We start from the raw sequence: 57,671 nt of genomic DNA on the forward strand, positions 1-57,671 counted from the left end.
AGGTCATCCGAAGCCAGCGTCCAAGTGCCATCACCATTGTCAGTACCCGCCGACAAAGTCGCGCCTTCCGGCACGCCACTAATCGTGACCGTCAGGACTTCGGAACCATCCGTCAGAGCCGTATCGATATCCAGTGCGATAGCACCGTCTTCGGTACCCGAGGCGTTCGAAACTTCCAGCGTCGGAGTGTCAGCAACACCGGAAACATTCACCGTGACAGAAGTCTGGGTCGTCGCACTATCTGCGCCTGCAACAGATGTTGCCGTTACCGCCAGATCAAAGCTGCCCGCGTAATCTTCCGGTGGCGTAATTGTAAGCCCTTCAAGCTGTTCCGGGTTTAACGTCCAGCTGCCATCACCGTTGTTGGTTCCCGCCGACAAAGTGGCACCTTCCGGCACGCCCGAAATCGTCACACTCAACGTCTCGGTCACATCCGAAAGCGCGGCATCAATATCGAGCGCTATTGTCGTATCCTCGTTGCCCGAGGCATTGTCCACCTCAAGCTCCGGTGCATCAGCAAGCGGGTTGAAAGCTTCACCATCAACAAAGACCTGAAGCTCTTCTATATTGGCAACTTCAACGCCAAGTGCGGCGAGTGCAAGACTGCTCCTGTCGCCGCCATTGATATGATTCTGCAGTTCCTGCAACGCGCTCAGTACATCCGGATCGGAAAGCTGCTCTCCTGTCAGATGAAGCTTGAGGATGTCGGTATTACCGCTGCCATCGACAAGGCCGGTCTGTCCGCTTTCGGGCTCGATCGTATATTCCAGAATGTCGTTGCCCGATCCGCCATCAAGCGTGTCGCCACCCGATCCGGTCAGCGTATCGTCCCACGAACCGCCCGACAGCACATCGGTGCCTTCGCCCCCATCAAGCGTGTCGTTGCCACTGCCACCTTCAAGGGTATCATCACCCGCACCACCAGTAATGATGTCTTCGCCACTGCCACCGTCGAGGTAATCATTCCCCTCGCCACCGGCAATCGTATCGTGCCCGGTACCACCATGAACGCTATCGTCTCCGGCACCAGCATCAATCGTATCATGGCCATCACCACCATAAATCGTATCGTTGCCCGCACCCGATGCGATACTGTCGTGATCCCAGCCGCCTTCGATGTAATCGTCGGTATCACCGCCAGTGATCTGATCCTTGCCATCGCTGCCAATGATGGTCTCTCGCCCGTCCGATATGACATCAACAGTTATGGTATTCGAAACGCTCTGGCTGTCCGTTCCATCAGTCGAAGTCACCGTCACACCGAGGTCAAATGATCCCCAATATTCGTCTGGCGGGGTAATCGCCAGGCCATTCAGGTCTTCAGCAGCTAGAGTCCAACTACCATCACCATTGTCGGTGCCGGCAGACAAGGTCGCACCGTCCGGCACGCCAAAGATCGTGACGGTCAGGACTTCGGATCCATCTGTCAGGCCTGTATCGATATCAAGTGCTATGGCAGAATCTTCGTTGCCAGATGCATTCGCAACATCAAGTGTCGGCGCATCGGCAACGCCTGCAACATCAACCGTAATGCTGCCTGTTGTGGTCGCAACATCGTCACCATCCGCTGACTGCGCGGTCACGCCGAGATCAAACGAACCGCTGAAATCATCCGCCGGGGTAAGCGTCAGTCCTGCAAGCTGATCGGGACTTAGTGTCCAGCTACCGTAACCATTATCAGTACCCGCAGACAGGCTCGCACCTTCCGGCACACCGGAGATGGTGACTGTCATAACTTCACTGGCATCGGTCAGACCGGCATCAATATCCAGAGCGATAGCAGAATCTTCAGAGCCATTGGCATCTGACACACCCAAAGTCGGCGCATCGGCTACACCAGCAACATCTACCGTGATCGTGCCACTACTCGTCGCAACATCTTCGCCATCGGCAGACTGGGCGGTCACGTTGAGATCAAACGAGCCGCTGAAGTCTTCAGCAGGCGTGATCGTCAAACCGTCAAGGTCATCCGAACCCAGCGTCCATGTGCCATCACCATTGTCGGTGCCCGCCGACAGGGTTGCGCCTTCCGGAACTCCGCTAATCGTGACGGTCAAAACTTCGCTAGAGTCCGTGAGACCAGCATCAATATCCAGCGCGATGGCGGAATCTTCCGAACCACTCGACTCAGAGACGTTCAAAGTCGGCGCATCGGCGACACCGGCAACATCAACCGTAATGCTGCCTGTTGTGGTAGCAACATCGTCACCATCCGCTGACTGCGCGGTCACCGTCAGATCAAACGATCCACTGAAATCATCCGCCGGGGTAATCGTCAGACTGTTCAGGTCAGCCGCCGACATTGTCCAGCTACCGTCACCGTTATCGGTACCGGCAGACAAGGTCGCACCATCCGGCACGCCACTAATCGTAACGGTTAGAACTTCGGAGCTATCCGTCAGGCCTGCGTCAATATCGAGCGCAATAGCCGAATCTTCCAAACCACTGGCGTCGGAGATCTCCAGTGTCGGCGCATCGGCAACACCTGCGACATCAACAGTAATCGTACCCGCAGTTGTCGCAATGTCGCTGCCATCCGCAGATTGCGCGGTGACTGTCAGATCAAACGACCCGCTAAAATCATCCGCTGGTGTGATCGTCAGGCCTGCGAGCTGATCGGAACTCAGAGTCCAGCTACCATCACCATTATCGGTACCTGCAGACAAGGTCGCACCTTCCGGAACGTCGCTAATCGTGACGGTCAAAACTTCGCTAGAGTCCGTGAGACCCGTATCAATATCCAGCGCAATAACCGAATCTTCGGAACCACTTGCGTCAGAGAGCTCCAATGTCGGCGCATCAGCAACGCCTGCAACGTCAACCGTAATCGTATCCGTCATGGTGGCGACGTCTTCGCCATCAGCAGACTGCGCAGAAACTGTCAGATCAAACGATCCGCTGAAGTCATTCGCAGGCGTGATCGTCAGACCGTCAAGATCATCCGAACCCAGCGTCCATGTCCCGTCACCATTGTCTGTACCCGCCGACAGGGTAGCACCATCCGGAACACCAGAGATCGTGACCGTCAGGACTTCGGAACCATCCGTCAGAGCCGTATCGATATCCAGTGCGATAGCACCGTCTTCGTTACCCGAGGCGTTCGAAACTTCCAGCGTCGGAGTGTCAGCAACACCGGAAACATCAACAGTAATGCTGCCCGTGGTGGTCGCGACATCTCCACCATCTGCAGACTGGGCGGTGATCGTAAGATCAAACGATCCGCTAAAATCATCCGCTGGCGTGATAGCCAAACCGTTCAGATCCGCAGCAGACAATGTCCAGCTGCCGTCTCCATTATCGGTACCTGCAGACAAAGTCGCGCCTTCCGGCACGCCACTAATCGTGACGGTCAATACTTCAGATGAATCTGTAAGACCCGCATCGATATCCAGTGCAATGCCGCTGTCTTCGGAACCAGTGGGGTTCGAAACTCCCAGCGTCGGAGTGTCAGCAACACCTGCAACATCGACCGTGATCGTACTGCTAGTCGTCGCAACGTCTTCGCCATCGGCAGACGTCGCCATCACGCCAAGCTCGAAACTGCCAGAAAAGTCATTCGCAGGCGTAATCGTCAGACCATTCAGGTCCTCGGCAGACAGCGTCCAGGTGCCATCACCATTGTCAGTACCCGCCGACAGGGTTGCACCATCCGGAACGCCACTAATCGTGATAGTCAGGACTTCAGATGCATCTGTCAGCCCCGCATCGATATTCAGCGTAATAGCCGAATCTTCGGAACCACTTGCATCAGAAGCCGCCAATGTCGGCGCATCCGCGACACCGGCAACATCAACCGTAATCTCTTCGACTACGACTGCGCTATCCGTGCCGTCAATTGTCGAGACAGATACGGTCAGGTCGAAGCTGCCGCTGAAATTTTCACCGGGTGTGATCGTCAGGCCGTCGAGGTCGGCGACATCAAGGGTCCAGGTTCCATCTCCATTATCGGTTCCGGCAGACAGGGTTGCACCATCGAGCACGCCTGAGATGGTGATCGAAATGCCCTCGTTCGCGTCAAGCAGTTCGGTATCAATCGACAGCGCTATCGCGCTGTCTTCCTCGCCAGATGCATCGCTGACATCCAGCGTCGCACCATCCGCAACAGCCGCGACATCAACCGTGAAGGATGTACTTGTGGAGGATTTGCTGCCGTTTGCCTCGGTGCTGGTTGCGGTCACCGAAAGATCGAAACTGCCATTGTAATTTTCGCCCGGCGTTATCGTGAGGCCCGCGAGCTGCCCTAGCGTCAGCGTCCAGGTACCGTTACCGTTATTCGTGCCCGCTGACAAAACCGCGCCATCAGGCACACCCGAGATCGTGATCGAGAGTGTTTCGTTTCCACCATCAAGGTCACGAAGAGCTGCGGACACGTCAAGCGAGATCGCGCTGTCTTCATCGCCGATAACATCTGCTGCCGACAGGCTGGGTGCATCGGCAACTTTTGCCACTTCGACCTGAGGCTCCTCCTCCAGAGCGTCATTTGCGTCGTCAGAGGCAACCGCGCCTGCAGGTACCGCGTTTTCGGAAGCTTCTGGCGTTGCCTGCACAACGAAATCGGGTTCAGAATTTTCTCCCGATCGGCCTCGACCACCTTCACGCGCGCCAGGAATCGTTGTTGTGTCCGGTGTGGAAACCGGTTGCAGGTTCTGCGGATTGCCTGTTTCACCACCACGAAGGGAGATCGGCTCCCGGCCGGAACTGCCATCAGCGGTTTCAGATCCCTCGCCAACCGTGTCTATGTTGTTTTCAAGTTCTGTGCGCTCGGACTCGGCCAGAGTCTGCTTTTCGGTCGCCTCGGCCTGGATTGTTTCCTCTGCCCGCTTGTCACCGGCATTGCGGCGGCGAAACTCGCGCTGCTGTTCGCCTTGCGGGTTATTGACCTGATTGCCGTAATGAACATTGCCAAGCTGTTCGTTGGAACCGGCCCCGTCCCCATCCTGATCGCCATGCAGTTCGACATGTTCGTCCGCATCATCGTCACCGCGATCATCACGCATAAGATCATCACCGCCGGTACCGGTGTCTGACCGGTTGCCGTCCAGTTCATTGCGAGTGTCTTCTGCGTCGCGAGGATCGTCCGCCATCTAACCCATTCTCCGAGAAATGCGGGAAGGGAATCCCTGATCCGCATTTCTATACAAAAGTATAGAATTCTCTGTTTTACTAGAGAAACTTGCGGCCAGGCAGTAGAAATGAAATGAACATTTCCAGCGGGACCATTTATGAAAACTCAGCGTTCGCTAAATGCCTGATCAAGCGAGACATAAACCGGCTTGAGCAGATATTGCAGCAATGTCCTTTCACCCGTCTGGATGTCGGCCTGAACCGTCATGCCAGGGATAATCGGCTGAGCGCGGGCACCCTCACCGACCCGGTCGGAATCAAGTGCCACCCTTCCTTTATAATACGGTCGGCCTTCTTCATCAACAAAAGTAGAGGCCGATATCGATACCAATTCACCACTTATACTACCATATCGTATATAATCAAACGCACTGACTTTAACAGTCACCGGCTGCCCCAAATGGACATGGCCGATATCCTCGGTCGAAATCCGGGTTTCGGCGACCAGCGCCTCGTCAGTTGGCACCAGTTCCATGACCACCTGTGCCGGAGCAATAACCCCACCAATCGTCGTAAATTGCAGCCCCTTGATATAACCTTTGGATGGCGCGCGAATTTCAAGTCGCGCGACCCTGTCCTTAAGCTTGCGCAGGGCCTCATCAGCCTGGGCAATTTCACCACCAAGCCGACCGAGTTCACTCAGCGCTTCCTCGCGCTGACTGTGTTCCAATTCATTCTGACGCAAGTTGGCTTCGGCGATGGTTTCGCGTGCACGTGCCATTTCCGCAACCACGCCCGAAAGATTGCCCTGCGCCTCGTTCAGTTCGCGCTGGATATTCAGGAACAGCACCTTGGAGTTCAGGCCCTGTTCATAGAGCGAGCGACGCATCGTTACTTCCTGATTGAGCAGGTCGACAGAACGGCGCAATGTAGCTTCCTGTTGCTGGAGCTGGGCCAGTTCGGCATTGCGCTCCTTGATCTGGACTTCGAGGATTTCGCGCTGACTGCTATCAAGATCGGTCTTGATCCGATAGATTTCCTGCTGATTCTTTGCCAGTTCAGGATACCGGTCTATCAGAAGGGTAAAATCGGGTTCACGCGATTCTGCAAGTGCGCGATAACGTTCGGCTTCAAGACGCAGGCTCGCCAGTTTGGTTTCGGCCTGCGACAATTCTGCCTGCGATGCCTCGGGTTTCAGGCGCATCAGAACCTGATCTTTCTCGACCAGATCACCGTCACGTACCATGATTTCGGAAATGATCCCGCCTTCAAGATGCTGGATCTTGTTGACCGCACCGGTCGGCATCACCTGCCCGAAGGTGGTTGCCGTTTCCTTGATCTGAGTGGTTGCCGCCCACGCGACCAGGGCGATGAAACCAACCGAAAGCATGACCATTGCCGAACGGACAAAGACAGAAATTCCGCCTTCTTCCAGCAATACAGCATGTGACAGATAGCGTGCCATGCGGCGCGACTGGCGGAACCGTTCTATTGCGGTGTTCTGAACTGCTTCGCTCATAGGAAACCTCCGTCAAGCACCTGCTGCTTGATGCGAGCAGGCGGTGCATCGGCGCGCACCTGCCCGGCTTCAAGAACAATTATGCGGTCGGCCAGATCAAGGTGGCTGGGCCGATGGGTAATGAGGAAAATCGTCGATCCGCCGCGCAGGCGATTGATCGCATGCTGGAATGCCCGATCCGCTTTCTGATCCAAACCATTGGTGGGCTCGTCAAACAGGATGATCGGAGCTTCGCGGACAAAGGCACGCGCCAGCGCAAGTCGCTGCAGGAAGCTCGCCGAAAAGCGCGACGAATGCTGATCCCCGATCCGGGTTTCAAAACCATCTGGCAATGCCTCGATTTCGGAAAGAATGCCCGCGGACATACAGGCCATCCGCAATTCATCCGGCGATGCGATCGGGTTGGCAAGGCGCAGGTTTTGCGCAATTGATCCGCGGAAAAATTCAACATCCTGCGGCACATAGGAAATCGACTGACGCAGGGTTTGCGGGTCCATCTGGCGAATATCCGCCCCGTCAATCAGGACCGCCCCGGCCTGTGGCTGATACATCCCGGCGATCAATTTGATCAGCGATGACTTGCCGGCCCCGTTCGATCCAACAACCGCAACCACCTGCCCGGCCTTGATATCGAAATTCACGCCAACAAGTGCCGGATCGGAGTCCGGCGTATAACGGAAACTGACACGCGAGAAGGTGACATTGCCTTCAAACCGGCGTTGACCAACGGTACGCGGCACCAGATCACGTTCCGGCGCAAGGGTCATCAGACGGTTTATCTGCCGGACAGACCCGCGAAGCTGGGCAAGACGCGGCATGCCGACAAATGCCTGATTGATCGGGCCAAGAACACGCCACGCCAGCATCATCGATGCCACCAGCGCACCGATAGTCATTGAACCGGCCATCACCTGCGCTGCACCAAAGGCAAGAATAAGCGCACCGGCAGAAATCATCAAAATCTGGGCAGACGTGTTGATCACATTATTGACCATCGCCACCCGGAATCCGGCATAGGCCGTATCGGCCGAAATATCGCGAAACCGCGACAACCAGCGATGTTCTGCACCGGTATATTTCAGCGCCTGCATTTTACCGACTGTCTCGACAAGGAATTCCTGCCGGTTCGCACCATTGCGGCCAAGTTCCGAAACCCGTCGCGATACGACCGGGAAGGACACCATGCCGATCAGCACAAAAACAACAATCAGCCCAATCGGAATAAGGGCAAGCCAGCCTCCAAGGATTGCCAGCACGATCAGGAAGATCGGCAGGAACGGCATTTCAAGAATGACAAGCGCCATTGGTCCGCTGAAGAATTCACGCACGCTTTCAAAATCGCGAATGCGCGATATCTGCACCCCGACCGGTGCCCGTTCGGTAAAGGCCGGAGGCAGGGACAAAAGACGTTCGAAAATGGCACTGCTGACAAGGGTATCAAGGCGCGCACCAAAATGGCAGACCATCTGACTGCGCAAATTGCGCAAGACCCAGTCAAGGATCAGGACAATACCCATGCCAATCCCGAACTGGATTAGCATCGGGATGGATCGCGTGCCGATAACCCGGTCATATATCCCCATGACAAACAGCGGGCTGGCCAAGGCCATAAGATTGAGCGTCAGGGTAATCAGCAAAAGCTGTCCACCAAGAGCAGAAAACCTGTCCGTAATTCCGCCGAACCAGCCACGCTTGTCATCTTCAAAGAATCGCTCGTTCCGGCCAGCTTGGGTGAACTGAAACAACCGCCCGGGCAGATTGCCAGGTTGGATCACCTTTTCGCGGCTGGTGCCGCCATCAAAGACACGGATGCCAACATTTTCCGGCTTGATCACCACAAGGGCTGTGCCGTTATCGGGCACAAACAGGCAGGGCATCAGGCGATCATCAATCCGGTCAAATGTGGTATCAATCTCGCGCGAGCGGTAATTCAGGTTCGCCAGCACATTGCGAAAATCGGTAAGATCAAGTGCCTCATCCATATGCGGCAATGCTTCAGCAACCTGACGGGGCAGCCCGCGCCAGCCAAGCGCCTGCAATAGCGGCCAAAGACAGGCATCGAAATCCGACTGGGCGTCGTGGCTCGCAAGCCCCATACGGTAGTTCAGCGCGAAATCCATGTTTTCGATATTCATGACCGGGCCTCCGCGCGTTCGACTTCTTCCGCCTCGATCACCGGCTGGGTTCCGCTTCGCCGCAAAACCGGCACCAGACGTTTTTCAATCAGGCGATATTGCCTGTCGGCAAGGGCGATCAACGATGGGCGGTGCGACACCATCACCAGCGTACAATGCTTGCGAAGTTCAATCAGCAGACCAGCCAGAATGTTATCGCCAGCAATATCAAGCGAACTGTTGGCTTCGTCGAACAGTACAATCCGCGGATAATCGATCAGTGCACGGGCAATTGCGATACGCTGTTTGACACCGCGCGGAAGGGTTTCGGATGCCTGTCCGCCCACCTCGGTGTCATAACCGCTTGGCATACGCATCACGATTTCATCAAGCCCCAGACGTTTGGAAATTTCAACTACGCGATCACTGCCAATTTCCTTGCGGAAAGATGTGATGTTTTCAAGGATCGTTCCCTTGAACATCACACCATGTTGCGGCAGATAGGCAATCTGCTTGCGGATCGATTCCGATGCGTATTTCTGAGGATCCCGGCCATCAAGCCGCACCGTACCGCTATCGGGGCGCAAGGCCCCCATAAGAAGCCACAGCAAAGTGGTTTTGCCGGTTCCATTCTCACCGGTGATCGCCACTGACTCGCCCGGCTGGATCGAAAGTGTCAGATTTTCAAAAATTTTCTCCCCACCAGTATGCGAGAAACTGACACCGTCAAGCTCTATACGTCCGTCGAGTGGCGGCATTTCAGCAGCATCTTCGGCGTCTTCGGGGGGTAATCGGAAAAGTTCGCGACAACGATCACGTGCAACGCGAATATTCTGAAACTGGGTCCAAAGCCCCATGGCACGTTGCAGCGGCTGGATCGAACGCCCGGCCAGCATGGTGCATGCCGCCAGACCGCCGACCGTCAGATCGGCATCAATAACAAGAAGACTGCCAACACCGGCAACCAGGATCATGGTGATCATCGAAAAGCTGGCACTGGAATTGATCGCGGCGTGGGCACAGCGCGCCGCGGAAAGGTCATCCTCGGAACACTGGTTCTGCAACTGGTCATGACGACGGATCATCATGTTTTCCATCGCCATTGCCTTGATGGTGTGAATACCGGTCAGGGTTTCGATGATGAAATTGTAACGCCGCTCGTCGGCCTGACTGCGTTCATCAAGAGCCTGGCGCAATCGCCGCCCCAGTACCATCGCCGTCAACATGAAGGCCATCAGAATAACCAGGGGAACAATGACAAGCTTGCCCCCGATAATCGCGATCAGACCAAGGAACAGAGCGATGAATGGCAGATCAATGACGGCCCCGATAGCCTGCCCGGCATAGAAATCACGCAGGACATTCAGACTGTTCAACCGCTGCAGATGCAAACCCGGCGCTGTTTTCTCGTAGTCGGAAAGACTGGTCGCCAACAGATGGCCAACCGCAGATTGCGAACTTCTATGTTCGAACTTGGCTGCCGACAGCGATGAAATATAGGCACGTCCCAGACGCAGGATGGCCTCAAGCGCCAGCGCACCAAACACCCCCAGCACCAGCAGGGTCAAAGTCGGAATGGCATTATGTGGCAGCACACGGTCATAGACCTGCAACAGGGTCACGGGCAAAGCCAGCGACAAAAGGTTGATCACAAGTGCTGCGAGCAGAATGGTAAAACGGCCCGCGCCCAGATGCGACAACGTCCCTATATGCAGGCCAGGCTTGCGTTTCATAACGCCGTTATTCTCCAAGTCCGAGCGAAACCATACTAAAGTGGGTGTATTATACCTTAATATAGGATCAATAACCCAAGCCTAAGCCCGAGGCAAGAAAATCCTGAAGGTTCTACAACCCGATATATTGTTCGCGCCGTACCTGGCGTTAGATCAGATTACTGCGTGTAAAATACTATTCATCGCCACGCAACCGGTCTGTTGCGCGCCTTTCGGCTTTTGTCGGACGACCGCTTCCGGCTTCACGTTCGGCAATCGGGGCGGTTCGGATATCCGATGCAACTTCCTTTTTCGCCACACGCGGCGGGGAATGATCAACATAAAGCAACTGGGCTTCGGGGGCTGGTCCGCGACGCTCCCCCGGTGCCACCACCTCGATCACCCGCAAATGCGGCCCCTGAAAGAATTGCAGCCTGTCCCCGGCCACAACCGTCACACTGGCCTTGGACACCGATTGCCCGTTCAGCACGATATGGCCCGACTGGCATGCCTTGCTGGCAAGCGAGCGGGTCTTATAGAACCGCGCATACCATAGCCATTTGTCTATACGGACCTTGCCGCCTGTCTGATCAATTGTCATGGATTGTTTTTACCATCCCCAAAGCAGAACGGCGACCCCCCAAAGGGTCGCCGTGGTGCCGAAAACAGTTCGGGGTTACCCCTTTGCCGCCAGCATTTCCTTCAGCTTGGCGAAAGGTGAATCCTCGTTGATCTGGTTGTTTTTGGCCGGGGCGTTATTAGGACGTCCCTGCCTGCCGCCGGAACGGTCGTCACCCTTGTTCGGGCCGCCACGATTCGGGCGCTGCCCCCCTTTACCTTTGGGGGCACCTTTGCCGCGCGCGTCCTGACGTGGTCCACCACGCTGGCCTTTGCCGCTGGGACCACCGCGCTTGCGGCGATCAACACGGACAAAATATTTCACCTCGACGAATTCCGGCTCAGCCTCGGCCTCTCCGGCTTCCGGTGCAGCTTCGGTTGTCGTTTTACTGACTTCTTCTGCAGTCTCGGCAGGAGCTTCTTCCGCGACTTCCGCCGGAGCTTCGGTATCAGTCGGGCCATCGGCAGCTAATGCAACAGGTTCAGCAGCCTTTTTCGCAGCTTCCTTGGCATCAAGTTCAGCCTTGCTGACCTTGACCACCTCGGCACGCCAGCCAAGGGCGGTGAACACACCTTCTGCCTGCTCGACCGTGCAGCCAAGAAGCGACAGCAGATCCGGATCCGGTTTGACCTTGCCATCATTTTCGCGTGCCTTCTGGCGCAGCAACGCAGCAAAACGTTCCAGCATGTCTACACGTGCGGCAAGCGGGCCAACAGGCATGTAACCTGCCGCCAGATAGAAGCCCTTGGAATTGCTGCGATCATTTGGAACCGACGTCCGGCCTGCCGGCGGCAGTTCCGGAAGCGCATCCAGTTCGCGCGAAATCGCCCAAAGAATACCACGCAGTTCCACAGGATCAGGTTTCAGCGCATCCAGCACATGAACCGTTTCAACGCCCAGACGCACGCCAAGCTTGGCCAGCGCCTTGCGATCCTCGTCTGAAAGATCCTTGATCAGGCTTTCAAGATCGGCACGCGGCACACAGCCCAAGCCTTCGTTCAACTGGAACAGAAGGCCACGAATCGGGCCTGGCAACTGACAATCGCGCAGGCGGGTCAGCATTTTCAGACGCGCTTCGATATGGGCGTTGACGAAATTCTGAAGACGGGTACGCACGCGTTCGCGGGTCGGACCATCAAAGAACTCGCTGTCAATGACCTGGACATCAGGGCTGAGGACGGTGTCGCCCTTTTTCAGTCCACCGACAACCGCCCCGTTCCACAGGACTTCCAGTTGGCCATTCACCGCGAATTTATCGTCTTCATCGGTTTCCAGTTGTTTGACACGCTGGGCAATTTCGCCAGTCAGTGCACGACGTGCAGCACTGGCGATAGCCTTGCCTTCAAACGCAGCATCGGTTTCATCGGCGATGAAACGGAATCCTTCCAGTCGGCCGACGTATTCACCTTCGACCTGGACTTCACCATTCGCAGTGATGGTAGACATGAGTTCAGACTTGTCCTTGAGACTTTTCAATAAAACCGAAGTTCGTCTGTCAACGAACCTTTGGGTCAGGCGTTCATGTAGCACATCAGAGAGCTTATCCTCAATGGCCCGCGTACGTTCCTGCCAATGATTGGCATCTTCGAGCCAGTGATGCTTGTGCGATACATAAGTCCAGACGCGAATACCCGCCAACCGTGATGACAACTGATCAATATCACCATCATAACGGTCCAGGCGCAAGACTTGTTCGCCTAACCAGTCGACCGGCAGTTTGCTATTTGGTTTTGCCAGATAGCGATAGATGGATGTTAGCAGCCTTGGATGGGCATCGGTATGGATATTTCTGAAGTCCGGAATCTGGCAGACTTCCCACAATAGTTGCACCCGATCCGGGGCCGATGCGATGCGCGCAACGTCTTCGTTGTGCGCCAGATGCGCCAGCATGACTTCATCGACCGGTTCGCGCGCCAGAACAAGCGTCGGATTGTCCGACCGCTTGCGCAGCGATTTCTGCAGGGCATCGACGGTTCTGAAATCTAGTCGCGCATTGCGCCAGAAGACTTTGGCAAGCGGTTCGAACTCGTGGGCTTCGATCTGTTCGATAATATCGGGATCAATCCCCGAAAGATTACCCGTAACGCCAAAGGTCCCGTCATTCATATGACGTCCGGCACGCCCGGCAATCTGGGCGGTTTCAGCCGCCGAAAGCCCGCGATTGAATTGGCCGTCAAACTTGTGAAGGGCAGCAAAGGCCACATGGTTCAGTTCAAGGTTAAGGCCCATGCCGATGGCATCGGTCGCAATCAGATGTTCGACCTCGCCATTCTGGAACATCTCGACCTGGGCATTACGCGTGCGCGGGCTAAGCGCGCCAAGCACAACAGCCGCCCCGCCCTTTTGGCGGCGGACCAGTTCGGCAACGGCGTAAACTTCCTGTGCGGAGAATGTCACGACGGCGGACTGGGATGGCAGGCGCTGGATCTTTTTCGATCCGTTATAGGTCAGAGTCGAAAATCGTGCGCGCGTATCAAATTCGACATTGTCGATCAGCTGGCGGATCACCGGGCGGATCGTTTCCGCCCCCATGAACATGGTTTCGCTCATACCGCGCGCATGCAACAGCCGATCGGTAAAGACATGCCCGCGTTCGGGATCGGCACACATCTGGATTTCATCGATGGCCAGAAAATCAACCTGCTTGTTGATCGGCATGGCTTCCACGGTGCACAGGAAATAGCGTGCTGATTTCGGAAGAATGCGTTCTTCACCGGTGATCAGCGCCACCGCCCCCTTGCCAACACGGGCGACCGCGCGATCATAGTTTTCCCGTGCCAGAAGCCTAAGCGGAAAACCGATCATACCCGAGGTATGCGCCAACATCCGTTCCATGGCCAGATGGGTCTTGCCGGTGTTGGTGGGGCCCAGTATGGCAAGGATACGGGGACCGGTTCGGGTTGAAATCTGCATCAAACTTTTCCAGCAGGCATCGCGGATGATCTCGCGCGCCTAGTTCAATGCGCTTTTCAACACGCCGCATCGCACAATGTCAAGCATTCTGCCGTATCGGTCAGAGTATCCCAATGCATTCCGTTACGGATCAAGACGTTCCATCTGAGGGTTCGTGATCCTGTATGTCATCAAGTTCAAGCAAACGTGCCCCGGGACCATCCGTTGCCAGTTCATCCGACGGGTTGCGAAGCGGACAGTCGTTGATCGAAAGGCAGCCACACCCGATGCATTTACCCAGTTGATCGCGCAGCAGGGTCAATTGTTCGATCCGGCTATCCAGATCATCACGCCACCGCGACGAAAGCTTTTCCCAGTCCTGTGTTGTCGGCGCCCGGTTATTTGGCAGTCCTGATAACGCATTGCCTATTTCCGCCAAAGGAATGCCGGTGCGTTGCGCCACCTTTATGATCGCGACCCGGCGCAGGACACCGCGCGGAAAACGTCGTTGATTGCCATCCGTCCGGATCGAGGAAATCAGTCCCTTGCGCTCGTAAAAATGGATCGCCGATACCGCAAGTCCGCTTCTTTTTGCGACCTCCCCGACACTCAGATAGCGATGCAATACCCCGCTCTTTTCCATTTCCCTGCCCTTTTGTCATTCTTTTGTGATGCATTTCTGCATTCGAAATCTGCTATTGACCTAAACCAATGTTAAGGTTCTATAGAATGACTCCTTGTTGCAAAATAATCAAGGAGCCACGCCATGAAAGAGTCTTTCAATCTTGCTGTCATCTATGGCAGTGCCCGTGAAAACCGGTTCTGCGATACGGTTGCCGGATGGGCCGTCGAAATCCTGAAAAGTGATCCGGACTTGTCCATCGATGTGATTGATCCCGCCAAACTCGATCTGCCTTCGCGCCATGTTGGCAATACACATCCCGGCGTTGCCGAATTGCAAGCCAGTCTGGCCGAAGCCGACGCCTTTCTGGTTGTAACCCCGGAATACAATCACAGCTTTACCGGCGAACTGAAACTGCTGATCGATTCAGCCAAAGCCGAATGGCGGCGAAAGCCTGTGGCTTTTGTGTCCTATGGCGGAATGTCGGGTGGTTTGCGTGCCGTTGAACATCTGCGGCATGTTTTTGCCGAACTGCACGTCGTGACGATGCGCGACGTCGTCAGTTTCGCCAATGTATGGAACCTGTTTGATCCGGACGGCTATCCAATCGACAAGGCAGGAAGCGAAACAGCCCTGAGAAACATGGTCACCGATCTGAAATGGTGGGCCCGCACATTGCGCGATGGGCGCTATCCGCAAGTCAAAGCCGAACTGCTCGAAGTCGCAGCATCATGAACAGCGAAACCGAAACCGGCGATGAGATTGTCACAGTAAGTCTCGTGACACCAAAACCCGACAGAATTGACGAATTTATCGAAATTCAGACCGGCTTTCAGAAAAGTGTCGCGGGCCGGGTCAATGGATTGCTCGGCGGACGGCTGTTGCATTCAGAGGATGGCCGGTCGCTGATCATCATGTCGCGTTTCAAAACGCGCGAAGATCTTGCAAACTGGAGCACTTCGGAACTGTTTGCCGGTCACTTGGCCCGTGTCGGGCCGATGCTGGAACAGGCTGTGCCGGGCCGTTACACAGCACTCTGGCGTTCGGGCGATGTATAGCGGCCCCAACCACATCACATTGCCCAGAACATAAACGGAGCGGTCAGCCGACCGCTCCGTCATTTCATTTACTCGCTGTTGTTAACAGGGACCTAGTGGGCGCGCATCCGGTCGACATACTCCTTGAGCTGTCGGCGCGCGGCCTGATAGCTGTTTTTGAGCGCGATATAGACATCCTCATGGGCATGATCGGCACTATCGCGCTTAACCATAATCTCCTTACCCGGCACATTAATTCCGAAATGAACCGCATAGCGGTTTCCCTGTGCGTGGGATGCATGGGGTCTTTCCACGATGACATGACAACTTGTCATGCGGTCGAAGGTTTCTTCCAGTTTTTGCACCTTGAAGCGGATACGCTCGTCCAATGCATCTGATTGATCAACATCACGGTAGGTGATTTGAACGGGAACCTTCATATTGCGGCCTCCTGTTATAGAGCCTGAGACATTCACAAGGCATTGCACCTTGCAATTATCCGAAACGTTTGCCGTTTCGGGGCAGGACAGGACCTAAGACAACTTCCGCAAGCCTCACGCCCTGTAATGAAACCGTCTTTTTATATACTTAGGATACAGGGCTTGCGCTGCAAGATGCGTTGACGCATATCAAGCACTGCCTGACGGTTGCCAAATCGGGACCTGATCGCGCAAATTGCACATAGTGGATTGAAATTACAGGAGAACACAGAGGTCATGACGGAAGAAAAAATGCGGTTCGAGGCTGAAGTCAGCCGCCTGCTCGATATCGTTGTCCATTCGCTTTATTCGAACAAGGACATCTTCCTGCGCGAGCTCATTTCCAATGCTTCGGATGCCTGCGACAAGCTGCGCTACGAAGCAATTGCCAAGCCAGAACTGCTCGCCAGTGATTCGGAATTCAAGGTCCGCCTGCTGACCGACAATGTCCGCAATGTTCTAACGATTGCCGATAACGGGATCGGGATGAACAAGACCGACCTGATCGAAAACCTTGGCACGATTGCCAATTCCGGAACGGCAAAATTCGTCGAAGCACTGTCGAAATCTGACAAGGCCAAGGATGTAGACCTGATCGGTCAGTTCGGCGTCGGCTTCTATTCTGCCTTCATGGTCGCGGGTCAGGTCGAAGTCGTCACGAAAAAGGCCGGTGAAGATCAGGCGTGGAAATGGTCATCGGACGGCAAGGGCGAATACACCATCGCCGAAGCCGAAATGGAAGGCCATGGCACCCAGATCACCCTGCATCTGACCGATGATTTCAAGGAATTCACCGAAGAATACCGCCTGCGCCATATCGTCAAAACCTATTCCGATCATATCGGCATCCCGGTTGTGCTGATGAAGGCGGACGGCAATGACGAAACCCTGAACGAGGCATCGGCACTCTGGACCCGTCCGAAGTCCGACATCACCGACGAACAGTACAAGGAATTCTACAAACACAATTCGCATGCCTTCGACGATCCGTGGAAAACCATCCACTATCAGGCCGAAGGTGCGATTGAATATACCGGCCTTCTCTTCCTGCCGACCATGCGCCCGTTCGATCTTTATGATCCGGCGCGCAAAGGCCATCTGAAACTTTATGTCCGCAAGGTCTTCATCACCGAGGGCGCAGATGATCTGCTGCCGCCTTGGTTGCGCTTTGTATCCGGTGTTGTCGACAGCCAGGATCTGCCGCTGAACATTTCGCGTGAAATGCTGCAACACAACCCGGTCCTGACGAAAATCAAAAACGGCCTGACCAAAAAACTCCTGTCCGAACTTGAAACCGCATCGAAGAAAGACACCGAAGGTTTCGAAACCTTCTGGGAAAACTTCGGTTCTGTCGTCAAGGAAGGCCTGTATGAAGACTACACCAACCGCGACCGCATCCTGAAACTGGCACGTTTCCGTTCCACCCATTCCGATGGCTGGACAACGCTTGCCGACTATGTCACCCGCATGAAGGATGGTCAGAAGGCGATCTACTATATCAGCGGCGAAGACGTCGATGCGCTCAAACGCAGCCCGCAGCTTGAAGGTTTTGCCGCCAAGGGCATCGAAGTTCTGCTGCTGACCGACCCGGTGGATGAATTCTGGTTGCCATCCGTTGGCCAGTTTGAAGAAAAAGACTTCAAATCGGTCACCCGTGGCGGTGCAGACCTTGCTGATGTCAAGTCGGACGACAAGGACGACACCAAGGACGAGGAAAAAGACGATGCCGCATCCGACGCGTCACTGGACGCATTGATCGCATCGATCAAGATCGCACTTGGCACCAACATCAAGGATGTCCGTGAATCAGATCGCCTGACCAGTTCTGCCTGCTGCCTGATTGCCGATGAAACCGGTATGGATTTGCGGATGGAACGCCTGATGAAGCAGCACAACCGTGTTGACGAAATCAGCCCGCGCATCCTTGAAATCAACCCGAAACACAGCCTGATCAAAAAGCTGTCGGACATTGCCATCAATGACGCCAAGGCCCCGATCCTTAATGACGCCGCCCTCCTGTTACTTGATCAGGCCCGGATTCTGGAAGGCGAATCCCTGCCCGATCCGGTCAGCTTTGCCCGTCGCCTTGATCTGGTGATGGAAAAAGGTCTCGGTAGCTAGGCTCTCCCTGCCCACACCGTACAAAAGATGGCGGCGCGTCGATGGACGCGCCGCTTTCTTTTTGGCTATAACACCGAAACCGGCAAAGGCCATCAAAGGCCGAACAGGGAACGAAGCGACCATGAAACGACTTGAAAACCGGATTTGCATCATAACCGGTGCGGCGCGCGGCATTGGTGCTGCGATTTCAAAAGCCTTTATCAAAGAAGGTGCTGACGTCATAGCAACCGACCGAGACGAAGGTGCGCTTCTGGCATTTGCCAAGGAGACAGGTTGTAAAACCATGCGCCTTGATGTCGGCAACGAGGATGACTGGCAAAAACTTGCCGATGCCTATCCGGCCATTGATGTCATGGTCAACAATGCTGGCATTACTGGTTTTGAAGACAGCATCGTCGCACATGATCCGGAAAATGCATCACTTGCCGACTGGCGCGCAGTCCATCAGGTTAATCTTGACGGTACATTTATGGGGTGTCGCTACGCCATCAGGGCCATGCGCCAGCGTAAATCGGGCTCGATCATTAATGTTTCATCGCGCTCGGGAATGGTTGGCATTCCGGCTGCGGCGGCCTATGCCTCGTCCAAGGCAGCCATTCGCAATCACAGCAAAACTGTCGCGCTATATTGCGCACAACAGGGTTACAATATTCGCTGCAATTCAATCCATCCCGCCGCCATTCTGACACCGATGTGGGAACCGATGCTTGGCAACGGTCCGGATCGCGACGCCCGCATGGCAACCCTTGTCGCTGATACACCGGCCAAGCGTTTCGGCACCCCGGACGAAGTCGCGGCACTTGCCGTTTTGCTGGCATCGGATGAAGCCACTTACATGACGGGAACGGAACTGACAATTGATGGTGGATTGCTGGCCGGTTCGGCGGCAACGCCGGGATAATGTAAACGAGCATGAAATGAAGCATCGCCCGACATTTTAAGCCCGTCACTTTACGATTATGTCATGAAGTTTGCGCCATAGTGCGACACGAACATGTATGCGACCGATAGACTCAGGATGCAAAACCGATGATGAACTGGCAAAAATTGCTGTCGCCTGAACGTCTGGGCACACGACATTCAAGCGTCGGTGCGTTCGGTCGATCCGATTTTCACAAGGATTACGACCGGATCATTTTTTCGTCGGCATTCCGGCGTCTGCAACGCAAGACGCAGGTTCATCCGCTGCCTGAAAACGACAATGTCCATACCCGCCTGACCCATAGTCTTGAAGTATCCTGTGTGGCACGGTCCATGGGACTTATGGTCGGCCATCAATTGGCCGAAAAAGGCCACCTGCCCGACGGAATTGAACCCGATCATATGGCCGCCATTGTTCAGGCCGCCGCCCTTGCCCACGATATCGGCAATCCACCATTCGGCCATGCCGGGGAATATGCCGTGCGTCAGTGGTTTCTGGATGCCGACCCCAAATATCTTGCGCCGTTGTCAGAGGCCGAACGTGCCGATCTGACCACCTTTGAAGGCAATGCGCAGGGGTTCAGGTTACTGACCCATAAACGAAGCGGCCTTTATGACGGCGGCATGCGCCTGACCTATGCGACGCTGGCAAGTTTTGTAAAATATCCGTGGTCGGCGATTGGCAGTCCCTATCCTGAAAAAATGAAATTCGGTGCATTTCAGCGTGAAATGGATTTGCTGACCGAAGTCGCCGATGCCACCGGCCTGATCCGCACCGGGGCGCAATCATTTTGCCGTCATCCGCTGGTTTATCTGGTCGAGGCGGCCGATGATGTCTGTTATGCCCTGATTGATATCGAAGATGGCGTCGAACTGGAACTGGTTGATTTCAGCGTCTTTGAAAACCTGTTATTGCCCTGCATCCCGGGCGACATTCCCGCCGAATATCACCGTGAAACCAACATCCGGCGCAAGATGACCTTCCTGCGCGGCAAGATCATCACCGGGCTGCTCGATGCCCTGACCGATGCATTTGTCACCCGCGAAGAACTACTGCTGAACGGGGCCGTCGATGGTGATCTTCTGTCCTGTGCCGATGGTCCGTTCAACGAAATGATCGCCACCGCCAAACAGTTTTCCGAAAAGCAGATCATTCTGAACCGGCGCAAAGTCCAGATCGAGGTCGGCGCATTTGCCTGCCTTGAAACACTGCTTGATACCTTCTGCAAGACAGCACTTGAAATCCATCAGGCCAAGGATGACGCCGAGCTTTCCTATCGCACCGGGCGGGTTCGCGAACTGATCGGCAATGATTCAATGCCGGTCGGCGCACCGCTTTACAACCTGTATCTGACGATCCTAGATTACATATCGGGCATGACGGACGACTTTGCCGCCCGCCTTGCGCGCGATATCGGCGGCGGGCAGCATTGAAGCCAGACAGCAATCCTGACTGCCGGTTGAAAGCATAGGAAAGCGGGGCGATGTGGTTATTTGCACCTTTTATCGGCCGCTATCGCAGGCGTCTGGCTTTTCTGGCGGGCGCAGGACTGGCAGCCATCGTTTACGGATTGGTTGAACAAAGCACCCGACCGGAAGTGCAGGCATGGTACTGGCCCGGAATTGCTGGCTTTGTCACATTTGTGATCACACGCTTTACCGTCTCACAACTGATATCCCGGTTTATCGGCGGTGTTCGCCGCCACATGCATTAACAAAAAAGCAGGCCCGAAGGCCTGCCTTTCAGATGCAATGCGGTTACCCGCCAATCCTCAAAATACCTGAACGCGTTGCCGGGATTTAACCCTGCCCACCGCCCATGGCCTGACTGATTTTTTTGTCGGTATTGTACTGGCTCAGCGCATAAACTGCCCAGATCGCCGCCGGAATCCAGCCCAGAAGAGTAATCTGAAGGATCAGGCAGATGATGCCGGCGATTGGCCGCCCGATAGTAAAGAACAACAACCACGGCAGCAGAAGTGCGATGAGTAACCGCATGAATTCATCCTCTTTGTTGTGTCGGCTTACATGCCGTCTTCAAATTTGACTGTAACGACCCTGTTGCCCTGTTCGGCGACCCCATCGGCCGTCGGAACCGGTACATTGGCCTCACCACTGATGCTGATGGCAAGCTTGCTTGGGCTGATACCATGATCACGCAATGCCTTGACCACCGCATCGACACGCGATTTGGCAAGCATATCGTTATACATCGCATCCCCGGCACGGTCAGCATATGCCGTCAGACTGATCATTTTCGGATCGTATTTTTCATATGCCTCGACAATTCCGGTCACGACCGGCATTGCCTTGTCACCCAGAACAGCGCTGTCGAACGCGAAATAGATATTCATCGGTTCGGGCATCATCATTGGCGCGGCTTTGGCCATGCCCTCCGATGGGGCGATATCGGCCTGAACGATGGCAAGTGCCTGATAGAAAGCCGCACGGCAATTGTCGATATCTTCCTGCTGGATGTTTTCTTCAAGTTCCTGCATCCAGCAATCGAACCCAACCTGCGTACGCCCGGCCGCCTGTGGCGACTTGTCACGACCGCCGGCGTCGAATGCTGCCATCATATCAGCGCGTGCAACGCTGATTTCCGAGAGGCCATTTTCCGGCAGATCACGGTCTGCCAGCGGCTGTGGACCTGTATCCTGTCCCTTTGCCGCCATTTTCGCGCGGTTGGTGAAGTAACGTGCATCCACCCAGTCCGCCTCTTCATATTCTGCCTGGGCAAGATCGGAATAACCCTGATGAAGGGCTGCGTCGAAGGCCGAACCTTCATCGGCCATCCCGCGAACGCCCGGAATGTCCATATTGGCGCAGGCACCAAGAAATGCCGCAGCGGAAACAGCGAAAAGCAGTTTAGCTCTCATTGGTCTTCACTCCTTGTCTGGATGACGACAATAATGATCCCAATCCCAATCATTTTGTTTTCAGGATGCGCAACCAACCGGTTTATCCGGCTTGATGGCAAACGCCCCTGTGACCGGCACAAGATGCCGATCCGTATTTGGCGGTGCAAATCGTTGTCGATGACCAGATCGGAAAGGTGACCCGACCCCGAAAATAACCTTGTTCGGTTCGTATTACCGAACAGGGCTCCCCAAGACGACACCAGCCTTTGGTGAAATGTTTCCACACCCCAAAATATATGGAAACCAAATTCATGAAAAAAAGCAGGGGGATAGAGAAAATCGCACATCAGTAATATGCGGACTATCCTTATGCCGTGCGGTCAGGCCGTGAATTCGTTCCTAAAAAGAAAACAGAAGAAGCGATAACCGCTCCTTCCGCCAAGACATTGATTATACGGGTATTATTGAAATATCCCGTAATTCTGGTTCCGAGTCCCGTTATTCGGACGAACCGCCAAACAGTCCCTTGACCGCTTCACCAACTGCACCCGCACCGTTCTTGACCGCGCCGCCGGTCCCGGTGGCAGCACCTCCAATCAATCCGGTGACACCTTTGCCAAGGTCACCGACCCCCTGCAAAAGTCCATCGACATTCAGACTGGAAACCGATTTGAACACCGCGGTGTTAAGGGCGGTGATGATTTCTTCGGCGACTTGCGCCGGGGTCGCCCCGCCTTCTTCCTTGCCAATGTCCTTAAGGTGGATTTCAGGAAGTCCCGAAGACAGTTTTTTACCCTGCAGCATCGCGGCCGACACACTGACATTGCCGTTGCGGATATAGACATTATCAATCACGACCTTGGTACCCGAACCGTCATCGGCGGCGGTATCTGCCTTGTCGCCACCTGCACCGGTCGGGCCGGAGACACGCTGGACAAAGCTTTCAACATTGCGCTGAATGGTCGCGATGTTTGACGAACCCTGCCCCAATTCGTAGGTCACACTGGGCGCATCCACGATCACCTCGATCACGCGGATGGTATTGCTGGTAAGGGTCGAACCATCCAGTCGCACCGAAATATTGCCCAGCGAAAAGGCATGGTCGGTTTCAAAACCATCCGGGTTCCCGACAACCAGCCCGCCAATGGATGCCGTGTTCTGGGTGGTTTCAATCTTGACATTATCCACCGTCACATCGGCCAGCGTCACACGGGTTCCAGCCTCTTCGATGGTTGCTTTGACGATATTGTCAAGATTGACATAGACATACACCAGTCCGGCAACGACCAGCAAAATGATGGCTGCCAACGCGATGAGGATCTTTTTCATTGCCCGTATCCTGTTTTTTGTTTCATCGGGATAAAATTGCTTAAAGAATTGGGGACGTTCGTTTCCGGGTTCAATCAGAAGCTTCACCCCGGCACGCCCCGTGATCAAGACCTTTTAGACGAAAAAACAGCGGGCTGGATAAATCCGGCCCGCTGTTTGATGCTGAAAAAACGGTATTCAGATATTGAACTCGACAACCACCGGTGCATGATCGGATGGTTTTTCCCAGTCACGGGCAAGGTCATAGACCGATGCGGTACGAACCGATCCGGCCATATTCGGTGTCATCCAGACATGATCCAGACGACGCCCCTTGTTGCTGGCCCGCCAGTCGCGTGAACGATAGCTCCACCAGCTGAACAGTTTTTCCGGCTCTTCGACGATTTCACGCACCGAGTCCACGAAATCACCGGATTTACGGAATGCTTCGAGCTTTTCAACTTCAATCGGTGTGTGGCTGACAACTTTCAAAAGCTGCTTGTGCGACCAGACGTCATTTTCCGACGGGGCAATATTGAAATCCCCAACCAGAATGGCCTTGCGATCCGGGTCGGCAACCCGGCGTTCCGCCCACCAAGCGGTCATTTCATCAAGGAAGGAAAGTTTGTGGGCGAACTTTTCATTGATCGTCACATCCGGTTCATCGCCCCCGGCCGGGATGTAGAAATTGTGCAGCTCGACCCCGTTTTCAAACGTCACCATACAGTGACGGCGGTCTTCCTTGCCGCAGAAATGCCTGATATCGGTTTTGGCAAACGGCAAACGCGACAGGATCGCAACACCGTTATAGCTTTTCATGCCATGGTTATGACGATGAATGTAACCGGCGGCTTCGAATGCCTCGTGGGGGAAATGCTCGTCCGGGCATTTCAGTTCTTGAAGACACAGCGCATCGGGTTGTTGTTCTTCTAAAAACTTTATGACCTGTTCGATGCGCAATCGAACGGAATTGATATTCCAACTGACGATTTTCAAAACGGACTCCGTTTCCTGATGAGGTGAATTGGGCCCTGACCCTTTAATCCCGGTATCTCGATATCCTGATGCTATTTCAGCGTGACCGACAGTTCCGCAACACCAGCAATGACAACATCCATGCGATCACCGCGAACCACCTGACCGACACCTTCGGGCGTTCCGGTAAACAGCAGATCGCCGGCTTTAAGTTCGATCAGTGTCGAAAGATGCACCAGCGCATCAACCATCGGCCAGATCATCTTGGCCGTGGTATCATCCTGTTTGACCGATCCATTGACCGACAGTTTAAGATTGGTTGCCTGCGGATTACCGGCATCGGACTTGGGCCGGATTGCCGAAATCGCGGCACAATCATCAAAGGACTTTGCCATATCCCATGGCAAACGACGGTCCTTAAGACCGGCCTGCACATCACGGCGTGTCATATCAAGGCCTGCGGCATATCCGAAAATGGCGGCTTCAACCGCTGCACGATCCAGATTCTTGCCACCCGCACCAAGGGCCACAACAAGCTCGCCCTCGTAATGCAGGTCTTCGGTACCCGACGGATAGGCAAGATCGCCATTCCCGACTTTAAGGCAGTCGGTCGGCTTCATGAAAATGCAGGGCGGAGTATCGGCGGGGTCGGAACCCATTTCGCGCACATGGTCGGCATAGTTCTTGCCGATGCAGAAGATGCGATTGACCGGAAAAAGCTGATCCGAATTCTGCACCGGAACGGTAACAGGTTTGGCAGCAGAAAAGACGAAACTCATGGTGGCCCCCTTGAAGGAAATCCTGATGGTAATATTGTCCTTACTGATACCCAAGCTGCTGATAAATTGAAATGCTTTGAGTACGGATTTAATCCGCCTCCCTGTCAGAAGCTGTCAGGAGGATACTGCACCATCAAATCAGGTGACCTCAAATGGCCGGTTGCTTGACCGGTCACTGATTTAGTGACCTAGTTTGCTGGTGCCTGCCCGTCTGCTCGTTGCTGGTTGCAAAGGTTTCTGCATGTCCGATCATCATATTCAGCCATTACCGGAAATCCTTGCACATCTGAATGTTTCCCCCGAGATCGGCCTTTCGGAAACGGACGCCACAGAACGCCGGAAGAAATACGGCAGGAACAGCCTTGAGGACCAGAAGCACGTCTCTTTCTGGACCATCCTGATCCGGCAATTTGTGGGGCTGATTGTCTATATGCTGGCCGGTGCCGCGGCCCTTTCATTTTATTTCGGCGACCTGACCGAGGGCATTGCCATCGTCGTGGTGCTGATCATCAATGCAGCCATCGGCTTTACATCCGAATTCAGGGCCATCCGTTCGATGGAGGCATTGCTAAAGCTTTCAAGTGTTCACGCCAAGGTAAGGCGGGATGGGCAAATCCACGTGCTGGAGGCCCGCGACATCGTACCGGGCGATATTGTTATCTTTGAAGCGGGCGACATTATTCCGGCTGATATCCGTTTGATAGAATGCAGCAACCTGCAGGCAGATGAATCTGCTTTGACAGGGGAATCCGTTCCGACGGACAAAACCATCAACCTGCCCGATGATGCCAGAACCGATGAAAACCTGCCGCTTGGTGATCGCACGAATATGGTGTTCAAGGGCACAGCCATCAGCCGCGGGGACGGATCGGGTGTCTGTGTTGCCACCGGAATGACAACCGAACTTGGTCATATCGCGGCGATGACCGAAATGGCAGAAGCCGAAACATCACCGCTTGAAAAACGTCTTGATACGCTGGCTGGTCATCTTATCTGGGCCACTTTGGGACTGACCATATGCATCGCCATTGTCGGCATTTATGTCGGCAAAGACATGGTGATGATGCTCAAGACCGGTATCGCCCTTGCGATTGCCGCCGTCCCAGAAGGATTGCCGATTGTTGCAACGGTTGCCCTTGCCCGCGGGATGTGGCGGATGGCGAAACGCAATGCCCTGATCAAGAACCTGTCAGCCGTTGAAACGCTGGGTGCGACCACGGTTATCATGACCGATAAAACCGGAACGCTTACCGAAAACCGGATGACGGTCGTGGCCCTCAGGACCTCGGAAAACGAAGTTGATTTTACGTCATCTCCTGGCGCATTGCTGGCAGCAAACAGCCCGGAAGAACTGGCCATACGGATTGCCGTTTTGTGCAACGATGCAATTCTGCTGCCATCCGGCAGCACGGAAAAGCATATTGGCGACCCGATGGAACTGGCCCTGCTTGAAGTCGCCCGGAATGCAGGCATTGACCAGACAGAACAACAAGCCAGATACCCCGAAATCGCCAAAGAAGCTTTCAGCGCGCAGACCCGCATGATGGCAACCTTTCATCGCGATCAAAATAACCCCGATACCCTGTTTGTTGCGATCAAGGGCGCACCCGAAGCCGTCATAAAAAACAGCACCGGCTTCCTTGAAAATCATGGCTCGCGTGAAATGGACGAAAAAGCCCGGCGGCGCTGGTCGGATTTAAGCAATGACATGACGCAAAAGGGCTTGCGCGTTCTTGCTCTCGCCATGAAAAATGCCCCTGCGGTCGATACGCCCCCCTATCAGGATCTGATCCTGATTGGCCTGATCGCCCTTCTTGATCCCCCGCGAGAAGATGTTCCTGCCGCAATACAGGCCTGTCATGCGGCGGGGGTTCGGGTCATCATGGTAACGGGCGATCATATCGGCACCGCCAGAAATATTGCGACGCAAGTCGGACTTTGCGATGCAACGGCATCCGGGCTTGAAGGCAGGATGCTTCAGGCAACCGACCTGACACAGAAAACAGAACGTGACCGCATTCTTGCCACCCCCGTTTTTGCAAGGGTCAGCCCCGAAGCAAAATTAAATCTGGTTTCCCTTCACCAGCAGGCAGGTGCCATTGTTGCCATGACTGGCGATGGCGTTAACGATGCCCCCGCGCTTAAAAAAGCCGATATCGGCATCGCAATGGGCAAAAGAGGCACAGACGTCGCCCGCGAAGCCGCAGACATGGTTCTGCGTGACGATGCCTTCCCGTCAATCGTAACCGCGATGCATCAGGGAAGGGTTATTTTTGCCAATATACGCACCTTTGTGCTGTATCTGATGTCATGCAATCTCAGCGAGATACTCGTGATCGGCCTTGCCGTGCCAAGCGGTCTTCCCTTACCGCTTCTGCCGTTGCAGATTTTGTATCTTAACCTTGTAACGGACGTGTTTCCGGCTTTCGCACTTGGTATTGGCGAAGGAGACCGGCATGTGATGAACCAGCCCCCACGCGATCCCAAAACACCGGTTCTGACCAAACAGGATTGGGGCGGCATTCTTTTTTACGGCGCATTGATTACGGTCGGAGTACTTGGTGCTTTCGCCATGGCACTGCATGTTTTCAACCTTGGGGATCAGGAAGCTTTGTCGGTATCATTCCTGACACTTGCAACCGCACAGTTGCTGCATGTTTTCAACATGCGTGCCCGATCTTCCGGCTGGATTTTCAACGATGTTACCCGCAACCCTTTCATCTGGATTGCCTTGGGAATTTGCGTGCTCCTGATCGGGTTGACGCTTTATGTTCCCGCACTGTCCCGGCTGCTCATGATTGCACCGCCAAGCGGCACGGGATGGCTTCTGGTGATCGGGGGAAGTCTGGTACCGCTGGTTATCGGGCAGGCCGCGAAAATATTCACCAAACCGGCAAAGCAACCTGTGTCGTCTTAAGGCCAATCACCCTACGAAACGCAATGTGCCGGATAACATTACCCGGCACATCAATTCCACCACAGGTATCGCCAAAGGATATATATCAGGTCCTTACAGAAGCCCTTCAATCACCCGATCCGGCGGCGTGTGACCATCAACAAAGGTCTTGATATTGATCAGGACCTTTTCGCCCATATCAACACGCCCCTCAATGGTGGCCGACCCCATATGCGGCAGCAAAACAGCGTTCTGCAGCTCAAGCAATTTCGGGTTCACTGCCGGTTCATGTTCGAACACGTCAAGCCCGGCCCCGGCGATCTCGCGATCAGCCAGCATTCGGGTCAGTGCCGGTTCGTCAACAATCTCGCCACGCGCCGTGTTGACCAGAATGGCATGCGGCTGCATCAGTTTAAGGCGACGGGCCGACAGTAAATGATAGGTTGCCGGGGTGTGCGGGCAGTTGACCGACACGATATCAACATGCGCCAGCATCTGATCCAGGCTTTCCCACCAGGTCGCATCCAGTTCCGCCTCGGTATCGGGATGAACACGACGGCGGTTATGGTAATGCACCGACAGGCCAAAACCTTTGGCACGGCGCGCCAATGCCCGGCCGATGCGCCCCATGCCAACAATGCCAAGCCGCTTGCCCCAGATACGATGCCCCAGCATGGATGTTGGCGCCCAGCCGCTCCATTCGCCGCTGCGGATCATGCGTTCACCTTCGGCCACGCGACGCGATACCGCAAGAATCAGCGCCATCGTCATGTCGGCGGTGTCTTCGGTCAGGACATCGGGTGTGTTGGTCACGGTGATGCCGCGCGACCGTGCGGTTTGCAGATCGACATGGTCAACACCCGTCCCGAAATTGGCGATCAGGCGCAAATTCGGCCCCGCATGGGCAAGCACGGCGGAATCGATCCGGTCGGTTACCGTCGGGACAAGGACATCTGCCTGTTTGACCGCTTCGATCAGTTCGGGCTTGGACATCGGCACATCGTCGATGTTCAGGCGCGCATCAAACAGTTCCATCATGCGGGTTTCAATCGCTTCCGGCAGTTTGCGGGTCACGATGACGAGCGGTTTTTTCTTGGTCATCTGCCGTTCCTATGCGGTCTTTTAACTCTTTTGCTGACAAGATGGGTTTCATGCGCCAAATGCGCTCTTGCCGCAATGCAGTGATGCCACGGCACAGGGTATTAAAGCAAGAATTTTGACGTCATTTTTGTAATTTTATTTCTTAAAGACTGAGGTTAGCCGATTTCCGGCAGCAGAAGAAAGAGCAGGGAAAACCGTCACAATGCCGCGGATCAGCCGTAAATTCCTTCATACTTTTATCGCCATGATGATCCTTGGCAGCCTTGGCGCGCCGATTGTCGCCAGCGCACAGGAGTCAGGTCTGCCGATCCCGCGCTTTGTTGCGTTGCGATCAGATAAGGTTCACCTGCGATCCGGACCCGGTCTGCGATATCCAAAGGTCTGGATTTATCAGCGCCGCAACATGCCGATGGAAGTGATTTCGGAATTTGACACCTGGCGCAAGGTTCGCGACTGGGAAGGCAGCGAAGGATGGGTACATCAAAGCCTTTTGCTTGGATCGCGCCATGTGATTGTTACCGCCGATACCATCACGCTTTATTCCGCAGCCGATGAAAATGCGCGCAAGATCGCCCTGATTTCCAATTCCGTCATCGGCAAGATCGAAACCTGCCCGCGTTCTGTTGACTGGTGCCAGTTACAGTTTGGCGACTTCGAGGGATGGGCACCGCGACAGGGTTACTGGGGCATCTATGACGGGGAATATATCGAATAGAGGTCTTTTTAGGTCTCTGTCAGGGGCAAGGACAAGAACATCAGGCTTCTATCGATACACGCGATCCACTGGTTCCACTCGCACCACCTGCCCCGCCGCCTGATGAAGCCCCGCCAATTCCCGTGCCACTACCGTTGCTGTCATAGCCACCAAACCCGGTGGATAGAGGCGGATTACTGGTATTTGTTCGCGCATCCGGCGTGAAGTATTCCGTATCATCCCGGTCAAACGGATCCGCATTTGGATCATAGGCAAACGGATCATCCCGTTCGGTAACAGGTTCTGGCCGCGGTTCTGGCAGGCTGATGCCCCCAACGGTCACGGTCTGGTCCTGCAACCGTGCGGATACCTCACCAAGATAGCCCTGGAATGCCTCTATAATTCCTGACCGTGCCTGATCGGTGATGTTTGGCTCGGCGGCGGCAAGCTGCGCCTGCAGGATATTATCCCCCGCGACCTGCGAAACGCGGCTGCGATCTGCGGCACCGGCAATGCTTTGACGATCCGCCTGTAATGACAGTTCCCGGCTGGAAAGCGCTTCCTGCGCGGCATCGACAAGATCACGCGCATTCGAAACTGCCGCATCATCCGAAACATCAATGGCGGATAAGCCGGTGGCCAGTCCCTCGGTACCAGATGCAAACAGTTCGACATTCAGGCGATCACTGGATGTCGTGCCGGACCCGATCTGCAATTCAATTGTTCGGTCACTAATAAGCAGATCTTGACCATCGTAATTGCTGCTGGCCGCAATATCGTCGATCTGTTCGAGATAATCCTGAATCTGTGATGAAATAAATGCGCGCTCTGTCCGCGAAAGCGATGAATTGTTTTCAACGCTGGTGACCAGCGTATCAATCTCATCAAGAACGGAACCGATCCGCGAAAGATCGTTGGCAGCGACATCAAGAAGATCATCTGCGCGCCCAAGTGATCCGCGCAAATCCTGCGATGCCGAACTGCTATGACGCAGGGCATCATTGCTGCGGCTGGTATTCTGGGAAGTACTGCTTTGGATGCTGTCGACGGACGCAAGCAGACGGTTCTGCGGCGCAATCGCGCGCGCGGTGTCAGTATAGACCGGATAGGGACTACCAACTGCCTGCAATGCCGTTTCCGCACAAACAAGCCGGTTATGCAGCTACATGCCGCGTCCCGGTCCGAACCACAATGGTTCAAATCCGGGCAGCCCATCCTGGAAGTCCGGCGGAAAAACCAGACACAAGTATAGCGTATTTGAGGTTAAATATTAAACCAAAACAAGCAACTGAAGAAGTTTACGACAAAGCCGACTTCGGGCGATGCAAAACAGCAAACAATTCAAGATGCGATGACCATAAAAACTGGTCTACCGGCACCACCTGTTTCAGCTCATAGCCACCATTGCGCAACACCCTGATATCACGCGAAAAAGTTGCCGGATTGCAGGATACCGCAATCAGCCATTCCGGCCCGTCGACAGCAAGATACTCGCACTGCGCCAACGCCCCTGCCCGCGGCGGATCAAACAGCACCAGATCAAGCCCCGAAAGATCGGATTTATCCAGCGGCCGCCGGAACAGATCGCGTTCGACAACCTTGATCGGACTCGACGATTGCCCCACCGTATACTGCAGGCTGCGCACGGCACGTGGATCACTCTCGACCGCCACGACATTGCGTCGATCCCCGCCGAGTGCCAGCGCAAAGGTAAAGCTGCCAATGCCGCAAAACAGATCGGCAACATGGCGGGCCGGAATGCGTTGCAAGGCCGTCTTGATGGCATTGACAAGCGATGCCTCGCCACTTTGCGTCGCCTGAAGGAAACCACCGGGTGGAACCGGGACATCAATCCCCTCGAATGCAACGGTCGGCGTACGGCGTGCGGCAACCGGCTCATCATTTGCGTCGCCGACTTTCCAGCTTAGCCTTGCCAGATCAAGATTTTCGGCAAACTCGGCCAGATCCTGCCGCATATCGAGCCCCGGCTCGACCCCCGCATGTATCACCACATCAAGGCCATTATCGGCACGGGTCGCAAACACTTCCTTGATCGTCTTGGCAGCATCCGGATCACATTTGCCAAGAAAGGTTTCAAAGGCATCACGAAACGCCATCAGGTCCGGATGCAAAACCGCGCAGTCGGTAATGTTGACAACAGTATGGCTGAACCGGCCATGGAAACCAACATGAACACCGGTTGCCCCCACATGAACCGCAAAACCGGCCCGGCGGCGACTTGCCGGCGGCGAAATTTCGACTGCCCCCACCAGTTCCTCTGCCTCGTCGGGATCAATTCCGGCACGCTGAACTGCGATAATTGCCTTCTGGCGCTTCCAGTCGCGATAACTGTCATCATCAAGATGCTGCAACGCACATCCGCCGCAGCTTTCATAATGGCTGCACCGCGGGGCACTGGCAGGCGTACTGCGCGCGATCAGTTCGACCAGCTCCGCACCATACCCGTCACCGCGTTTTTGGCGCAGCGCCACACGCACTTCATCCCCAGGCAGCACGCAATCGACATAGGCGATGATACTGGAACCATCCGGCCCCGTGATGCTTGCAATACCATCACCCCGCGCACCGATTTCACGGATAGTCGTCGTCGCCTCAAACCCGATCAACGGATCGCGACGCGGCGCGGACTTACGACGCCCACCGCGGGCACGTGGATTACGGTGATGATGTTTCATGAACTCTCTCTTTGGATCGATATTTCTCAGCACCGTGCGGGATGGCGCTTCGGGCATCGACATACACCAGATATGCTATGGCGAACAGACCCGCACAATGCATGGCTGCCCAAAGGCCGGAAATCCGCCTTTCGCTCCGGCAAGTGACCTGCCGGTCAGTTGAAATTTGGCTTTTATTGTCTTTTGCGCACGCTCAAACCCTTAAAATCGTGTAAGAATGCCCCCATAAACAGCGTAGTGGATTAATCTGGGGGCCACAAAGCGCGGTGAGGCTATTTTCGATAATCACAAGAACGCCGTCCCGTCAGTGCAATCATTGTGACAGTTGCCCATAGGAGCAATCTGTCCCTTGCGGTCGAGACGCAGAATAATATCACGGTCCGCCATAACCGTGAGACTTGGGGAAGACATGGAAGACGATAACCGGCCAACTGAAGAAACAGCAACCGAGCGCAAAACCGGCATTCGCAAGCAGGCCCTTCTTGCCAGCTTCATGACCGCTGTGCTGCTGGCACTCTCGACCTTCCTGCTCTGGAGCAACGCGCTTCAGAACCGCGATACAATGCTGCTGTCGTCTGCCCGGATCATGTCTCTTAGCATCGCACGGCAGGTCAAACAGATCGTCGATAACAATCTGCATGTGCTGGAAACTTTCGCCGATAACTGGCAGGACGGTGCACCGACGGAAGAACGCGATTATCTGAGCCTCGCCACCCCACTGCAGGCCCGCTTCCCTGCCCTTCAGGCCGTAAACTGGGTCACGCCCAATTACATCATCATGTATGTCGCCCCGATCAAGGGGAATGTTCCGGCAATGGGTGCGGACCTTAAACGCCATCCGCTTGCCGGTCCGGTTCTTGATATCGCACTTGATCAGCGCCGCACACAGATCACCCCGACCCTTGAATTGCTGCAGGGTGGTCGCGGCTTTGCCGTCTATACCCCCGTACTCAGCCGGGATGGGCAGATCATTGGCGTGATCAACGGTGTTGTGCGCATCCGGACCATGTTGACATCGGTTATCGATGACGAGGGTATCATCGGTTATTCGGTCCGTGTCCGCGAAGGCGATACCGTCTTGTTTGACCTTCAGGGCGAAGGTGATGATCCCAGGCTGGAACAGACTACCGCCGTCGACATTGCCGGTCGCCAGTGGCATGTTGATGTCACGGCTGATCCGGCCCTCGCAAATCAGGCCATGTTCAGCCCGGAAATGGTTCTGTTTATCGGGGCGGTCATCACGATCATCATGACCATCGTGGTCTTTGTTCTTGCCAATCGGCAACCGCGATCCTCGGGCCGCATTATCCATCACATGCGTGCTCCTGATGATATCAGCGACCTGTCGCTTGCCATCACGCGACTGGACGGTCATCTGAAATCCATGACACCCGAAACCGCAGATTTCTTTGACCTGCGTGAAGAAGACTACGGTTTCATACGGTTCTATAATCTGGCGCCGGAATTCCAGTCCGACGGCACCGCATCACGCCGGGCACAGGAAAAGATGTTATTGGCACTCAGCCGCGGTGACGAGGAAATCCGCCGCGAATGGGTGGTTCGCAGCGCCGAGGGCGTCCATGTCGTTTGCGATCTGTCCATGCGTCCGTCGGTCAATCATGACGATTGCGTGGATATCACCCTGCATCACAATCCGGCGGCCAACGCATCGGTCAATCGCCTGCGCTATCTGGCAACGCATGACCCGATGACCGGCCTTCCCAACCGGGCCCTTTTTGACGACAGGCTTAACCAGGCCGTCGCCCACGCCAAACGCTATGAAAAACTTCTGGCTGTTCTGGTCGTTGATATCGACAATTTCCGTGCCATCAATGACCGGTTTGGTTCCGATATCGGGGATGAAACACTGCGCACCGTTTCTGGCCGTCTGCGGGCGACCGTTCGGGAAAAGGATAGCTGTGCGCGTTTTTCCGGCGATATGTTTGCCGTGATCGCAACCGATCTGTCCGAGGCCGAAGGTGCCGCCCTTGTCGCGGAACGGATCGTCGAAGCCATGTCCCAGCCAATTCAGGCGGGTGGCAACGATGAAATCCGCCTGCATGTCAGTGTCGGGGTTGCCCTTTATCCCAACGATGCACGGGCACCGTCACAATTGCTGGCAAATGCGGATGCCGCGATGTACCGCGCACAAAAATCCGCGGAATCGTCCTATTGCTTCTTTGTGGAAACGATGAACAGCGTCATGCATGCGCGCCTGTCGATGGAAACGCAGTTGCGCCGTGCAGTCGATGAAAAACGCTTTATTCTGGAATTCCAGCCGCGCTATCGCACGTCGGACAGGACACTAACCGGGTTCGAAGCTTTGCTGCGCTGGATTGATGAAAGCGGCAAACGACGTCTGCCGCCCGATTTCATTGCCGTTGCTGATCGCACGGGCCTGCTCTCCCCATTGGGGCGCTGGATCATTGAAACGGTCTGCAAACAGATCGCGCAATGGCGGGATGATGGCTACATCCCGGTTCCGGTCGCATTGAACGTATCAAGCCGCCAGTTCATTCAGGCAGACTTGCTCAAAAGCATTGTCGAATTCACCAAGGCGCACGAAATCGATCCCGCGATGATCGAAATAGAAGTATCCGAAGAAATTGCGATGCGCGACCCGGAACGGGCACTTGGTCAGTTCTATCGCTTTGCGGAGGCGGGCATTGGTCTGACGCTGGATCATTTTGCCGCGGCCAATACTTCGCTCAGATATCTGAAACGGTTCCCGGTGCAGCGGATCAAATTGTCCAAGGCATTGTTTAATATCGCCCTTGATGAACAACCCGAAAACAGCATCCTGCAACCGGCCATCCGGCTGTGCAAAAGCCTTAACCGCAAGGTGGTTGCTGTCGGGGTCGAAACCGAGGACCAGCTTGCCGTCCTGCAATCCGCCGATTGTGATGAATTACAGGGCTTCCTGCTGTCGCCGCCAGTCGATGCGATTGAAACGACCGCACTGCTCAGCCATCAGAACCCGACGGACAAATCACCATCGCGAAGCTGAATTTCGCGGACTTTCGGGATAAACCACAAACAATAGGGCCGGGTCAGATATCCGGCCTTTTTTTTCACGTTGTTACAGCAGGAAGGTCGCCGCCAATCCCAGGAAGGCAAAGAAGCCAACCACATCGGTAATCGTCGTCAGAAATACCGATGAAGACACGGCCGGATCAATCCCGGCCCGCTCCAGGCCAAGCGGGATCAATGCGCCAAACAATCCCGCAAACAGCAGATTGATGATCATGGCAGCCCCGATCACGGCACCCAGCAAACCACTATCAAACCAGAACCATGTCACGGCCCCGGTCAACACGGCAAACGCGAGCCCGTTCAGGCCGCACACGGCGACTTCCTTGCGAATGACACGCCAGGCGTTGGTGCTGGTCAGTTCACGCGTGGCAATCGCGCGTACGGCAACTGTCAGGGTCTGGGTCCCGGCATTGCCCCCCATCGAGGCCACAATCGGCATCAGAACCGCCAGCGCAACAAGCTGCTGGATGGTTCCCTCAAACACGCCAATGACCATCGACGCTGCAATCGCGGTAAAAAGATTGACCAGCAACCAGGTAAAACGGGATCGCGTCGTATCAAGAATCGCGCTTGAAAGGTCGTCTTCCTCGCCAACACCAGCAAGGCGCATCATGTCTTCTTCGTATTCTTCATCGATAACGTCAACCACGTCATCGACCGTGATCACACCGACCAACCGACCGCTATCGTCAACAACCGGCGCCGAAATAAGGTCGCGCTGACGGAACAGATGGGCGACATTTTCCTGTTCCTCGGTCACGACGACCGTGCGCATGTTCTCAGAATCCATGACATCACGGATCAGAACCGGGCGGTTCGTGCGGATAGCCCGTGAAAGCGGCACAATCCCGACCGGGCTGTAGCGCGGATCAACCACGATGATGTCATAAAAGTCATCCGGCAGATTTTTCGCCGAACGCAGGAAATCGATGGTCTGGCCGACCGACCAGTAATCCGGAATCGCCACCAGCTCGCGCTGCATGATACGGCCGGCGGTATATTCCGGATAGGACAGCGCTTCTTCAACGCGCGCACGTTCGATATCGGAAAGGGCCCCCAGAAGTTCTTTCTGGTCCTCTTCTTCCAGATATTCGACAACCTCGACCACGTCATCCGAATCGAGTTCAGAAATCGCTTCGGCCACCGCCTCGGTACCGAGCAGCGAAATGACCTCTTCGCGCAACTCATCATCAAGTTCGGTCAGAAGTTCCGGATCAAAATCCGGACGGATCAGATCGACCAGCTTGACGCGCTGGCTGCTGCTGGCCCACCCCAGAAGATCGGCAATATCGGCAAAGTGAAGTTCGGAAATCAGTTCTTCGGCGCGCGATACATCATCGTCGCCCAGTGCATCAAGAATCTCGCGCGCATATTCAGGAGTAAGATCGACATACTCGTCACCAGACGACGTATTTTCCGCCGGACGTTCCAGTTCTTCGACCTGATCCGTCATCTGCCCCTCCCCTGATTGTGTTGCGCGCTAAGTCCGTTCCTGCACTTCAATTAAAAATGCCGTGCCGGACCAGTTGTCCGGCACGGCTGTTTCTGCGCTATCGCTCAGGCCCGGTCAAGGGCCGCGCGATAGCAATGTGCGGTTTAATTGTGTTCCTGACTGCGATTGATGGCATCCACCACGGCAATCGCACTCATATTAACAATCCCACGCACCGTGATCGACGGACTGACCACGTGGGCCGGCTTGGCCGCACCGACCAGAATCGGACCAACCGGCAAACCATCGCCCAGCATTTTGACCATGTTGTACGAGATATTCGCCGCATCAAGCGTCGGCATCACCAGAAGGTTTGCCGAGCCTTTCAGCATCGAATTCGGGAAAATGCGGGACCGGATTTCTTCGGAAATCGCGGCATCGGCATGCATTTCACCCTCAACCTCGAGATCCGGTGCCAGGGTACGGATCAGCTGCAACGCATCGCGCATCTTGCAGGCCGATTTGTTTTCATGGCTGCCAAAGTTCGAATGCGAAATCAAGGCTGCCTTCGGCGTGATCCCGAAACGTTTGACCACGTCGGCGGCCATGATCGCGGTTTCCGCAACATGTTCCGGCGTCGGATCAACCGACACATAGGTATCGGTCAGGAAGAAGGTCCCCTGCTTCATGATCATCATATTGACGGTCGAGAAGTCGGTAACCCCTTTCTGCACGCCAACAAGGTTCCGCACATAGCGCAGATGACGCAGGAAACCACCCTGGCAACCGCACAACATCGCATCCACCTCGCCGCGACGAAGCATCAGGGCGGCAATCACGGTCGGCCGGGTCCGCACGATGGAACGCGCATATTCCGGGTTGATACCGCGACGGCCCATGATGTTGTGGAAATCCTGCCAATCCTGTTCGAAATGCGGATTGTCTTCCGGATCATGGATTTCAACCTGCTCGTCCGGGATCAGGCGCAGGCCAAGTTCGGCAATGCGTTCAAGGATCACATCACGACGACCGATCAGAACCGGATGGCACACACCGTCATCGACCAGAACCTGACAGGCCTGCAGAACACGGCGCGATTCGCCTTCGGGATAGACAACGCGTTTCTTGTGCGCGCGTGCCATATCAAAGACCGGCTTCATCACCAGACCGGACCGGAAGACAAAGCCTTCAAGCTGCTGACGATACGCGTCGAAATCCGTGATCGGCCGTTTGGCAACGCCACTATCCATCGCGGCTTTTGCCACGCGTGGCGGGATTTCAAGCATTAAGCGCGGATCAAACGGCTTCGGAATAAGGTATTCCGGGCCGAAACGCAGCTCCTGCCCGCCATAGGCCGCGGCCACAATGTCGGAAACCTCGGCAGTTGCCAGATCGGCAATCGCTTCGACCGCGGCGATTTTCATTTCCTCGTTGATCTCGGTCGCACCAACGTCAAGCGCACCGCGGAACAGGAACGGGAAACAAAGAACGTTGTTAACCTGGTTCGGGTAATCCGTACGGCCAGTCGCCATCACGGCATCCGGGCGAATTTCCTTGACCAGTTCGGGTGACACTTCCGGGGTCGGGTTGGCCAGCGCCATGATGATCGGGCGTTCGCCCATCTTGCGCAGTTCTTCCTCGCCCATAATGTTCGGCGCCGAAAGACCAAGGAACACATCGGCCCCTTCGATCACGTCATTCAGGGTCCGTGCATTGGTATCGATGGCATATTCCGCTTTCCACGGATCCATCTCTTCCTTGCGTCCCTTGTAAACAACACCGAACCGGTCGGTTACGGTAATGTTTTCACGCGGCATGCCCATGGAAACCAGAAGGTTCAAACACGCAAGTGCCGCAGCCCCGGCACCCGATGCAACAAGGCGCACCTTGCTGATATCCTTGCCAACAACCCGAAGCCCGTTGCGCACTGCTGCGGCAACGCAAATCGCCGTACCATGCTGGTCATCGTGGAAGATCGGAATGTTGCAGCGTTCGCGCAATGCCTTCTCGATAATGAAGCATTCCGGTGCCTTAATGTCTTCCAGGTTAACACCGCCAAATGTCGGCTCAAGTGCCGCAACGATATCGATGAATTTCTGCGGGTCGGTCTCGTTTACTTCAAGGTCGAAGACATCGATATTGGCGAATTTCTTGAACAGAACCGCCTTGCCTTCCATCACCGGCTTGGATGCCAGCGGACCAATCGGGCCAAGACCCAGAACCGCCGTACCATTGGAAATCACGCCAACCAGATTGCCGCGCGCGGTATATTCGGCAGCGGTTTCTGGGTCTTTGACGATTTCCTCACAGGCGAACGCAACACCCGGCGAATAGGCCAGCGCAAGGTCACGCTGGTTTGCAAGCGTCGTGGTTGCCGTAACGGACAGCTTCCCCGGGGTGGGATACCGGTGATAGTCCAAAGCCGCTTCGCGCAGCTTGTCATTTCTGTTTGCCATAAGAATACCTTTTAATTTCAGGTATTTGAGCCAAATTAACCTTAAATTGGTTAAATCCTGATTATTTTGTCTTTAAGTGGGGCGCACAGCGTAGAGCACTTTCAAGCCGGTTTGAAGCATTCAGTTCAAAGAACCACCCAAACACGACAAAGGTCAGCATTGCATAATTTTCAACGCCACACCGCAACTTTCCACGTTCCCGATCCGATAGCGGTCCCGTTTCATATGGGGATCATCAGAAACGAAAAAACCCGCCATCTCTGGCGGGTTCTTTTCGTGAGCCTTCCCGAAGGAAAGATCCAGATAATGGTGCGGTCGAGAAGACTCGAACTTCCACGGGGGTTAGCCCACAGCGACCTCAACGCTGCGCGTCTACCAATTCCGCCACGACCGCATATGTCTTGTCTGCAAACCCATGAGGTAATTTTGCGGGCTTGCCTTGGTGCGGAAAGGGAGATAGCAAAAAGGTTACCCCTGATCAAGGGCTCATTTCACTTATTTGACAGGAAAAATGCAAACCATCGCCCCTGCCGCGCAAATTCCCGACTGGCGCACCGCCTCCGGGTTGGTTTCCTACCCCGAAGCACTGGCCGAAATGGAAGCACGCGCCGAAGCCATCCATGAAGGCAAAGCCACGGAACTCGTATGGTTTCTGGAACATCCGCCGCTATATACGGCCGGAACCAGCGCGCATGCCGAAGATCTTGTCGATCCGGATCGCTTCCCCGTCTATGACGCGGGACGCGGCGGCCAATATACCTATCACGGCCCCGGACAGCGCACTGTTTACCTGATGCTGGACCTCAAAAGGCGCGGTCGGGACGTTCGGGCCTATGTCCATAACCTTGAAGAATGGGTGATTCGCACGCTGGCACTGCTTGGCGTTGCCGGCGAACGCCGTGATGGCCGGGTCGGAATATGGGTTACCCGTGAAGGCGGACGCGAAGATAAAATCGCCGCCATCGGTGTGCGGGTACGACGCTGGGTCACGTTCCACGGCATTGCAATCAATGTGAACCCCGATCTGTCGCACTTTGGCGGGATTGTTCCCTGCGGTATTTCCGATCACGGCGTCACCAGCCTTGCCGATCTTGGCGTCGATATTTCTATGGCGGAACTCGATAGACTGTTAAAACAGACTTTTGTCGAAGTGTTCCCCGGATTCGCAGATGAGTGACAGCCCGAAAAAGGTTGCCAAAAACAGCAAAGCCAAACCGGGCAATTCCCGGAAGATGGGCGAAAGCATCGCCGAAGTCGGTATGGCCGACGCGGAACGCGATATTCTGGCAGAACTCGACAAGGCGTTAAGCGAGCATATCTCGCTTCTGCTGGGATGGAGCCGTCGCCTTACCCTGCCTGCTGGCAAGACTGGTCCAGCCCCCCTTCATGACCACAGCGATGATCACGATTGCGACTTCGGGGCATGGTATGCGCTTAATCGCCACAACAGGCTCATAGACCAGCCTGCGATGCATGCGCTTGCCGCCACTCATGAACAGCTTCACGCGTCCGCCAGACGGCTTCTGGAAGGCCACGAGATCGACGGCGATGTCGACGAAGCCGAATTTGAAATGCTGTCACTGCGCGCCGAATCGTTTTTTGCGCAGCTTCGCCGCCTTGAACGTGCGTTCCGGACGGCGCGCTCCGATGTTGATCCGTTGACGGGGACCTACAACCGGCAAACCATGCTGGGCGATCTTGGCACCGAACGCGAACGCGCGGTGCGAACCGATACACCAACCGCAATTGCCCTGGTCGATCTGGATCATTTCAAGGCGGTCAACGATACCCACGGCCATCAGGCCGGTGATCTGGTTTTGCAATCGGTTGCCGGTATCTTGCAATCCCATGTCCGCCCGTTCGACAAGGTCTATCGGTATGGTGGTGAAGAATTCCTGATTTGCCTGCCAAATGCCGATATGAAGCAATGCGCACGTGTCCTTGAACGCCTGCGTCGCGTCATCGAAGCATCCCCGGTTACGCTTAATGACGGCACGATTCTGCCTGTCACCGCCTCCATCGGGGCCGCCCCGATGACGAAAACCCGCACCATCGAACAGATCATCGAAAAGGCCGATCAGGCCCTTTATGCCGCCAAGGAAGGCGGGCGGAACAAGGTCCGAGTCTGGCGCAATCCCGATGGTGAAAAAGACACCGGCAAGCCCGACAAATCAAAATCCCGCGACTGAACCCGACACGCCTTTGCGTTTTCCAGCGCAGGAAAGGCCCCTTGTCGCGGGGAATAGCCCAGACCACCCACAATATCGAAAATGTGATCGACTTCCCAACCAGCATCAAATCGCCGGCACTTCACAAAATTTTCCATATTTTTCATCGGCTAACGCGTAACCCGTGGCAAAAATCCGTCCGGGAAACAAAAAATTCTACTAAAGCGCAATCTTGTCTTCACAAGATGGAAACATATCTGCAAACTATAATAATAAAAGGCAGCAGGGTTCCGGCGACGGACCTGAAAACGAGAGAGAGAAGCTGCCAATGGGAGGGAATTCGGTTCGGACAGAACGGAGGCTCCTGATGTCCACTGCGACTGATTTCGTGCCTGGCGATCCCGCCTTGATGTTGACGGTACTACGCGGTGCCGAAGGCAACCTTGACCAAAGCGTCCTTCTTGAACGCATTTTATCCCTGTTTTGCACGGATGATGATGGCAACCAGATCATTGTCGAAGACACGCCCGATCTTAGGCGGCGGATCAGCATAGCAATTTCACATTTGAAAATTGCTGGTCTGGTCCACACCGAAACGGATGGCAGCCTGTCCATCACGTCTCTTGGCCGTGCCATGATGATGGCCTATCCAATGGGCATTGATGACGGGGTATTGTGTTCGCTACCGGCATTCCGTAATCAGATTTACGACACCAATGCGCCGGTTGTGCATGAACGCCATCTCCCCAATCCTGCTTATGGATCGGGCTTTTCGGCGGGACTGGGTTCCCATCGTCTGACCGAAAACCCCTATCCATCAGACAGCCGCGACCATGAAGACTGGCTGATGGGCTGGGACGAGGCCCTTGACCAAAGCAAACGCGAAGCCGAAACGCTCGTAAGCTAGGGGACCATCCCGGACGCCCAAGGCGATCCGGCATGAAAGATTTGCGGACCGGCACCATTTGGGGGAACCAGGGCGGTGCCGGAATTGACCAAACCGGTATCAATCCGGTCGGCCCGGATGCCCGTCCGATGGCCACTGACTTGCCCGCCGACTGTGTCCGGGTACGCATCCGTACCGCCACAGCCAACAGCCGGGCAACGTACCCTCGTCACCCTGTTTTCCCGATAATACGATGCTTGTGATGTTATCGCGCGACAAGGCGAATCAACCCGGCCACGGTGTCGCCATTTCTAGTCGTTGTCGGGTTTGGAATTCGGATTGGCTGCCCGAAAGAATGAAACCACATTATCCGTATCGGACGACGCGGCATCGGAAGCACCGGCACCGTCATCGGCGCGCTCACTATCACCGGCATCTTCGCCGCGCTTGGCCGCTTCGATGTTATCGTCCGTTCCATGGGGCTTGGTATCATCGGCGGGCGACACGGCACCTCGATAATGGCCGTCATGCTGCCTGTCGGCCTTGCGGTCCTCGGCGTCCTTTTTCGTACGCTCGCCCCGCGTGCGGCCATGCAGGGCCCGATTGGCATCGGCCTGCCTTTCCTTGGCACTGCGTTTCTTCTGCTTGCGCACCTGCCGCAGATTGACAAGATCGCCCATGCGAACGTCCCCTTTCATCCCGGTCCAAAATGACAAACGGGCACCCCGATTGATCAGGGCACCCGCCTAGAAGCTTGGCAAACCGTTGATAAAACCTGCCTCAATCCGTCTTAGCGGACGAAGACGTGGACCTCGTTGGCCGAAACCGAGGCACTGGTCGCATCAGAAACACGAACACGCGCGCTGGGCATTCCCATATCTGTCAGGGAACGCAGAACCGACTGTGCATTGCGTTTTGATTTGTTGCTGTTCAGCGCAACCTGCGCCGGGGTCCCGCGATTCGGCGTTACCGCAACAACATCAAAGCTGGCCTGCGGGCGGCGCTCCAGAACGCGGTTGACCGCGTTATAAAGCGCCTGCTCGTATTTCACGCTCGGGCTGTCGAAACGGATAACGACCAGCGGACGATCGCTGGTCGATGCCATGCTGCTACCGGCGGATGCCGGTGCAGCCTGCGACTGGAAGACACGCTTGGAAAGCGCGTCACCGAAAATCTCGCCATTCTTGACAGCCAGCGCCAGCGCATTGAGGTTCGCACGCTCGTTGCTGACATAAGACGTCTGACGGGCAAGGCCTTCGCTGATTTCATTGAGAAGACGATCAATCAGCACTGTGGTGCGGTTGGTTTCGTCTTCCAGCAGCGCGAGCTGACGGTGATCTTCGTCAACCGCGCCGGAAACCTGATAGGCAGACCGGACAGATTCCAGAAGGAAAGTCGACAGCGTCGAATCAGCGGCCACTTTATTGGCCAGCGAATTCATCGCTGCGATATCGTCATTCACACGATCAAGTTCCTGCTGTGCAGTATTCCACTGCTGCACCAGAACCGGGTTGCCCGGCGTGGTACCAACCTGAAGCCGCGCGCTGATCGCTGCCACAGTCCCGTGATAGGCCTGCGAGTTGCGAACGGTCTGCGCACGAAGCTGCTGCAATTCGTTGCTGTGGTCACTCAGCGCCGATTTCAGGCGATTGAGTTCGGCCTGCATGTTTTCGACCTTGGACCCGACAAAGGTCCCGGTCTGCGACATGCCGGTCAACGGTTGAGAGCTGCGCGCAACATCAGTCGACGTCGTAGCATCTGCCCCGCTTGTATCGGCCATTGCGGCCGAGTTTTCAGTGCCGGCATTCTCTTCGCCAGCCAAAGTCGGCCAAAGGGCCTCTGAAGAAAAAGAACATCCCCCCAGCAAAAGGGCGGCGCCGATTACGGCGAGGTAGGTTTTACGAACGGCCATTTCGATCTATTACCTAAGTAGGAATAAGCGAATCTCCCTGGGCCTGCTTTTTTATGAATTGAAACAAGCCCCTGCTCCCCCGGGATTGAATGCATCTTAGTCCACGACCACTTGTGGAACAAGACGCATTTGCCCCTTTTTTAGCCATAGTTTGTCATATCCGTGTCAAACGCAACAAACCGGGGCAGAACAAGGCCCTAGCAGCGTGAAAAAACCTGCTCTCGGAAAAAATACGGTTTTTTGAAATTTACCGCTTGCAATGCCCCGCTCGTTTGCATAAGTTCCGCTCCGCCGACGGGGAGCACCAAACGCAAACCGGCGGAAACCAAGGCAAAGCGCCCGTAGCTCAGCTGGATAGAGCATCTGACTACGAATCAGAAGGCCGGAGGTTCGAATCCTTCCGGGCGCGCCATTCAAAGGCTCGACGTTAACGCGTCGGGCCTTTGCCATTTCCGGATCATGCCGCACAGCGACCCCGCTTTCATCCGATAAAACCGCCGAAATGTGAACCAGATTACACCTTTTGGCCAATTCCCCGCCCTTATCGTGCAACTTTTCCCCGCCATCCTTGCCCCTGCCGATCCCTCAAACATATCAGGGGAACGGCCCCGTAACCCGCAAGGAGACAGGAATGGATATCGGAAAAATTCTCGGTGGCGTACTCGGCTCCGGCAGTACCGGCCAGATCGGCGACCGGATCAAGCAAGCCACTTCCGGCGGATCGTCCGGCGGGATCGGCACGGCACTGGGCAATAGCAGCCTTGGTGGCGGTCTTGTCGGTGGCGCGCTAAGCGGCGGATTGATGTCTGCGGTTCTCGGGTCGAAAAAGGGCCGCAAGATGGGCGGCAAGGTGCTGGCGTACGGCGGCACCGCACTGGTTGCAGGCCTCGCCTACAAGGCATGGCGCGATTACAGCAACCGCCAGAAACCGCAAAGCCATGCCCGTGATACCGATCTTGCCAGCATTCCAGCCGATAGCGGCTTTGCCCCCGAACAGGAACGCGGCGAAGGTGATGTTGATTTCCGCCTTGCATTGGTGCGCGCGATGATCGCTGCTGCCAAGTCGGATGGTCATATCGATCAGACCGAACACAAACGCATTGCAGCCCAGATCGAACAATTCGAACTGGGTGCATCGGAAAAGGCTTTTCTGTTTGATGCCTTTTCCGCCGATGCCGACCCATTGGCGATTGCCCGTCTGGCCCGAACCAGCGAACAGGGTGCGGAAATCTATCTGGCATCCAGCCTGTCGATTGATCCCGATGATCAACTTGAACAGCAATATCTTTCAAGGCTCGCCGGATGTCTTGGCCTGCCCGATGAATTGCGCACCCACCTTGATACGCAGGCCGAAGGTGCGCGGCAGGAATTCGCAAACGCTTAAGCCCAGACAACGAAAAACAGGCCCGAACAGTGTCGTTCGGGCCTGCAGTTGCAATATCCTGTCAGCCCGGCTCACATCGCAGGCATGATGACCGTATCAATCACGTGAATGACGCCGTTGTCGGCTTCGATATCGGCCTGGGTGACTGTCGCACCATCCACCATGACGCCGCTTGTGGCATTCACATCAATGGTGTCGCCCTGCACGCTGGCAACTTCCATTTCCTTACCCGCGATATCGGCTGCCATCACTTTGCCCGGTACAACGTGATAGGTCAGAATGGCGACCAGCTTTTCCTTGTTTTCCGGCTTCAGAAGGTCTTCGACCGTGCCCGCCGGCAGCTTGGCAAAGGCTTCGTCGGTCGGCGCAAACACGGTAAAGGGTCCTTCACCCTTAAGGGTATCGACAAGCCCGGCTGCCTGAACCGCGGTAACAAGCGTTTTAAAGGATCCGGCAGATACCGCCGTATCAACGATGTCAGCCGCCTTTGCCGGAAGACTTGCCAATGCAAATGCCGCTGCGGCAACGGTTGCGATCACGGTTTTCTTCAAAGCAGTCATGTTTCGAACTCCTGTCCATATATTGTCGGATGTGCCCGACATCTCTGCTGTCGAAAAACCTACGCGCAGTGCCCGGTAAACGGATCCATCGTGATGCTTCATTTAATTGTGATAGCCGCCCTGACATCCACATCAGGCTGGCTTGCGTACAGGAACGCTTGTGCAAGTTGAAAACGGGAAAAAGCCCGTGCCCGGAAGTGGCAAGGAATGCTATGCTTGATGCCATCTGACGACCGCCTCAAGGAGCCCCACGCATGAACGCCAATACGCGCATCACCATTTCCTGCACCGATCGTGTCGGCCTGGTATCGGATATATCCGGTCGTCTGTTTGATATCGGGGCCAATCTTGGTCCGACCAGTTTCATGCTTGATCAGGGACGCGCAAATTTCATTACCACCTGCGAACTTCCCGACACCTGCCCGATCACCGAATGCGAAGCCGCCCTTTTTGAATTGCCGATGGAACAGGCCGAAATCACGGTCGAAGAAATTCAGCCCGCCCCGCTTCTGACCCGCGCACCGGGGGCCACGCACATGATTGAATGTTCCGGCATTGATCAGCCCGGCCTGATCGCCCGGCTGTCGGAAATTTTCATCGAATTCAACGCCAACATCGTGCAACTGGCGGCATCGGCAACCGATGAAAAGGATGCACGCATCTATACTACCCGCTTTGCGATTGCCATTCCGGCTGACCGTGCTGCCGCCTGTCTGGCGACACTTGCCAACACCGCCGGGTCAATGCGCATGCTGTTCCGGTTTGAAGAACTTTAACAGTGTAGCTGGTTACAAAGTCCCGTAATCATCTACGTCAAAGACCACATTGTCAGCGACCAGATCGCCGATCTCGATCCCGTCGATCTGAACGCCATAGCTGTAATGTCGGCCACCACTGAAATCGACGTAAACACCCGTGTCGTTCTGTTCTGCGTGATTGATGAAATCACCAAAATCGTCGATGCCACTTTTTTCCTGGAATGTTTTGCCAAGCAGAAAGCGATCGCCGTTTTCGCCCGCTTCAAAATCGGTAATACGGTCTCGTTCCGCCCCGCCTTCGAACGTAGCCCAGACGAAACTGTCCGACGATTGGCCGCCCGTCAGAAGATCATTGCCATCCCCACCAAACAACAGGTCTTCGCCATGCTCTCCCCTCAGGACATCATGACCGTCCTGCCCCAACATCCGGTCATTATCCCGGCCACCTTCCAGAAGGTCACGTCCTGCGCCACCCGATAGCAGATCCTCCCATTGCCCACCCCGCAAGATGTCCTGGCCATCACCGCCATACATCGCGTCGTCACCAAGACCACCTTCCATAAGGTCGTCCCCGGCACCGCCATAAAGAAAGTCATCCGCATTATTGCCTCTGACAATGTCATCACCGTCACCACCATCGGCATGGGTGCCATCCGGCGGGAAAAGATCGTCCCCGTAATATGTGTAACCGGCGAGAACTGTGTCATTGCCCTCTCCGCCATACAGACGGTCGCCACCTTCATTGCCCAGAATGGTGTCATCACCGCCATCACCGTAAAGGTAATCGCGATCAGGTTGTCCATACTCCGAACCCGAAAGAGTATCGTTACCATCGCCACCATAGGCGGTAATGCCGGTTAACGTGTCGTCACCGCCATTGCCATAGATGGTGTCGTAGCCGAAATAGCCATCAATATTATTATCCTGTTCATCACCGATCAAAAGGTCGTTGTAGCTGGTTCCGAAAATGCCCTCGACATCCGTCAGCACATCCCCGTCCGCATCCCCGCCTTCGGCAATGCCAGCACCAAGGTCGATATGCACACCTTCGGCCGAAGTCTGATAGCTGACAGTATCCTGCCCACTGCCGCCATTAAGGAAATCAGCACCGCTGCCCCCTGTCAGAAAATCATCACCGGCACGTCCCATCAGGGTATCGTTACCGCTATCCCCGGACATTGCATTATCACCGCCCCGGCCGATCATCATATCGTCGCCACCGGCACCAAACAGGGTTCCGCCCCGTTCCTCACCACCAATCAGCAGATCATCATGATTTGATCCGCGTATATTCAGATCGCGCAACTCGCTATCATCGGCAAAGGAAATCACATCCCCCTCGGCATCCCCGCCATAACCGATCATGCTGTCCTGATCGAAATAAATGGCTTCGGGCGAACTGCCATACGCAACAGTCGGCGCATAGCGGGAGTAGGAACTGGGAAATATATCGCGAAAATCAAAGTTGATGGTATCGGCACCGCCGCCACCTTCGACCGCACTTATTTCTCCTTCAAAATAGTCGTCTCCGTCAGTACCAATCACGCCCAACTTCTGGGAAACATGGTCGCCATACTCCCCAACAATCAGCTGATCGCCATCCGCGTCACCACCACTAACGTCAAGCTGCGAGACCTGTTCGCCTGATGGGGCATCTTCATTATTGTAAAACTTGAATGCCAGTGGCTCCTCAGAGGTCGCATATGACAGCACGTAATCGTCAGATAGCCCACTGACGAAAAAGCTGTCGCCCCCGGCCCCGCCAATCACCGTGTCTGATTGGCTGAAATGGATTTCATCATCACCATCCAGCCCATAAATAATATCACGACCACGAGAGGTATGGTTCAACACGTCGTCTTCGTTTGTACCGATGATCCGTGCCATAGAAGGCCTCCTGTCGTTAAATGAAACGACCCCACGGTACGCCCTATAGGTGATTCAAAAAAGAAAAATAAAACCTAAAATATAGTTCTATTTTCAACTGGTAATGCACATCTTCTGCAAACAACAGCAACGCCGGGCCGTTGCCCTCCTAAACCACAACCCGGTTACGTCCGGCCTGTTTGGCGGCATAAAGTTTTTCATCCGCCTGCTTCAGCACCGCCCAGGGATCATCAATATCCTCATCCCGTTCCGAAAGACCGACCGAGATGGTGACCGAAACGGTCTTGTTTTTGTCGGGCGGAGTAATTCTGGTTGCGGCAATCCGCTTGCGAAGGGCTTCCAGCGGTTCGTGGGCTTTCTCCGCACTGCGTCCGGCAAAGACAACGGTGAATTCCTCGCCGCCATAGCGGAAGGCTTTTCCCCCGCCGCCAACGCGCGCCAGTTCGCGCGAAACCTTGCGCAACACGATATCGCCGACATCATGGCCATAGGTATCGTTGAATTTCTTGAAATGATCGACGTCGAGCATCGCAATCGCATACTGGTTGCCAAGTTCGGCCAAGGCATGGCCCAATGCCCGACGACCGGGCAAACCGGTCAGATCATCAACAAACGCCATCCGCCACGCTTCCTGCGCCAACCCGGCCAGAACCACACCCGTCGCCGCCAGATAACCGAACTTGATGAAACCCGGGCCCATAACGGTCGCCACCGCAATGGCAATGATCGCGGCGGCAAAGCTGGTTTCAAGCGGCCGATGCAGCGCAAGCAGAATACCGACCGAAACAACCGCCAGAATCAGGGCCGACTGCGGCATATCGGCCATAAAGGTTCCGGTGTCGATCAGCCGGTAATTCAGCACCTGATAAAGCGCCGCGCCAACATCGGCCTTGCCAGCCAGCATCAGCATGACAAAAAGCTGCAATCCCAGCACCAGCATTCGGGCAATTCCGCGCGGATTAAGAACGCCGCGTTCCTTGGTAAAACCGAGCACCAGCAGATTGACCGGGATCAGATAAAGCGTCGCAATGCGCATGAAGGCGAGGCCATCGGCGGAAAAACCGCCACCATTCCCCACCAGCAGCCAGTAGCATACCAAAAGCAGGATCATGACGAAAACCGCCCGCCCGCGGTTAAACCACCACCCGATTGCACCGCCAAGCACCGCCAGGATGAACGGCCCGTATCGCACAAGCCCTGCCAGCTCACCCGGAACAAGTCCGGGCGACAGCGCAAGCACAAGACAGGCCCCCAATATCAGAAAGGGTGCCAGCCCGGCCGAGACAAGAATGGAATAAGCGCGACGCATGGGCCGTTTGGTTCTGCCTGAAATTCCCCCAAGGATACGGTATCGGGCAGGCCCGATCCGTAATATCGCCGGTAATCTAACCACTGCATCCTTAAGGGGCCATTGCTTTATGCCGTGTTTCTGCGTTTTTTCTAATTCAGCCGCAAGGACCCGTTTCGGTGTTGCCTTCCGATAGGCATCAGACAATGGTCGTGTGCGCAAAATGGCTTGCATCTGTTAGCATGCGCACCATAAATTGGATCAAATTCGCTCTATCTCACTGCGGCGCACAATGATCGCAGGCGCAGAATTCTGTCACGGCGGCCACGGTACGATCCCGAAAACGGGACAAAAGCATTTAACGCCGGAAGCTTGGCCCAAACACAAACAGGCCGATCCTTCCAGAATGACAGGCTTTGGAGAGAGTTACCATGAGCTTCACCACACCGACCCCGGCACCAGCACGTCTGAACCGGTCCGAACTGGCCGTTCCGGGCAGCCGTATCGAACTGTTTGAAAAGGCCGCCAGATCAAAGGCCGATGCCATCTTCCTTGACCTTGAGGACGCGGTTGCGCCAAACGACAAGGAACAGGCGCGTAAAAACATCATTGCCGCGATCAACGATATCGACTGGGGCGACAAGGTGCTTTCGGTCCGCATCAACGGCCTTGATACACATTATATGTATCGCGATGTCGTCGATTTGCTCGAACAGGCCGGTGACCGGCTTGACCTGATCATGATCCCCAAGGTTGGAACGGCTGCTGATGTCTATGCGCTTGATATGATGGCAACCCAGATCGAGGCTGCCAAGGGCCGCAAAAAACGCATCGGGTTCGAACTGATCATTGAAACCGCCCTTGGCATGCAGAATATCCACGAAATTGCAGGTGCATCCAAACGCAATGAAAGCCTGCATTTTGGTGTGGCCGATTACGCAGCCTCGACCAAGGCAATGACGACCGGCATCGGCGGCCCGAACCCGCATTATGGTGTGCTGACCGACAAGGATGGCGATAATCCGCGCGATTATCACTGGGGCGATATGTGGCATTACGCCATTGCCCGCATGGTGGTGGCCGCACGCGCCAATGGTCTGCGCCCGATTGATGGCCCGTTTGGCGACTTTTCCGATCCGGATGGCTATCGTGCACAGGCCGCGCGCGCCATGGTTCTGGGCTGCGAAGGCAAATGGGCCATCCATCCCAGCCAGATCACCCTTGCCAACGATGTCTATTCCCCGTCCGAGGCCGAGATCACCAAAGCCAAACGCATCCTGGAAGCCATGGCCAAGGCACAGGCCGAAGGTGCCGGTGCCGTCGCACTTGATGGCCGTTTGATTGATATCGCATCGATCAAACAGGCCGAAGTCATGGTCCGGCAGGCCGAAGCGATTGCCGCACGCGACGCGGGTTAGGCCCAAAGCCAGACAAGATTGATCAAAGGGCCGAACACGCTGCCTCGGCCCTTTGATACATTATGATCACGATGCCAGACGCCGGACCGTACCGCGCAGGATTTCTTCCGGATCACCAGATTGCACCAGATGCATGCCCGTGCCGCCCGCCCCCTGTCCCAATCCGGGCTTAAGGCGCTGTTGCGCGTCATAGTGACCGCCATTTTGCGCGCGATAGGGGATCGGCGCATCGGTAAACAGACCCTGCAGGCGCTGCTTTAAATCCTTCACCGCATCATGCCATCCGGCCTCATCCATCCGGTCGGTGTGATAAACCGCGAATGGCGGCATGATATCCATCCCCGGATAGAACAGCCCCCCGTGTTGGATCGGCCAAAGAATGTCTTCAAGACTACCATTCACGCCACGTTCACTGTAATGCGGTGCCCGGCCACCAATCGGCACAATCACCATCGCGCGGCGCCCGGCAAGGGTTCCCTCGCCATACCGGTCTCCCCAGTGCTTGTCATTATGCTCCCCCACGCCATAGGCAAAGCCATAGGCAAACACCCGGTCAAACCAGCCTTTCATGATGGCGGGCATCCCGAACCACCACATCGGAAAGCTCAACAGAACCGCATCGGCCCATAAAAGCTTTTCCTGCTCGGCGACGATGTCCGCACTTTGGGTGCCACCGGCATAGGCATGCTTGGATTCGGCTACATAGATCAGCCGATCCGGATCTTTCGGCTCGGTAAAATCGGCCTCATCGGCGACGGCCTTCCACTTCATTGCATAAAGATCACTGACTTTGACCTTGTGCCCCTGCTCGCGCAGAGTTTCAACAGCAACGTCTTTCAACGCGCTGGTCAACGATTTGGGTTCGGGATGGGCATGAACGATCAGAATATTGGGCATGATACCGGTCCTTTTCCTATGGATCATGTTCGATGCGTGATCATGGACCCGGCATGTGGTATCTTTGAAATTCAAAAATTTTTGTTTTGGTATAAATGAAATGGATATCGACAAGCTTGATCTCAATCTTCTGGTCACCCTTGATACGCTGCTTGTCGAACGCAATGTGACACGCGCGGCCCAGCGCCTTGGCATCAGCCAACCGGCCCTTTCAACGCGGCTGACCCGTCTGCGCGATCAACTGGGCGATCCGTTATTGCTGCCCTCCCAGCGCGGCATGATCCCGACCGAACACGCGCTTGAATTACAGGAACCCCTGCATGCCGCCCTTGAAGGCGTCCGTCAGGTCGTTCTGCAAAACAGCCGGTTTGATCCATCATCCATCTCGGCAACCATCGCCATTGCGGCCAGTGACTATGTCCAGTATTCGGTGTTGATGCCGCTGCTTGATGTTCTGCGCGTCGAGGCACCGGGCATCCGGGTGGCATGGCGCACGATTGATACGGCAAACCTCGAAACACAGATGATCCGCGGGGATGTCGGTCTTGCCCTGACCACGCCGGAAACAGCCCCGGAAACCCTGCGCATGCGCAAAATCTATCGCGAGGAATATGTCACGATTGCCCGGCTCGACCATCCTGCCATTGGTAATGGTCTTGATATTGAGACATTCTGCCAACTCGATCATGTGATCGTGTCGCCCCGGGGCGGCGGCTTTTATGGGCCTGCCGACGAAGCCCTCAGCGCATTGGGGCAAACACGACGGGTTATGCTTTCCGCCCCCGGTTTTCTGGTTGTCCCGGAAATTGTCGCACACAGCGACATGATCGCACTTGTGCCCGGTCGCCTTGCCCTGAACCGGGAAGACCAACTGCAGCAATTTGCACCACCCCTGCCGGTAACCGGGTTTGACATGGCAATGGTCTGGCATGATCGGACCACCACCCACCCCATGCACCGTTGGCTGCGTGACAGACTGATCACATTGGTAAAACAGACCCAATAGCGATCAAAACAGGTCGCAAGGCACATGAAAAAGGCCACCCCGCATTCAAGCAGGGCGGCCTTCGTTTGTTTGATCAACAGGGCCGCGGCCGTTATGCGCCCAAACCGTCAAACGTGATCTTGCCAATCGCCTTGCCGGATTCCAGCAACGCATGCGCCTTGCGCAGGCTTTCGGGTGTTAAGGCCCCAAAGCTTTCATTGGCAGTATTTTTAAGGGTCCCGGCATCGATCAGATCAGCAACGATCGACAGCAGCTTGTGCTGCTCGATCATGTCCGGGGTCTGGAACATCGAACGGGTAAACATGAACTCGTAGGAAAAGCTGGCCGATTTTGCCTTCAGCAGATCGACATTATGGTTTTCCTTGGCTTCGGTAATCGTCGCGATCCGGCCTTGCGGGGTGATGATTTCGGCCATGACATCGAAATACTGATCGGTTTCCGACGTGCACAGAATGTAATCGACATGGGTAAAGCCAATTGCCTTCAGCTCGTCATTCAACGGATTGCGATGATTGATCACCTGATCCGCACCAAGATCTTTGACCCAGTCGATGGTTTCCGGGCGCGATGCGGTCGCGATAACGGTCAGACCGGCCAGTTTGCCAAGCTGAATCGCGATCGAGCCAACCCCGCCTGCACCGCCAATCACCAGAAGTGTCTTGCCCGCATTGGCATCCTTGGCATTGCGATCAATCATCATACGGTCAAACAGGGCTTCCCATGCCGTAATCGCAGTCAATGGCAATGCCGCCGCATCAGCAAAGCCAAGCGACTTGGGTTTTGGCGCAACGATGCGTTCATCGACAAGCTGGAACTGGGTATTGCTGCCCGACCGGGTAACATCCCCGGCGTACCAGACCTCGTCGCCCGGACGAAACAGGGTGACATCCGCGCCAACGGCCTCAACGATACCGGCCGCGTCCCAGCCAAGGATTTTGAAGTTGCCGTCATCCGCCTTGCCGCGACGCACCTTGAAATCAACCGGGTTGACGGCAACACCTTTGACCCGAACCAGAATATCCCGGCCTTCGGCCTTTGGAACTTCCATATCAATTTCACTAAACAACCCGTCCGTCTCGACGGGGGCAGCTTTATAAAGTCCGATAGCTTTCATTGTCGGCATCCTTTGTGAAAAGGTTTGATTTGCGAATGCCCAAGACCTAACGCATAATATCGATAAACGTAAGTACGCACAATTCAAGCCAATAGTGTCAATTTGTATACTATTGGCGTTTTCTGCAGATTTTAAGGAATAGATGAATGGCAACGACATTCAATTGCCCACCGAATCGCAGCCCCGGCTGCCCGGTCGAAGGCACGCTTGATGTGATTGGTGGCAAGTGGAAGGGTGTCGTCCTGTTTCACCTGCTCGACGGCACCAAGCGGTTCAATGAATTGCACCGTCTGATGCCCGGTGTCACACAACGCATGCTGACCCGCCAACTGCGCGAGCTGGAGGCCGACGGCCTGATCCATCGCGAAGTCTATGCCGAAGTCCCGCCACGCGTGGAATACAGCATGACCGCAAAGGGCGAAACGCTTCGCCAGATCATCCTTGCGCTAAAGGATTGGGGCGAAAGCCACGTGCCCTATTATGCAATCAAACCCCAAACCGACGTCGCCTGATTACCTGTGTGATCAGGCCGTTTTTGCCAACTGTAAGGGCCGCGCCATTTTCCAGAATGTCGTGCGATCATATCCATCATGAACGCCTTCACCGGCGATTTCAAAACCGCGCGATTTGAAAAAGGCAATATTGCCAGTCAGTTCAACCCGAACATGAAGTCGCATGTTTTCCTTGCCCGCACTTTCGGCATGGGCGCAGGCGGCCTCGACCAGTGCCTTGCCGATGCCACCGCCCTGAATGGACGGATCGACCGACAATTTATAAAGATAGGCGTCCTTACCGACATCCTCGACCCAGACCTGACCGATGACACGGCCTGCTGAATCATGCGCCAGAAACAGCGTATCACGGGCAAACCGCCATTGAAGTTCGGCAATATTGACCGATTTTGCCGAACTGGGCGGATCGACGATATCGTCCTGAAAGGCAAAGGCGGCCAGCAGGATTTCAACAAGCCGGTCGAACGGAACAAGGGCTGGATCGCGGGGCGATGTGATCTCGATACTGGATGTCATGGATTTCCGTATGCAAAACTGTCACTGTGCAGGATGAAATATACGATATAACCCGTGTATCGATGGAATTTATATGCGTATCGGACCTCAACCCTTGACGTGACGGGTTGATCTACTATGTTCCGCCTCATTGTTTCCCAGCCGGATATGATGCCCTGATGCATAACTTTCTGGATTTTGAAAAGCCGATCGCCGAACTCGAAGGCAAGATCGAAGAATTGCGCCACCTGACCGGCAATGATGAAGTCAACATCGCCGACGAGGTTGCGCGCCTGCAGGACAAGCTGACCAAGCTGCTGCAAAGCACCTATGGCAAGCTGACCCCGTGGCAGAAGACACAGGTCGCCCGTCATCCCGACCGGCCGCATTTCACCGACTATGTCGCCCACCTGTTCGAGGGTTTCACCCCGCTTGCCGGCGACCGCCTGTTTGGCGAAGACGAGGCCATCATTGGTGGTCTGGCACGCCTGCAGGGTCGCACTGTCATGGTGATCGGTCACGAAAAAGGCCGCGATACTGAATCGCGTGTGAAACACAATTTCGGCATGGCCAAGCCCGAAGGCTATCGCAAGTCGATCCGCCTGATGCGGATGGCCGAACGTTTCGGGATTCCGGTTGTGACGCTGGTGGATACCGCCGGTGCCTTCCCGGGTGCCGACGCCGAGGCACGTGGCCAGTCCGAAGCCATCGCACGGTCAATCGAAGCCTGCCTTGATATCAAGGTGCCGCTGATTTCGATCATCATCGGCGAAGGTGGTTCTGGTGGTGCGATTGCACTTGCCGTTGCCAACACCGTCATGATGCTTGAAAATTCGATCTATTCCGTCATTTCGCCGGAAGGCTGTGCCTCGATCCTGTGGCGTTCGGGTGACGAAGCCAAAACCGCTGCTGATGCACTGCGCCTGACGGCACAGGATCTGCATCAGCTTGGTGTCATTGATGAAATCATCACCGAACCGCTTGGCGGCGCACAGCGTTCACCCGTTGATGCCTGCAAACGCGTTGGCGATGCCATCATCAAGGCACTTGAATCGATGGACAATGTCGAAGGCGGTGTGCTGAAGGCACGTCGTCGTGACAAATTCCTCGATATGGGCCGTCACGGCCTGAACTGATTTCGCAGGGCGCAGTCATCAGCACGTCTGACCTGCGCCCTGTTTGTGTTTTCTTTCCGGCGCTGTCCCGCCCGTCGGTGAAAACCCCGGTCGCTGCGCCTTTTGAACCGGCACCCGCCGGGAGGGCCTAATGGAAAAGCTGCGCCGGATTGTCGAATCTTCAAAGTTCCAGAATTTCATCACGGCCGTGATTGCGATCAATGCCGTCATTCTCGGACTTGAAACATCCCCGACTGTTATGAATGCCGCCGGATCGATCCTGCATCTGCTTGATCAGATCGCGGTTGCGATTTTCGTTGTCGAACTTCTGATGAAACTTGCCGTATATCGACTGGGCTTTTTCAGGCGTTCATGGAACATCTTTGATTTCACGATTGTTGCCATCACCCTGCTACCGATGGGACAGGGTGTATCGGTCCTGCGTGCGCTTCGCATCCTGCGTGCCTTCCGCCTGATCTCGACCGTATCGTCGATGCGCAAGGTCGTCGAAGCCCTGATGAAAGCCATCCCCGGCATGGTTTCGGTTCTGACCCTGCTGTCGCTGGTATTTTACGTTTCGTCCGTCATGGCAACCAAGCTGTTCGGATCGGGTTTCCCCGACTGGTTTGGCACAATCGGCGCATCGCTTTATTCCCTGTTCCAGATCATGACGCTGGAAAGCTGGTCAATGGGAATCGTCCGCCCGGTTATGGAAATCTATCCACTGGCGTGGATGTTTTTTGTGCCTTTCATCCTGGTTACGACTTTTGCCGTCCTCAACCTGTTCATCGCCATTGTCGTTGATGCGATGGCGACCCATGTTGACGTCGAAGAAACGCAGACTCGCAGCGAACTTGGTCTTGATCACCATGAAATCCTTGCAGAACTGCGGGAATTGCGCGCCGAAGTCACCCGGCTTGCCGATGGCAAAAAAGACGTC

45 protein-coding genes and 2 tRNA genes (1 of these 47 running past the window's edge) are annotated in these 57,671 nt (G+C 55.3%); 20 read left to right on the forward strand and 27 right to left on the reverse strand.

The features are described 5' to 3' along the window. The 7 genes from AUP42_RS04680 to soxR all read right to left on the reverse strand — a co-directional run. The coding region (locus tag AUP42_RS04680) for a beta strand repeat-containing protein (RefSeq protein WP_231858164.1) at nt 1-5,084 on the reverse strand (5,084 nt) is incomplete at its 3' end. Nucleotides 5,085-5,230: 146 nt separating this feature from the next. After that, a complete protein-coding gene (locus AUP42_RS04685) occupies nt 5,231-6,583 on the reverse strand; it encodes an HlyD family type I secretion periplasmic adaptor subunit (RefSeq protein ID WP_062949414.1) in 1,353 nt (450 codons plus the stop codon). Further along, nucleotides 6,580-8,718 (reverse strand): peptidase domain-containing ABC transporter, encoded by a 2,139-nt coding sequence (locus AUP42_RS04690; protein WP_062949416.1) that lies wholly within the window; start codon nt 8,716-8,718, stop codon nt 6,580-6,582. The genes AUP42_RS04685 and AUP42_RS04690 overlap by 4 nt, the downstream gene beginning before the upstream one ends. Next, a complete protein-coding gene (locus AUP42_RS04695; RefSeq protein ID WP_062949418.1) occupies nt 8,715-10,430 on the reverse strand; it encodes a peptidase domain-containing ABC transporter in 1,716 nt (571 codons plus the stop codon). The genes AUP42_RS04690 and AUP42_RS04695 overlap by 4 nt, the downstream gene beginning before the upstream one ends. Nucleotides 10,431-10,605: 175 nt before the next feature. Beyond that, nucleotides 10,606-11,010 (reverse strand): RNA-binding S4 domain-containing protein, encoded by a 405-nt coding sequence (locus AUP42_RS04700; RefSeq protein ID WP_062949420.1) that lies wholly within the window; start codon nt 11,008-11,010, stop codon nt 10,606-10,608. A gap of 75 nt (nt 11,011-11,085) precedes the next feature. Continuing rightward, nucleotides 11,086-13,941 carry a helicase-related protein gene (locus AUP42_RS04705; protein ID WP_062949422.1) on the reverse strand — a complete coding sequence of 952 codons (2,856 nt, stop codon included), beginning with the start codon at nt 13,939-13,941 and terminating at the stop codon, nt 11,086-11,088. Nucleotides 13,942-14,071: 130 nt separating this feature from the next. Beyond that, a complete protein-coding gene (gene soxR / locus AUP42_RS04710) occupies nt 14,072-14,563 on the reverse strand; it encodes a redox-sensitive transcriptional activator SoxR (RefSeq protein WP_062949423.1) in 492 nt (163 codons plus the stop codon). 123 nt (nt 14,564-14,686) lie between these two features. Between soxR and AUP42_RS04715 the strand changes: the two genes are divergently transcribed. Both AUP42_RS04715 and AUP42_RS04720 read left to right on the forward strand, forming a co-directional pair. Beyond that, nucleotides 14,687-15,277 (forward strand): NADPH-dependent FMN reductase, encoded by a 591-nt coding sequence (locus AUP42_RS04715; RefSeq protein ID WP_062949425.1) that lies wholly within the window; start codon nt 14,687-14,689, stop codon nt 15,275-15,277. Continuing rightward, entirely contained in the window at nt 15,274-15,600 is a 327-nt protein-coding gene (locus AUP42_RS04720) for an antibiotic biosynthesis monooxygenase family protein (RefSeq protein WP_062949427.1), read from the forward strand. The genes AUP42_RS04715 and AUP42_RS04720 overlap by 4 nt, the downstream gene beginning before the upstream one ends. A 92-nt stretch (nt 15,601-15,692) precedes the next feature. On the opposite strand, the gene AUP42_RS04725 is transcribed toward AUP42_RS04720, so the two are convergent. Beyond that, on the reverse strand, nt 15,693-16,019 hold the full coding sequence (locus AUP42_RS04725) for an HPF/RaiA family ribosome-associated protein (RefSeq protein ID WP_062949429.1): 327 nt from the start codon (nt 16,017-16,019) through the stop codon (nt 15,693-15,695). Between the two features lie 276 nt (nt 16,020-16,295). On the opposite strand from AUP42_RS04725, the gene htpG reads away from it, so the two are divergent. The 4 genes from htpG (at nt 16,296) to AUP42_RS04745 (ending at nt 20,815) form a co-directional block, all read left to right on the forward strand. Next, on the forward strand, nt 16,296-18,179 hold the full coding sequence (gene htpG, locus AUP42_RS04730; protein WP_062949431.1) for a molecular chaperone HtpG: 1,884 nt from the start codon (nt 16,296-16,298) through the stop codon (nt 18,177-18,179). A 121-nt stretch (nt 18,180-18,300) separates the two neighbouring features. Beyond that, nucleotides 18,301-19,080 (forward strand): SDR family NAD(P)-dependent oxidoreductase, encoded by a 780-nt coding sequence (locus AUP42_RS04735; protein ID WP_062949433.1) that lies wholly within the window; start codon nt 18,301-18,303, stop codon nt 19,078-19,080. A 128-nt stretch (nt 19,081-19,208) separates the two neighbouring features. Next, nucleotides 19,209-20,534, forward strand: a complete 1,326-nt coding sequence (locus tag AUP42_RS04740) for a deoxyguanosinetriphosphate triphosphohydrolase (protein ID WP_062949435.1) — start codon at nt 19,209-19,211, stop codon at nt 20,532-20,534. A gap of 50 nt (nt 20,535-20,584) precedes the next feature. Continuing rightward, nucleotides 20,585-20,815: a hypothetical protein gene (locus tag AUP42_RS04745; protein ID WP_062949437.1), complete on the forward strand. Its 231-nt coding sequence runs from the start codon at nt 20,585-20,587 to the stop codon at nt 20,813-20,815. Between the two features lie 85 nt (nt 20,816-20,900). Here the strand turns inward: AUP42_RS04745 and AUP42_RS04750 are convergent, their stop codons facing one another. The 5 genes from AUP42_RS04750 to AUP42_RS04775 form a co-directional block, all read right to left on the reverse strand. Then, a complete protein-coding gene (locus AUP42_RS04750; protein ID WP_007088905.1) occupies nt 20,901-21,098 on the reverse strand; it encodes a YqaE/Pmp3 family membrane protein in 198 nt (65 codons plus the stop codon). A 26-nt stretch (nt 21,099-21,124) separates the two neighbouring features. After that, on the reverse strand, nt 21,125-21,979 hold the full coding sequence (locus AUP42_RS04755) for an OmpA family protein (RefSeq protein WP_062949439.1): 855 nt from the start codon (nt 21,977-21,979) through the stop codon (nt 21,125-21,127). 480 nt (nt 21,980-22,459) lie between these two features. After that, nucleotides 22,460-23,290, reverse strand: a complete 831-nt coding sequence (locus tag AUP42_RS04765; protein WP_062949612.1) for a hypothetical protein — start codon at nt 23,288-23,290, stop codon at nt 22,460-22,462. 177 nt (nt 23,291-23,467) lie between these two features. After that, on the reverse strand, nt 23,468-24,265 hold the full coding sequence (xth, locus tag AUP42_RS04770) for an exodeoxyribonuclease III (RefSeq protein WP_037988136.1): 798 nt from the start codon (nt 24,263-24,265) through the stop codon (nt 23,468-23,470). A gap of 71 nt (nt 24,266-24,336) precedes the next feature. Then, nucleotides 24,337-25,023, reverse strand: coding sequence for a fumarylacetoacetate hydrolase family protein (locus AUP42_RS04775; RefSeq protein ID WP_062949443.1), 687 nt, complete (start codon nt 25,021-25,023; stop codon nt 24,337-24,339). Between the two features lie 241 nt (nt 25,024-25,264). Here AUP42_RS04775 and AUP42_RS04780 point away from each other — a divergent pair, with 241 nt between their 5' ends. Beyond that, entirely contained in the window at nt 25,265-27,940 is a 2,676-nt protein-coding gene (locus tag AUP42_RS04780; protein ID WP_062949445.1) for a cation-translocating P-type ATPase, read from the forward strand. A gap of 93 nt (nt 27,941-28,033) precedes the next feature. On the opposite strand, the gene AUP42_RS04785 is transcribed toward AUP42_RS04780, so the two are convergent. Continuing rightward, nucleotides 28,034-29,020, reverse strand: coding sequence for a 2-hydroxyacid dehydrogenase (locus AUP42_RS04785; RefSeq protein WP_062949447.1), 987 nt, complete (start codon nt 29,018-29,020; stop codon nt 28,034-28,036). Nucleotides 29,021-29,222: 202 nt separating this feature from the next. On the opposite strand from AUP42_RS04785, the gene AUP42_RS04790 reads away from it, so the two are divergent. Continuing rightward, nucleotides 29,223-29,735, forward strand: a complete 513-nt coding sequence (locus AUP42_RS04790) for an SH3 domain-containing protein (protein WP_062949449.1) — start codon at nt 29,223-29,225, stop codon at nt 29,733-29,735. Between the two features lie 40 nt (nt 29,736-29,775). Here the strand turns inward: AUP42_RS04790 and AUP42_RS04795 are convergent, their stop codons facing one another. Both AUP42_RS04795 and AUP42_RS04800 read right to left on the reverse strand, forming a co-directional pair. Further along, nucleotides 29,776-30,843: a hypothetical protein gene (locus tag AUP42_RS04795; RefSeq protein WP_062949451.1), complete on the reverse strand. Its 1,068-nt coding sequence runs from the start codon at nt 30,841-30,843 to the stop codon at nt 29,776-29,778. 169 nt (nt 30,844-31,012) lie between these two features. After that, entirely contained in the window at nt 31,013-32,410 is a 1,398-nt protein-coding gene (locus tag AUP42_RS04800; RefSeq protein ID WP_062949456.1) for a class I SAM-dependent RNA methyltransferase, read from the reverse strand. Between the two features lie 409 nt (nt 32,411-32,819). Here AUP42_RS04800 and AUP42_RS04805 point away from each other — a divergent pair, with 409 nt between their 5' ends. After that, entirely contained in the window at nt 32,820-35,417 is a 2,598-nt protein-coding gene (locus AUP42_RS04805; RefSeq protein WP_062949458.1) for an EAL domain-containing protein, read from the forward strand. Nucleotides 35,418-35,489: 72 nt separating this feature from the next. Here AUP42_RS04805 and mgtE read toward each other — a convergent pair whose 3' ends face one another. The 3 genes from mgtE to AUP42_RS04820 all read right to left on the reverse strand — a co-directional run bounded on the left by mgtE (nt 35,490) and on the right by AUP42_RS04820 (nt 39,725). Continuing rightward, nucleotides 35,490-36,896, reverse strand: coding sequence for a magnesium transporter (gene mgtE, locus AUP42_RS04810; protein ID WP_062949460.1), 1,407 nt, complete (start codon nt 36,894-36,896; stop codon nt 35,490-35,492). Nucleotides 36,897-37,039: 143 nt separating this feature from the next. Further along, nucleotides 37,040-39,331 carry an NADP-dependent malic enzyme gene (locus AUP42_RS04815; RefSeq protein WP_062949462.1) on the reverse strand — a complete coding sequence of 764 codons (2,292 nt, stop codon included), beginning with the start codon at nt 39,329-39,331 and terminating at the stop codon, nt 37,040-37,042. A gap of 307 nt (nt 39,332-39,638) precedes the next feature. Further along, nucleotides 39,639-39,725, reverse strand: a tRNA-Leu gene (locus AUP42_RS04820). A gap of 117 nt (nt 39,726-39,842) precedes the next feature. Here AUP42_RS04820 and lipB point away from each other — a divergent pair. The 3 genes from lipB (at nt 39,843) to AUP42_RS04840 (ending at nt 42,406) form a co-directional block, all read left to right on the forward strand. Further along, complete coding sequence (gene lipB / locus AUP42_RS04825; RefSeq protein ID WP_062949464.1) at nt 39,843-40,508, forward strand: lipoyl(octanoyl) transferase LipB; 666 nt, start codon at nt 39,843-39,845, stop codon at nt 40,506-40,508. Further along, entirely contained in the window at nt 40,501-41,520 is a 1,020-nt protein-coding gene (locus AUP42_RS04830) for a diguanylate cyclase (protein ID WP_062949466.1), read from the forward strand. The genes lipB and AUP42_RS04830 overlap by 8 nt, the downstream gene beginning before the upstream one ends. 346 nt (nt 41,521-41,866) lie before the next feature. Beyond that, nucleotides 41,867-42,406 (forward strand): hypothetical protein, encoded by a 540-nt coding sequence (locus tag AUP42_RS04840; RefSeq protein ID WP_062949470.1) that lies wholly within the window; start codon nt 41,867-41,869, stop codon nt 42,404-42,406. 290 nt (nt 42,407-42,696) lie between these two features. Here the strand turns inward: AUP42_RS04840 and AUP42_RS04850 are convergent, their stop codons facing one another. Both AUP42_RS04850 and AUP42_RS04855 read right to left on the reverse strand, forming a co-directional pair. Further along, a complete protein-coding gene (locus AUP42_RS04850; protein WP_062949472.1) occupies nt 42,697-43,065 on the reverse strand; it encodes a DUF4169 family protein in 369 nt (122 codons plus the stop codon). 110 nt (nt 43,066-43,175) lie between these two features. Further along, a complete protein-coding gene (locus AUP42_RS04855) occupies nt 43,176-44,297 on the reverse strand; it encodes a hypothetical protein (RefSeq protein ID WP_062949475.1) in 1,122 nt (373 codons plus the stop codon). Nucleotides 44,298-44,632: 335 nt separating this feature from the next. Here AUP42_RS04855 and AUP42_RS04860 point away from each other — a divergent pair. Together AUP42_RS04860 and AUP42_RS04865 are read left to right on the forward strand one after the other, a co-directional pair. Further along, nucleotides 44,633-44,709: transfer RNA gene (locus AUP42_RS04860), tRNA-Arg, on the forward strand. Between the two features lie 219 nt (nt 44,710-44,928). Beyond that, on the forward strand, nt 44,929-45,681 hold the full coding sequence (locus AUP42_RS04865; RefSeq protein ID WP_062949476.1) for a tellurite resistance TerB family protein: 753 nt from the start codon (nt 44,929-44,931) through the stop codon (nt 45,679-45,681). A gap of 71 nt (nt 45,682-45,752) precedes the next feature. On the opposite strand, the gene AUP42_RS04870 is transcribed toward AUP42_RS04865, so the two are convergent. Next, the gene (locus AUP42_RS04870) at nt 45,753-46,241 is read right to left on the reverse strand and encodes a fasciclin domain-containing protein (RefSeq protein ID WP_062949478.1); all 489 of its coding nucleotides are present in this window, start codon (nt 46,239-46,241) and stop codon (nt 45,753-45,755) included. A gap of 254 nt (nt 46,242-46,495) precedes the next feature. On the opposite strand from AUP42_RS04870, the gene AUP42_RS04875 reads away from it, so the two are divergent. Further along, nucleotides 46,496-47,017, forward strand: a complete 522-nt coding sequence (locus tag AUP42_RS04875; protein WP_062949479.1) for a glycine cleavage system protein R — start codon at nt 46,496-46,498, stop codon at nt 47,015-47,017. A 12-nt stretch (nt 47,018-47,029) separates the two neighbouring features. Here AUP42_RS04875 and AUP42_RS21965 read toward each other — a convergent pair whose 3' ends face one another. Both AUP42_RS21965 and AUP42_RS04885 read right to left on the reverse strand, forming a co-directional pair. Continuing rightward, nucleotides 47,030-48,886 (reverse strand): calcium-binding protein, encoded by a 1,857-nt coding sequence (locus AUP42_RS21965; protein WP_062949480.1) that lies wholly within the window; start codon nt 48,884-48,886, stop codon nt 47,030-47,032. A 148-nt stretch (nt 48,887-49,034) separates the two neighbouring features. Further along, entirely contained in the window at nt 49,035-50,195 is a 1,161-nt protein-coding gene (locus AUP42_RS04885) for a sensor domain-containing diguanylate cyclase (RefSeq protein WP_062949482.1), read from the reverse strand. A gap of 410 nt (nt 50,196-50,605) precedes the next feature. On the opposite strand from AUP42_RS04885, the gene AUP42_RS04890 reads away from it, so the two are divergent. After that, nucleotides 50,606-51,592 carry an HpcH/HpaI aldolase/citrate lyase family protein gene (locus AUP42_RS04890; RefSeq protein WP_062949484.1) on the forward strand — a complete coding sequence of 329 codons (987 nt, stop codon included), beginning with the start codon at nt 50,606-50,608 and terminating at the stop codon, nt 51,590-51,592. Between the two features lie 66 nt (nt 51,593-51,658). Here AUP42_RS04890 and AUP42_RS04895 read toward each other — a convergent pair whose 3' ends face one another. Further along, the gene (locus AUP42_RS04895; protein ID WP_062949486.1) at nt 51,659-52,489 is read right to left on the reverse strand and encodes an NAD(P)H-dependent oxidoreductase; all 831 of its coding nucleotides are present in this window, start codon (nt 52,487-52,489) and stop codon (nt 51,659-51,661) included. A 100-nt stretch (nt 52,490-52,589) separates the two neighbouring features. Here AUP42_RS04895 and AUP42_RS04900 point away from each other — a divergent pair, with 100 nt between their 5' ends. Beyond that, nucleotides 52,590-53,495, forward strand: coding sequence for a LysR family transcriptional regulator (locus AUP42_RS04900; protein WP_062949614.1), 906 nt, complete (start codon nt 52,590-52,592; stop codon nt 53,493-53,495). A 91-nt stretch (nt 53,496-53,586) separates the two neighbouring features. Here the strand turns inward: AUP42_RS04900 and AUP42_RS04905 are convergent, their stop codons facing one another. Further along, nucleotides 53,587-54,609, reverse strand: a complete 1,023-nt coding sequence (locus tag AUP42_RS04905) for a zinc-binding alcohol dehydrogenase family protein (RefSeq protein WP_062949489.1) — start codon at nt 54,607-54,609, stop codon at nt 53,587-53,589. 146 nt (nt 54,610-54,755) lie between these two features. Here AUP42_RS04905 and AUP42_RS04910 point away from each other — a divergent pair, with 146 nt between their 5' ends. After that, on the forward strand, nt 54,756-55,121 hold the full coding sequence (locus tag AUP42_RS04910) for a winged helix-turn-helix transcriptional regulator (RefSeq protein WP_062949491.1): 366 nt from the start codon (nt 54,756-54,758) through the stop codon (nt 55,119-55,121). Nucleotides 55,122-55,133: 12 nt separating this feature from the next. Here the strand turns inward: AUP42_RS04910 and AUP42_RS04915 are convergent, their stop codons facing one another. After that, nucleotides 55,134-55,637, reverse strand: coding sequence for a GNAT family N-acetyltransferase (locus AUP42_RS04915; protein WP_062949492.1), 504 nt, complete (start codon nt 55,635-55,637; stop codon nt 55,134-55,136). Between the two features lie 158 nt (nt 55,638-55,795). On the opposite strand from AUP42_RS04915, the gene AUP42_RS04920 reads away from it, so the two are divergent. Together AUP42_RS04920 and AUP42_RS04925 are read left to right on the forward strand one after the other, a co-directional pair. After that, nucleotides 55,796-56,752 (forward strand): acetyl-CoA carboxylase carboxyltransferase subunit alpha, encoded by a 957-nt coding sequence (locus AUP42_RS04920; RefSeq protein ID WP_062949494.1) that lies wholly within the window; start codon nt 55,796-55,798, stop codon nt 56,750-56,752. A 130-nt stretch (nt 56,753-56,882) separates the two neighbouring features. Then, a protein-coding gene (locus AUP42_RS04925) for an ion transporter (RefSeq protein WP_062949496.1) crosses the window boundary here: on the forward strand, nt 56,883-57,671 show its 5' portion. The gene runs 27 nt beyond the window's last position; only the first 789 of its 816 coding nucleotides appear in the window; its start codon is at nt 56,883-56,885; the stop codon falls past the right edge of the window.

The sequence above is a fragment of the Thalassospira lucentensis genome (genome assembly GCF_001613805.1).
GTDB lineage: Bacteria > Pseudomonadota > Alphaproteobacteria > Rhodospirillales > Thalassospiraceae > Thalassospira > Thalassospira lucentensis_A.

Coding starts and splice junctions, on each gene's coding strand:
- AUP42_RS04685 (WP_062949414.1), bottom strand. CDS start 6,583: ATGAGCGAAGCAGTTCAGAACACCGCAATAGAACGGTTCCGCCAGTCG.
- AUP42_RS04690 (WP_062949416.1), bottom strand. CDS start 8,718: ATGAATATCGAAAACATGGATTTCGCGCTGAACTACCGTATGGGGCTT.
- AUP42_RS04695 (WP_062949418.1), bottom strand. CDS start 10,430: ATGAAACGCAAGCCTGGCCTGCATATAGGGACGTTGTCGCATCTGGGC.
- AUP42_RS04700 (WP_062949420.1), bottom strand. CDS start 11,010: ATGACAATTGATCAGACAGGCGGCAAGGTCCGTATAGACAAATGGCTA.
- AUP42_RS04705 (WP_062949422.1), bottom strand. CDS start 13,941: ATGCAGATTTCAACCCGAACCGGTCCCCGTATCCTTGCCATACTGGGC.
- soxR (WP_062949423.1), bottom strand. CDS start 14,563: ATGGAAAAGAGCGGGGTATTGCATCGCTATCTGAGTGTCGGGGAGGTC.
- AUP42_RS04715 (WP_062949425.1), top strand. CDS start 14,687: ATGAAAGAGTCTTTCAATCTTGCTGTCATCTATGGCAGTGCCCGTGAA.
- AUP42_RS04720 (WP_062949427.1), top strand. CDS start 15,274: ATGAACAGCGAAACCGAAACCGGCGATGAGATTGTCACAGTAAGTCTC.
- AUP42_RS04725 (WP_062949429.1), bottom strand. CDS start 16,019: ATGAAGGTTCCCGTTCAAATCACCTACCGTGATGTTGATCAATCAGAT.
- htpG (WP_062949431.1), top strand. CDS start 16,296: ATGACGGAAGAAAAAATGCGGTTCGAGGCTGAAGTCAGCCGCCTGCTC.
- AUP42_RS04735 (WP_062949433.1), top strand. CDS start 18,301: ATGAAACGACTTGAAAACCGGATTTGCATCATAACCGGTGCGGCGCGC.
- AUP42_RS04740 (WP_062949435.1), top strand. CDS start 19,209: ATGATGAACTGGCAAAAATTGCTGTCGCCTGAACGTCTGGGCACACGA.
- AUP42_RS04745 (WP_062949437.1), top strand. CDS start 20,585: ATGTGGTTATTTGCACCTTTTATCGGCCGCTATCGCAGGCGTCTGGCT.
- AUP42_RS04750 (WP_007088905.1), bottom strand. CDS start 21,098: ATGCGGTTACTCATCGCACTTCTGCTGCCGTGGTTGTTGTTCTTTACT.
- AUP42_RS04755 (WP_062949439.1), bottom strand. CDS start 21,979: ATGAGAGCTAAACTGCTTTTCGCTGTTTCCGCTGCGGCATTTCTTGGT.
- AUP42_RS04765 (WP_062949612.1), bottom strand. CDS start 23,290: ATGAAAAAGATCCTCATCGCGTTGGCAGCCATCATTTTGCTGGTCGTT.
- AUP42_RS04775 (WP_062949443.1), bottom strand. CDS start 25,023: ATGAGTTTCGTCTTTTCTGCTGCCAAACCTGTTACCGTTCCGGTGCAG.
- AUP42_RS04780 (WP_062949445.1), top strand. CDS start 25,265: ATGTCCGATCATCATATTCAGCCATTACCGGAAATCCTTGCACATCTG.
- AUP42_RS04785 (WP_062949447.1), bottom strand. CDS start 29,020: ATGACCAAGAAAAAACCGCTCGTCATCGTGACCCGCAAACTGCCGGAA.
- AUP42_RS04790 (WP_062949449.1), top strand. CDS start 29,223: ATGCCGCGGATCAGCCGTAAATTCCTTCATACTTTTATCGCCATGATG.
- AUP42_RS04800 (WP_062949456.1), bottom strand. CDS start 32,410: ATGAAACATCATCACCGTAATCCACGTGCCCGCGGTGGGCGTCGTAAG.
- AUP42_RS04805 (WP_062949458.1), top strand. CDS start 32,820: ATGGAAGACGATAACCGGCCAACTGAAGAAACAGCAACCGAGCGCAAA.
- mgtE (WP_062949460.1), bottom strand. CDS start 36,896: ATGACGGATCAGGTCGAAGAACTGGAACGTCCGGCGGAAAATACGTCG.
- AUP42_RS04815 (WP_062949462.1), bottom strand. CDS start 39,331: ATGGCAAACAGAAATGACAAGCTGCGCGAAGCGGCTTTGGACTATCAC.
- lipB (WP_062949464.1), top strand. CDS start 39,843: ATGCAAACCATCGCCCCTGCCGCGCAAATTCCCGACTGGCGCACCGCC.
- AUP42_RS04830 (WP_062949466.1), top strand. CDS start 40,501: ATGAGTGACAGCCCGAAAAAGGTTGCCAAAAACAGCAAAGCCAAACCG.
- AUP42_RS04840 (WP_062949470.1), top strand. CDS start 41,867: ATGTCCACTGCGACTGATTTCGTGCCTGGCGATCCCGCCTTGATGTTG.
- AUP42_RS04850 (WP_062949472.1), bottom strand. CDS start 43,065: ATGGGCGATCTTGTCAATCTGCGGCAGGTGCGCAAGCAGAAGAAACGC.
- AUP42_RS04855 (WP_062949475.1), bottom strand. CDS start 44,297: ATGGCCGTTCGTAAAACCTACCTCGCCGTAATCGGCGCCGCCCTTTTG.
- AUP42_RS04865 (WP_062949476.1), top strand. CDS start 44,929: ATGGATATCGGAAAAATTCTCGGTGGCGTACTCGGCTCCGGCAGTACC.
- AUP42_RS04870 (WP_062949478.1), bottom strand. CDS start 46,241: ATGACTGCTTTGAAGAAAACCGTGATCGCAACCGTTGCCGCAGCGGCA.
- AUP42_RS04875 (WP_062949479.1), top strand. CDS start 46,496: ATGAACGCCAATACGCGCATCACCATTTCCTGCACCGATCGTGTCGGC.
- AUP42_RS21965 (WP_062949480.1), bottom strand. CDS start 48,886: ATGGCACGGATCATCGGTACAAACGAAGACGACGTGTTGAACCATACC.
- AUP42_RS04885 (WP_062949482.1), bottom strand. CDS start 50,195: ATGCGTCGCGCTTATTCCATTCTTGTCTCGGCCGGGCTGGCACCCTTT.
- AUP42_RS04890 (WP_062949484.1), top strand. CDS start 50,606: ATGAGCTTCACCACACCGACCCCGGCACCAGCACGTCTGAACCGGTCC.
- AUP42_RS04895 (WP_062949486.1), bottom strand. CDS start 52,489: ATGCCCAATATTCTGATCGTTCATGCCCATCCCGAACCCAAATCGTTG.
- AUP42_RS04900 (WP_062949614.1), top strand. CDS start 52,590: ATGGATATCGACAAGCTTGATCTCAATCTTCTGGTCACCCTTGATACG.
- AUP42_RS04905 (WP_062949489.1), bottom strand. CDS start 54,609: ATGAAAGCTATCGGACTTTATAAAGCTGCCCCCGTCGAGACGGACGGG.
- AUP42_RS04910 (WP_062949491.1), top strand. CDS start 54,756: ATGGCAACGACATTCAATTGCCCACCGAATCGCAGCCCCGGCTGCCCG.
- AUP42_RS04915 (WP_062949492.1), bottom strand. CDS start 55,637: ATGACATCCAGTATCGAGATCACATCGCCCCGCGATCCAGCCCTTGTT.
- AUP42_RS04920 (WP_062949494.1), top strand. CDS start 55,796: ATGCATAACTTTCTGGATTTTGAAAAGCCGATCGCCGAACTCGAAGGC.